51 protein-coding genes and 1 tRNA gene (2 of these 52 only partly in view) are annotated in these 57,446 nt (G+C 71.6%); 32 read left to right on the top strand and 20 right to left on the bottom strand.

Annotated features, from left to right (window positions below; genetic code table 11):
* Positions 1-1,088, bottom strand: partial view of a tetratricopeptide repeat protein gene (locus ACIBO8_RS07880; RefSeq protein ID WP_396114351.1) — the beginning only. The gene continues 1,168 nt to the left of window position 1, outside the view; only the first 1,088 of its 2,256 coding nucleotides appear in the window; it begins with the start codon at positions 1,086-1,088; the stop codon falls past the left edge of the window.
* 227 nt (positions 1,089-1,315) lie between these two features.
* Between ACIBO8_RS07880 and ACIBO8_RS07885 the strand changes: the two genes are divergently transcribed.
* A complete protein-coding gene (locus ACIBO8_RS07885; RefSeq protein ID WP_396114352.1) occupies positions 1,316-1,867 on the top strand; it encodes a fascin domain-containing protein in 552 nt (183 codons plus the stop codon).
* Positions 1,868-1,927: 60 nt separating this feature from the next.
* On the opposite strand, the gene ACIBO8_RS07890 is transcribed toward ACIBO8_RS07885, so the two are convergent.
* Positions 1,928-3,751 carry an AMP-dependent synthetase/ligase gene (locus tag ACIBO8_RS07890; RefSeq protein ID WP_396114353.1) on the bottom strand — a complete coding sequence of 608 codons (1,824 nt, stop codon included), beginning with the start codon at positions 3,749-3,751 and terminating at the stop codon, positions 1,928-1,930.
* 226 nt (positions 3,752-3,977) lie between these two features.
* On the opposite strand from ACIBO8_RS07890, the gene ACIBO8_RS07895 reads away from it, so the two are divergent.
* Positions 3,978-5,195, top strand: coding sequence for a S8 family peptidase (locus ACIBO8_RS07895; RefSeq protein WP_396114354.1), 1,218 nt, complete (start codon positions 3,978-3,980; stop codon positions 5,193-5,195).
* A 93-nt stretch (positions 5,196-5,288) separates the two neighbouring features.
* On the opposite strand, the gene ACIBO8_RS07900 is transcribed toward ACIBO8_RS07895, so the two are convergent.
* The 4 genes from ACIBO8_RS07900 to ACIBO8_RS07915 form a co-directional block, all read right to left on the bottom strand.
* Positions 5,289-6,017, bottom strand: a complete 729-nt coding sequence (locus ACIBO8_RS07900; protein ID WP_396114355.1) for a PepSY domain-containing protein — start codon at positions 6,015-6,017, stop codon at positions 5,289-5,291.
* A gap of 88 nt (positions 6,018-6,105) precedes the next feature.
* The gene (locus ACIBO8_RS07905; RefSeq protein WP_396114356.1) at positions 6,106-6,885 is read right to left on the bottom strand and encodes a class I SAM-dependent methyltransferase; all 780 of its coding nucleotides are present in this window, start codon (positions 6,883-6,885) and stop codon (positions 6,106-6,108) included.
* Between the two features lie 22 nt (positions 6,886-6,907).
* Positions 6,908-8,176, bottom strand: a complete 1,269-nt coding sequence (locus tag ACIBO8_RS07910) for a sensor histidine kinase (protein ID WP_396114357.1) — start codon at positions 8,174-8,176, stop codon at positions 6,908-6,910.
* The gene (locus ACIBO8_RS07915; RefSeq protein WP_396114358.1) at positions 8,173-8,856 is read right to left on the bottom strand and encodes a response regulator transcription factor; all 684 of its coding nucleotides are present in this window, start codon (positions 8,854-8,856) and stop codon (positions 8,173-8,175) included. The genes ACIBO8_RS07910 and ACIBO8_RS07915 overlap by 4 nt, the downstream gene beginning before the upstream one ends.
* Positions 8,857-8,958: 102 nt before the next feature.
* Between ACIBO8_RS07915 and ACIBO8_RS07920 the strand changes: the two genes are divergently transcribed.
* On the top strand, positions 8,959-9,453 hold the full coding sequence (locus ACIBO8_RS07920) for a hypothetical protein (protein ID WP_396114359.1): 495 nt from the start codon (positions 8,959-8,961) through the stop codon (positions 9,451-9,453).
* A 4-nt stretch (positions 9,454-9,457) separates the two neighbouring features.
* Positions 9,458-10,852 (top strand): PLP-dependent aminotransferase family protein, encoded by a 1,395-nt coding sequence (locus ACIBO8_RS07925; protein WP_396114360.1) that lies wholly within the window; start codon positions 9,458-9,460, stop codon positions 10,850-10,852.
* On the opposite strand, the gene ACIBO8_RS07930 is transcribed toward ACIBO8_RS07925, so the two are convergent.
* A complete protein-coding gene (locus tag ACIBO8_RS07930; protein ID WP_396114361.1) occupies positions 10,747-12,021 on the bottom strand; it encodes an APC family permease in 1,275 nt (424 codons plus the stop codon). The genes ACIBO8_RS07925 and ACIBO8_RS07930 overlap by 106 nt on opposite strands.
* Positions 12,022-12,088: 67 nt before the next feature.
* A complete protein-coding gene (locus tag ACIBO8_RS07935; RefSeq protein WP_396114362.1) occupies positions 12,089-12,706 on the bottom strand; it encodes a TIGR03085 family metal-binding protein in 618 nt (205 codons plus the stop codon).
* Positions 12,707-12,857: 151 nt separating this feature from the next.
* Here ACIBO8_RS07935 and ACIBO8_RS07940 point away from each other — a divergent pair, with 151 nt between their 5' ends.
* A complete protein-coding gene (locus ACIBO8_RS07940) occupies positions 12,858-14,636 on the top strand; it encodes an ABC transporter ATP-binding protein (RefSeq protein WP_396114363.1) in 1,779 nt (592 codons plus the stop codon).
* Positions 14,633-16,405, top strand: a complete 1,773-nt coding sequence (locus ACIBO8_RS07945) for an ABC transporter ATP-binding protein (RefSeq protein WP_396114364.1) — start codon at positions 14,633-14,635, stop codon at positions 16,403-16,405. Before ACIBO8_RS07940 ends, ACIBO8_RS07945 begins: the two co-directional genes overlap by 4 nt.
* A 12-nt stretch (positions 16,406-16,417) precedes the next feature.
* Here the strand turns inward: ACIBO8_RS07945 and rpsD are convergent, their stop codons facing one another.
* A complete protein-coding gene (gene rpsD / locus ACIBO8_RS07950) occupies positions 16,418-17,026 on the bottom strand; it encodes a 30S ribosomal protein S4 (protein WP_396114365.1) in 609 nt (202 codons plus the stop codon).
* Between the two features lie 92 nt (positions 17,027-17,118).
* On the opposite strand from rpsD, the gene ACIBO8_RS07955 reads away from it, so the two are divergent.
* Positions 17,119-17,871, top strand: coding sequence for a DUF2470 domain-containing protein (locus ACIBO8_RS07955; protein WP_396114366.1), 753 nt, complete (start codon positions 17,119-17,121; stop codon positions 17,869-17,871).
* Here ACIBO8_RS07955 and ACIBO8_RS07960 read toward each other — a convergent pair.
* From ACIBO8_RS07960 to ACIBO8_RS07975, 4 genes are all read right to left on the bottom strand, one after another.
* A complete protein-coding gene (locus ACIBO8_RS07960) occupies positions 17,838-18,440 on the bottom strand; it encodes a TetR family transcriptional regulator (RefSeq protein WP_396114367.1) in 603 nt (200 codons plus the stop codon). The genes ACIBO8_RS07955 and ACIBO8_RS07960 overlap by 34 nt on opposite strands.
* A 19-nt stretch (positions 18,441-18,459) precedes the next feature.
* Complete coding sequence (locus ACIBO8_RS07965; protein WP_396114368.1) at positions 18,460-19,197, bottom strand: ABC transporter permease; 738 nt, start codon at positions 19,195-19,197, stop codon at positions 18,460-18,462.
* Positions 19,194-19,919, bottom strand: coding sequence for an ABC transporter ATP-binding protein (locus ACIBO8_RS07970; protein WP_396114369.1), 726 nt, complete (start codon positions 19,917-19,919; stop codon positions 19,194-19,196). Before ACIBO8_RS07970 ends, ACIBO8_RS07965 begins: the two co-directional genes overlap by 4 nt.
* 152 nt (positions 19,920-20,071) lie before the next feature.
* On the bottom strand, positions 20,072-21,769 hold the full coding sequence (locus ACIBO8_RS07975; protein ID WP_396114370.1) for a hypothetical protein: 1,698 nt from the start codon (positions 21,767-21,769) through the stop codon (positions 20,072-20,074).
* Positions 21,770-21,978: 209 nt separating this feature from the next.
* Between ACIBO8_RS07975 and hisI the strand changes: the two genes are divergently transcribed.
* The 3 genes from hisI to ACIBO8_RS07990 are packed head-to-tail and all read left to right on the top strand — an operon-like array spanning position 21,979 to position 24,508.
* Positions 21,979-22,428, top strand: a complete 450-nt coding sequence (gene hisI / locus ACIBO8_RS07980) for a phosphoribosyl-AMP cyclohydrolase (RefSeq protein ID WP_396114371.1) — start codon at positions 21,979-21,981, stop codon at positions 22,426-22,428.
* Entirely contained in the window at positions 22,425-23,966 is a 1,542-nt protein-coding gene (locus tag ACIBO8_RS07985) for an anthranilate synthase component I (RefSeq protein WP_396114372.1), read from the top strand. Before hisI ends, ACIBO8_RS07985 begins: the two co-directional genes overlap by 4 nt.
* Positions 23,963-24,508: a Trp biosynthesis-associated membrane protein gene (locus tag ACIBO8_RS07990; protein WP_396114373.1), complete on the top strand. Its 546-nt coding sequence runs from the start codon at positions 23,963-23,965 to the stop codon at positions 24,506-24,508. The genes ACIBO8_RS07985 and ACIBO8_RS07990 overlap by 4 nt, the downstream gene beginning before the upstream one ends.
* 73 nt (positions 24,509-24,581) lie before the next feature.
* Here the strand turns inward: ACIBO8_RS07990 and ACIBO8_RS07995 are convergent, their stop codons facing one another.
* Positions 24,582-24,872, bottom strand: coding sequence for a hypothetical protein (locus ACIBO8_RS07995; RefSeq protein WP_396114374.1), 291 nt, complete (start codon positions 24,870-24,872; stop codon positions 24,582-24,584).
* Positions 24,873-25,235: 363 nt separating this feature from the next.
* Here ACIBO8_RS07995 and trpC point away from each other — a divergent pair, with 363 nt between their 5' ends.
* From trpC to ACIBO8_RS08020, 5 genes are read left to right on the top strand one after another with little or no spacing between them, the layout of a single operon-like run.
* The gene (gene trpC / locus ACIBO8_RS08000; RefSeq protein ID WP_396114748.1) at positions 25,236-26,039 is read left to right on the top strand and encodes an indole-3-glycerol phosphate synthase TrpC; all 804 of its coding nucleotides are present in this window, start codon (positions 25,236-25,238) and stop codon (positions 26,037-26,039) included.
* The gene (gene trpB, locus ACIBO8_RS08005; RefSeq protein WP_396114375.1) at positions 26,036-27,277 is read left to right on the top strand and encodes a tryptophan synthase subunit beta; all 1,242 of its coding nucleotides are present in this window, start codon (positions 26,036-26,038) and stop codon (positions 27,275-27,277) included. The genes trpC and trpB overlap by 4 nt, the downstream gene beginning before the upstream one ends.
* Positions 27,274-28,080, top strand: a complete 807-nt coding sequence (trpA, locus tag ACIBO8_RS08010) for a tryptophan synthase subunit alpha (protein WP_396114376.1) — start codon at positions 27,274-27,276, stop codon at positions 28,078-28,080. Before trpB ends, trpA begins: the two co-directional genes overlap by 4 nt.
* Positions 28,081-28,114: 34 nt before the next feature.
* On the top strand, positions 28,115-29,200 hold the full coding sequence (lgt, locus tag ACIBO8_RS08015; protein ID WP_396114377.1) for a prolipoprotein diacylglyceryl transferase: 1,086 nt from the start codon (positions 28,115-28,117) through the stop codon (positions 29,198-29,200).
* A 15-nt stretch (positions 29,201-29,215) separates the two neighbouring features.
* Positions 29,216-30,406 carry an FAD-dependent oxidoreductase gene (locus ACIBO8_RS08020; RefSeq protein ID WP_396114378.1) on the top strand — a complete coding sequence of 397 codons (1,191 nt, stop codon included), beginning with the start codon at positions 29,216-29,218 and terminating at the stop codon, positions 30,404-30,406.
* A gap of 1 nt (position 30,407) precedes the next feature.
* On the opposite strand, the gene ACIBO8_RS08025 is transcribed toward ACIBO8_RS08020, so the two are convergent.
* Positions 30,408-31,289, bottom strand: coding sequence for a GNAT family N-acetyltransferase (locus ACIBO8_RS08025; protein WP_396114379.1), 882 nt, complete (start codon positions 31,287-31,289; stop codon positions 30,408-30,410).
* 130 nt (positions 31,290-31,419) lie between these two features.
* On the opposite strand from ACIBO8_RS08025, the gene gltB reads away from it, so the two are divergent.
* The 4 genes from gltB to ACIBO8_RS08045 all read left to right on the top strand — a co-directional run bounded on the left by gltB (position 31,420) and on the right by ACIBO8_RS08045 (position 40,064).
* A complete protein-coding gene (gene gltB, locus ACIBO8_RS08030) occupies positions 31,420-35,991 on the top strand; it encodes a glutamate synthase large subunit (protein WP_396114380.1) in 4,572 nt (1,523 codons plus the stop codon).
* Positions 35,984-37,462, top strand: coding sequence for a glutamate synthase subunit beta (locus ACIBO8_RS08035; protein ID WP_396114381.1), 1,479 nt, complete (start codon positions 35,984-35,986; stop codon positions 37,460-37,462). Before gltB ends, ACIBO8_RS08035 begins: the two co-directional genes overlap by 8 nt.
* A 200-nt stretch (positions 37,463-37,662) precedes the next feature.
* Complete coding sequence (gene pyk / locus ACIBO8_RS08040; protein WP_396114382.1) at positions 37,663-39,099, top strand: pyruvate kinase; 1,437 nt, start codon at positions 37,663-37,665, stop codon at positions 39,097-39,099.
* A 98-nt stretch (positions 39,100-39,197) separates the two neighbouring features.
* The gene (locus tag ACIBO8_RS08045) at positions 39,198-40,064 is read left to right on the top strand and encodes an acyl-CoA thioesterase (protein ID WP_396114749.1); all 867 of its coding nucleotides are present in this window, start codon (positions 39,198-39,200) and stop codon (positions 40,062-40,064) included.
* Between the two features lie 6 nt (positions 40,065-40,070).
* Here ACIBO8_RS08045 and ACIBO8_RS08050 read toward each other — a convergent pair whose 3' ends face one another.
* The gene (locus ACIBO8_RS08050) at positions 40,071-41,363 is read right to left on the bottom strand and encodes a hypothetical protein (RefSeq protein WP_396114383.1); all 1,293 of its coding nucleotides are present in this window, start codon (positions 41,361-41,363) and stop codon (positions 40,071-40,073) included.
* Positions 41,364-41,680: 317 nt separating this feature from the next.
* A tRNA-Leu gene (locus ACIBO8_RS08055) sits at positions 41,681-41,754 on the bottom strand.
* A 133-nt stretch (positions 41,755-41,887) separates the two neighbouring features.
* Here ACIBO8_RS08055 and ACIBO8_RS08060 point away from each other — a divergent pair.
* The 13 genes from ACIBO8_RS08060 to ACIBO8_RS08120 all read left to right on the top strand — a co-directional run bounded on the left by ACIBO8_RS08060 (position 41,888) and on the right by ACIBO8_RS08120 (position 55,867).
* On the top strand, positions 41,888-42,511 hold the full coding sequence (locus ACIBO8_RS08060) for an ANTAR domain-containing response regulator (RefSeq protein WP_396114384.1): 624 nt from the start codon (positions 41,888-41,890) through the stop codon (positions 42,509-42,511).
* A 191-nt stretch (positions 42,512-42,702) separates the two neighbouring features.
* Positions 42,703-43,866 carry a branched-chain amino acid ABC transporter substrate-binding protein gene (locus ACIBO8_RS08065; protein WP_396114385.1) on the top strand — a complete coding sequence of 388 codons (1,164 nt, stop codon included), beginning with the start codon at positions 42,703-42,705 and terminating at the stop codon, positions 43,864-43,866.
* A gap of 79 nt (positions 43,867-43,945) precedes the next feature.
* Positions 43,946-44,896, top strand: coding sequence for a branched-chain amino acid ABC transporter permease (locus ACIBO8_RS08070; RefSeq protein WP_396114386.1), 951 nt, complete (start codon positions 43,946-43,948; stop codon positions 44,894-44,896).
* Positions 44,893-46,038, top strand: a complete 1,146-nt coding sequence (locus ACIBO8_RS08075) for a branched-chain amino acid ABC transporter permease (protein WP_396114387.1) — start codon at positions 44,893-44,895, stop codon at positions 46,036-46,038. Before ACIBO8_RS08070 ends, ACIBO8_RS08075 begins: the two co-directional genes overlap by 4 nt.
* A gap of 53 nt (positions 46,039-46,091) precedes the next feature.
* Positions 46,092-46,931 carry an ABC transporter ATP-binding protein gene (locus ACIBO8_RS08080; RefSeq protein WP_396114750.1) on the top strand — a complete coding sequence of 280 codons (840 nt, stop codon included), beginning with the start codon at positions 46,092-46,094 and terminating at the stop codon, positions 46,929-46,931.
* Positions 46,921-47,631 carry an ABC transporter ATP-binding protein gene (locus ACIBO8_RS08085; RefSeq protein WP_396114388.1) on the top strand — a complete coding sequence of 237 codons (711 nt, stop codon included), beginning with the start codon at positions 46,921-46,923 and terminating at the stop codon, positions 47,629-47,631. Before ACIBO8_RS08080 ends, ACIBO8_RS08085 begins: the two co-directional genes overlap by 11 nt.
* A gap of 28 nt (positions 47,632-47,659) precedes the next feature.
* The gene (locus tag ACIBO8_RS08090) at positions 47,660-48,568 is read left to right on the top strand and encodes an ABC transporter substrate-binding protein (RefSeq protein ID WP_396114389.1); all 909 of its coding nucleotides are present in this window, start codon (positions 47,660-47,662) and stop codon (positions 48,566-48,568) included.
* Positions 48,569-48,575: 7 nt separating this feature from the next.
* Entirely contained in the window at positions 48,576-49,586 is a 1,011-nt protein-coding gene (locus ACIBO8_RS08095) for an amino acid ABC transporter permease (protein ID WP_396114390.1), read from the top strand.
* Positions 49,583-50,347 (top strand): amino acid ABC transporter ATP-binding protein, encoded by a 765-nt coding sequence (locus ACIBO8_RS08100; protein WP_396114391.1) that lies wholly within the window; start codon positions 49,583-49,585, stop codon positions 50,345-50,347. The genes ACIBO8_RS08095 and ACIBO8_RS08100 overlap by 4 nt, the downstream gene beginning before the upstream one ends.
* Positions 50,348-50,683: 336 nt before the next feature.
* A complete protein-coding gene (polA, locus tag ACIBO8_RS08105) occupies positions 50,684-53,374 on the top strand; it encodes a DNA polymerase I (RefSeq protein WP_396114392.1) in 2,691 nt (896 codons plus the stop codon).
* A gap of 556 nt (positions 53,375-53,930) precedes the next feature.
* On the top strand, positions 53,931-54,488 hold the full coding sequence (locus tag ACIBO8_RS08110; RefSeq protein ID WP_396114393.1) for a hypothetical protein: 558 nt from the start codon (positions 53,931-53,933) through the stop codon (positions 54,486-54,488).
* Between the two features lie 36 nt (positions 54,489-54,524).
* Positions 54,525-54,911, top strand: coding sequence for a transposase (locus tag ACIBO8_RS08115; RefSeq protein ID WP_396114394.1), 387 nt, complete (start codon positions 54,525-54,527; stop codon positions 54,909-54,911).
* Between the two features lie 611 nt (positions 54,912-55,522).
* Positions 55,523-55,867, top strand: a complete 345-nt coding sequence (locus ACIBO8_RS08120) for an ArsR/SmtB family transcription factor (RefSeq protein ID WP_396114752.1) — start codon at positions 55,523-55,525, stop codon at positions 55,865-55,867.
* A 670-nt stretch (positions 55,868-56,537) separates the two neighbouring features.
* On the opposite strand, the gene ACIBO8_RS08125 is transcribed toward ACIBO8_RS08120, so the two are convergent.
* The 3 genes in view from ACIBO8_RS08125 to ACIBO8_RS08135 are tightly spaced (at most 20 nt apart) and all read right to left on the bottom strand, a layout consistent with a single transcriptional unit that may run on beyond the window.
* Complete coding sequence (locus ACIBO8_RS08125; protein WP_396114395.1) at positions 56,538-56,864, bottom strand: DUF3140 domain-containing protein; 327 nt, start codon at positions 56,862-56,864, stop codon at positions 56,538-56,540.
* Complete coding sequence (locus ACIBO8_RS08130) at positions 56,854-57,060, bottom strand: DUF2945 domain-containing protein (protein ID WP_396114396.1); 207 nt, start codon at positions 57,058-57,060, stop codon at positions 56,854-56,856. The genes ACIBO8_RS08125 and ACIBO8_RS08130 overlap by 11 nt, the downstream gene beginning before the upstream one ends.
* A gap of 20 nt (positions 57,061-57,080) precedes the next feature.
* A protein-coding gene (locus ACIBO8_RS08135; protein ID WP_396114397.1) for a class I SAM-dependent methyltransferase crosses the window boundary here: on the bottom strand, positions 57,081-57,446 show its 3' portion. The gene runs 450 nt beyond the window's last position; 366 of the gene's 816 nt are visible here — the last part of the coding sequence; the start codon falls outside the window, past its right edge; it ends in the stop codon at positions 57,081-57,083.

Genomic DNA, 57,446 nt, shown 5'->3' on the forward strand with positions numbered 1-57,446 from the left:
GGTCCGGGATGGATGGCGAGCAGCCGGAAGAGGCGGGCGGCCGGAGCCGACAGGTTGCGGTACGACCAGGAGAAGACCGCGCGGATGTCGGTGCTCGTGTCGCCCACGGCGAGGCCGTCGAGCGCCCGCGCCGGATCGTCGATCTCGGCCGTCAGGTCGCCCAGGGTCGAGCCCGGCTGGGCGGCGAGCCGGGCGGCGACCAGCGCCAGCGCGATCGGCAGCCGCGAGCAGCGGTCGATGAGGCGGTCGACGGAGGCCGGCTCGGCTGCCACCCGCTGCTCGCCGAGACGCAGGGCGAGCAACTCCCGCGCCTCCGCCGTGTCCATCGGGGACAGGGGGAGCAGCCGGGCGGCGTCGCTGACCACCAGGCCGGTGAGGCCGTTGCGGCTCGTGACGAGCACGCGGCAGGCGGGGCTGCCGGGCAGCAGCGGGCGGACCTGATCGGTGTCCACGGCGTTGTCCAGCACCACCAGCATCCGCCGCGGTGCCAGCAGCGACCGGTACAGGGCTGCGCGGCCGTCCCGGTCGGCGGGGATGCGCTGCGCCACCACTCCGAGCGCGTCGAGGAAGCCGTACAGCACGTCGGCCGGGTCGGCGGGGGAGAGGGACGGGTCGAAGCCGCGCAGGTTCACGTACAGCTGGCCGTCCGGGAAGTCGTCGGCGGCCGCGTGCGCCCAGTGGAGCGCGAGGGTGGTCTTGCCGACGCCGGCGGCCCCGACCACCAGCACGACCGGGTCGATCGCCGCGCCCACGGCTGTCAGCTCTGCCGTCCGACCGGCGAAGCCCGCCACCCGGGCCGGTAGTTGCGCCGGGCGTATCCGGGGCGCGAGTGTCGCGGTGCGGTCGGGGGCCGCGGGAGCGGCGTGGCCGCTGTTGCCGGCACGGGCGGCGCGCTGGAATGCCCGCCGATCCACATCGGACAGCTGCAGCGCGCCGGCGAGCAGCCGCACGGTGCTGGCTCGCGGTGTCGCCACCCGGCCGGCCTCGATCTCGCGCAGGTGCCGGACGCTCATGCCGGCTTTCGCGGCGAGCTCCTCCTGCGTGATCATGGCTTTGGTGCGGTAGGCGCGTACGACCTCGCCGAACATGGGCCTCCCCCGAAACCGCCGGTAAACCGCCGACCTTCAGCCTGTCGGCATCGTATCGACGACTGACAAAGTCGTGGCATCGGGCCGGGCGCCTTCCCGGTCAACGAACACGAGGGGACTCACCATGAACAAGGCATTGGCAGGTGTCGCGCTGGATTCGACCGCGACCGGCGGCAAGTGGGACAACCGCATCAGCGGCGCGCGCGTCTGCTGAGGAGGGCCGACTCGTGAGAACCGGTCTCGCTGCTCTTCTTGCGGTCGTCGCGTTGGTCGTCATGCCGACCGCGGCCCGCGCCGCGCCCGCCCGGCCGGCCCTGGCTGCCGGCACCCAGTGCAACTTCAACGATCCGATCACCATCCGGGCGACATGGAACGGCAAGTACGTCTCCACCGAGAAGGACTACACGGGCAGCAACGCCGGCATGCTGCGGGCCCGTGCCGACGCGGTGGGGCCGTGGGAGATCTACTACCTGTGCTGGAAGGACGGCTGGGCCTGGAACGAGTACGCGTTCCTGTCCGCGGCCAACAACAAGTTCGTGACGGCGGAGTTCGACTATCAGGGCAGCAACGACGGCATGCTGCGCGCGCGGGCCGACGACCCGGACGTCTGGGAGCGGTTCGCCTGGAACTACGGGATCAACGGTAGCCAGCTGCAATCCACCTGGACGGGCCAGTACGTCTCGGCGGAGCACGACTACACCGGCTCCCGGAAGTCCATGCTGAGGGCGCGGGCCGGCGTCGCCGGCGTGTGGGAGCAGTTCGTCATCACCTGGATGTAGGCACGGAACACAGCGATGCCCGGGACGATCGCGCCCCGGGCATCGCTGACGTGCTGATCGTCAGATCTGAGCGAGCGAGCCCGCGTACATCTTGTCGATCTGCTCGGCGAAGTTGGCCTCGACGCCGCGCCGCTTGATCTTCATCGACGGGGTGATCTCGCCCTGCTCGATGCTGAGGTCGCGGGGGAGGATGGCGAACTTCTTCACCGTCTCCCAGCGGTTCAGCTTGCCGTTGAGCTCCTCGATGTAGCCCGCGACCAGCTTCTCGGTCTCGGGCGCGGCGACGATCTCGGCGTAGCTCTTGCCGGCCAGCGGGCCGCCCGCCGCCCAGGCCGCGATCGCGTCCTCGTCGAGGCTGATCAGCATCGTGACGAAGTTGCGGGCCTGGCCGACCACGACCGCCTGCGACGTGTACGGGCACACCGCCTTGAACATGCCCTCGATCGCCGACGGCGCGATGTACTTGCCGCCCGACGTCTTGACGAGGTCCTTCTTGCGGTCGGTGATCCGCAGGAAGCCGTCGGCGTCGAGCTCGCCGATGTCGCCGGTACGCAGGAAGCCGTCCTCCGTGAACGCCTCCGCGGTCTCCTGGGGCAGGTTGTGGTAGCCGCGCATGACCGGCTTGCCGCGGACCAGGATCTCGCCGTCGGTGTCGATGCGGCATTCGAGGTCGCCGAGGGGCCGGCCGACCGTACCGATCTTGAGCTGGCCCATGCTGTTGACGAAGTTGGCCGCGCTGCTCTCGGTGAGGCCGTAGCCCTCCCGGATCGGCAGGTTGGCCGCGGCGAAGAACTCGGCGATGTCGCGGCTCAGCGGGGCCGAACCGGACACCAGCACCCGCAGCCGGCCGCCCAGCCGGTCCTGCAGCTTGCTGAAGACGAGCTTCTCGGCGACCGCGTACTTGGCCTTGAGCGCGGCGGGCAGCGGCTTGCCCTCCTGCTCGAGCGCGACCTTCTGCCGGCCGGTGGCGACCGCCCAGCCGAAGATCTTGGCCTTCAGGCCGCCCGCGCTGAGGGCGGTGGTGACGGTCTTGTTGTAGACCTTCTCGAAGATGCGCGGCGCCGCGCACATCAGCGTCGGCTTGACCACGGCCAGCATGTCGACGAGCTTGTCGACCCGGCCGTCGATGTACGTCGGCACGCCCACATGCAGTATTCCGCAGAGCAGTGACTTGCCGAACGAATGCGACAGGGGGAGCCACAGGTACTGCAAGTCGGTGGACTCGAACAGGCCCAGCCCGGCCTGCGCGACGCCCTCCCAGCACCAGCCGCCGTGCAGCAGCTGCACGCCCTTGGGGCGTCCGGTCGTGCCGGAGGTGTAGATGAGGGTGGCGAGGTTGTCCGGGCCGAGCGAATCCGCGATCCGCTCGATCAGGTCCGGCGTGTCCGCGAGTGCCGCCCGGCCGCGCTCCTCGAGCTCGGCGAGGGTGATCTGGGGCGGCTGGGCGGACGCGTCCGCGAGACCGTCGATGAGCACCACGTGGTTGACCGAGGTCTGCGCGCCGGCGAGCTTCAGCGCCTGCTTCGGGTTCTCGGCGACGAGGATCTTCGAGCCGGAATCGGCGACGATGTAGGCCGCGTCCTCCGGCTCGGTCGTCGGGTAGACCGTGGTGGTCGCGCCGCCGGCGCAGTTGATGCCGAGGTCGACCAGCGCCCACTCCAGCCGGGTGTTGGACAGGATCGCGACCCGGTCCTCGAGCGCGACGCCGAGACCCACCAGGCCGGCCGCGATGGCCTTGGCCCGCTCACCCACCTGCGACCAGGTCAGCCAGGTCATCCCGGTGTCGTCCGCGGTCGGTACGGCGAACGCCTGGCCGTTCGGAGTGGCCTGCACACGCTGCAGGAACATGTCCGGGATCGAGCGGTAGGGAACCTCGAGAGCCATCGGCGCCGCCTCTTTGCGTCTATGGGGGTTACAGCCGTGTTACCGAAGAGTATTGCCAGGAAGCGGCGGACGGAAGTGTGGCCCGGCCTCGGATCAAGATCCTAGTCACGGCTGTGACGTGGGCCGCACGGCCGGGAATCTTGATATGGCTCATTCGATATAGAGGGTCATCGACGTCATGGCCCTACTGTTCTTCTCATCGGAGCAGGCGCGAGAGAGGAAAAGCATGGCGATTCGACGTCCCCGACGCAGCCAGATGCTGGCCGTCGGTCTGCTCGCTCTGGCCACCTCTACCGCCGCGACGGCGACCCCCGCCGCGGCCGCCCCGACCACCGGCCAGGTCCGCCTCGCCGGTACCGCCGAGGCCATCCCCGGAAGTTACATCGTCGTTCTCAAGGACTCCGCGGTCGGCGGCAAAGCCGGCAGCCGGACGGCGGTGGCGGCCGTCGGCGCCCGGTCCGGCGCGCTCGCCCGCAGCTACGGCGGCTCGGTCAAGCAGACCTTCGGCGCCGCGCTCAACGGCTTCGAGGCCACGCTCAGCGAGCCCGCGGCCAGGCGGCTCGCGGCCGACCGCGACGTCGCGTACGTGGAGCAGAACCAGCGCGTCTCCCTGCTGACCACGCAGACCGACGCCACCTGGGGCCTGGACCGCATCGACCAGCGCAACCGGCCGCTGAGCACCACCTACACGTACTCGCAGACGGCGTCGAACGTGACCGCGTACATCATCGACACCGGCATCAAGTACACGCATTCCGACTTCGGCGGCCGGGCCACCTTCGGCTACGACGCCGTGGGCAGCGGGGGCGTGGACTGCAACGGCCACGGCACGCACGTGGCGGGCACGGTCGGCGGCACCACGTACGGCGTCGCCAAGCAGGTCCGGCTCGTCGGGGTGCGGGTGCTGAACTGCTCCGGATCCGGCACCACCGCGGGCGTCGTGGCCGGCGTGAATTGGGTCACTCAGAACGCCCGCAAGCCCGCCGTGGCCAACATGAGCCTCGGAGGCGGGGCCAGCACCGCCCTCGACAACGCGGTCGCGAGCTCGATCAGCTCCGGTGTCACGTACGCGCTCGCGGCCGGCAACTCGAACGCCAGCGCGTGCAGCACGTCGCCGGCCCGGGTCGCCTCGGCGATCACCGTCGGTGCCACCACGAACACGGACGCTCGCGCGTCGTACTCGAACTACGGCACCTGCCTGGACATCTTCGCGCCGGGTTCGTCGATCACCTCCGACTGGTACTCCAGCAACACCGCCACCAACACCATCAGCGGCACCTCGATGGCCTCGCCGCACGTCGCCGGCGCCGCGGCCCTCGTCCTGTCGGCCAACCCCGGCTACAGCCCCACCCAGGTGCGCGACACGCTGGTCGCCAACGCCACCCCCAACGTGGTGACCGGCGCGGGCTCCGGCTCGCCGAACCGCCTGCTCTTCGTGAGCTGACAAACCAGCGGTGCCCGGGCCTCAGAGACCCGGGCACCGCTTTTGACATGTACGGCCGTTAACGCCCGGCCTTCCGCACCGGGGCCGGCGGGATCAGTCGTCCGACCCGCGCCCGCGCCCACCCCGGTCGTCGGCCTGGGTGTCGTCCGCGCCGTGGCCGCCACGCCGGCCGCCCTTGTCGTCGGCCTGGGTGTCGTCCGCGCTGTGGCCGCCGCGCAGGCCGCCCTTGTCGTCGGCCTGGGTGTCGTCCGCGCTGTGGCCGCCGCGCAGGCCGCCCTTGTCGTCGGCCTGGGTGTCGTCGCTGCCCCGGCCCCGGTCGTCGGTGCCCTTGTCGTCGCGGCCACGACCGCGGTCGTCGGTGCCCTTGTCGTCGCTGGTGCTGCCGCTACGGCCCTTGCCGGCGTCCTGACGGTGCCGGACGACCGCCCCGGTGGCCTGGTCCACGTCGATGTCGTGCTCGACCGAGCCCTTGAGCACCTCGACGTCCCACACCGCGCGGCCGTGCTCGATCTCCTGCTCGACCTTCGTGACCCGCCCGCCGCCGGCCGCCCGGATCGCGATGACCTTGGCGGCGTCCAGGCTGATGGCGCCCGCGCCGGCCGGGGAGGAGGTGCTCGGAGCAGTCGTGTTCTTCGAGTCGTCGGTCGCGTCGTGGCCCGAGTCGTCGGCCGCCGGGGACGAGGTGACGACGTCGCCGTTCGGCAGCATCGGCACCGCGCCGGACGCGTCGTCCGCGCCGTCCGAGGCGAGGGCCACGCCGCCGAGGGCCAGCGCGAAGACCGCGCCGGCGGCCAGGGTGGAAGCGGTGCGAAGCCTGTTCATGGGTTCCTCCGGATGTCGTCGTCGTGGTGACACCTAGAAGGTCCCTCACCAGGCCCTATGGGGGCGCTGTGCGATCGCTAAGGCCGGGTTAAGGCCGGCGGTAGACCGAGATGTGGTCGCGGGATCCCGGGCCGAACGGGTCCCGCCGCCAGTTCTCCCACCGCGCCTCGAGGGTGAGCCCGGCCCCGGCGGCCAGCTCGTCGATCTGTTCCGGCCAGCGGTAATGCATGCCGAACGGCTTCACCTCGACGCCGCCGTCGCGGAACGTGATCGTCTGGCGGACGAAGGTCTGCGCCTCGCGGTCGTAGCGGTGCAGCCGGATCGACGCCGACTCCTCGGTCACCGACCACACCTGCACCTGCTGCTCGTCGCGGTCGAAATCGGCCGGGTCCGGCACGAACGCCTCGATCACGAACGCGCCGCCAGGCGCCAGCACCCGGGCGACGTTGCGGAAGCAGTCCTCCTGGCGGCCCGCGCCGGTCAGGTTGAACAGCGTGTTGAAGACGAGGTAGACGAGCGGGTACGGCCCCTCGACCGGCACGTCGGCCATGTCACCGATGACCACCGGGATCGCCTCGCCGCCCGGCTTGTCCCGCAGCAGCGCCACCATCTCCGGCGACGCCTCGACGCCCTCGACCGGTACGCCGCGGGCGGCCAGCGGCAGCGCCACCCGGCCGCTGCCGATCGCGAGCTCGAGCGCCGGGCCGCCGCCAGCCAGCCCGGCCAGGAAGTCCGCCGCGGGCTCCGGATCCGGGTTGCCGGGCCGGTCGTACGTGGCCGCCCACTGCCGGCCGAAGAGTCCGGGGTCGTCCAGGATCGATGTCTTCAGCCCGTTCGTGGGTGGCGGCGGGGTGGTGGGAGGGGTCATGGCCCCCACACCACCAGAGCCGTCAGGTGGCCGGCAACGCATTTACGCCGGTGAGTTCCAGGCGTACCCGGGCGCCGCCGCGCGGGCCCGCCTCCACCCGCAGCGCCCCGCCCGACGCCTCGGCCGCGCGGCGGGCGATGTCCAGGCCCAAGCCGGTGGAGCCGCTGCCCGACGCGCCGCGCTGCAACGCGCCGGACGGGAAGCCGGGGCCGTCGTCGTCGACGATCAGCACGGCCCCGCCGCCGCGGCGGGGCGCCAGTGCCACACCGAAAGCGGTGCCGTCTGGCGTGTGCGCGAACACGTTCCCGAGCAGGGCGTCGAGCGCGGCCGCCAGCTCGTCGGCGGGGATCGCCACCGGGAGGGGACCGGACGGCAGCTCACGGCGTACCTCCCGATCCGTGTCCTCGGCCAGGACGGCCCAGAAGGCGACCCGGTCGGTGACCACCGCCGTCGCGTCGCAGGCCTGCCGCTCGCCGCCGCGGCGGCGAGCCTGCCGAATCACCGTGGTGACCGCCCGCGCGATCTCGTCCGCGGCCGCCGCGACCCGTTCGGCCTCGGCGGGATCGCGCAGCGACTCGGCCTCCAGCCGCAGCGCGGTCAGCGGCGTGCGCAGCCGGTGGGACAGGTCGGCCACCTGCTCGCGCTCCTCGCGCAGCAGATCCTGGATGCGCCCGGCGAGGTGGTTGAGTGCGAGCGCGACCTCGCGAACCTCCGGCGGTCCCGCGGGCGCCGCCCTCGCCGACAGCTCCGCGCGGGCCAGCCGGTGCGAGACGGCGGAGAGGTCGGCGATCGGGGCGACGAGCGTACGGGCCAGCCGGTCGGCGACGACGAGCCCGAGCACCACCAGCGCCAGGCCGAGCCCGGCCAGTGCCAGCCAGGAACGGGTCACGCCGCGGTCCAGCTCCGCCGTGGGAACGACCGTACGGACCACGTACGTGCCGCGGGTGCTCACCACGGGCACCACGAGTTCCCGGCCGGCGGCGGTGGCGACGGCGAAGGACTCGCGCTGCGCGGCGGCCAGCGCGACCGCCGGCGTGGCCGCGGCCTCCTGGCCGATCACCTCGCCGCTGGGCGCGAAGACGCTGACCGGCAGGGGCTGGCCCTCGACGGCGAGGGCCAGCTGCTCGGCGTCGGTGCCGATCAGCGGCACGATCGTCTGCAGCACCCCGTTGGCGCGGCTCATCGCCCGGTCCTCGGCCACCTGCCGCACGAGCAGGGCCAGGGGAACCAGGAACGCGATGAGGACCAGGCACGTCGTCGCCGCGACCAGCAGAGTCAGCCGTCGTCTCATGCGGGCCCGCTCAGGCGGACGCCCACCCCGCGCACGGTGTGCAGATAGCGCGGCTCCTGCGCGGTCTCGCCGAGCTTGCGGCGCAGCCAGGACAGGTGCACGTCGACGGTCTTGTCGGCACCGCCGTACGGGACCTGCCACACCTCGCTGAGCAGCTCCCGCTTGGTGACCACCTGGCCGGCCCGGGTGGCCAGGTGGTGCAGCAGGTCGAACTCGCGCGGCGTCAGATCCAGGGACTCGCCGTCCAGCGTGGCGGTACGCGCGCCGGCGTCGATGCGCAGCCCGCCGACGGTCAGCGCGGCCGGCTCGGCGCCGTTCGGGCCGCCGCGGCGCAGCACCGCCCGGATCCGCGCGTCGAGCTGAGCGGCGGTGAACGGCTTGACGATGTAGTCGTCGGCGCCGGAATCCAGCACCTGGACGATCTCCGTCTCGTCGTCGCGGGCGGTCGCCACGATCACCGGCACGGTGCTCACCGCGCGCAGCATCCGCAGCAGCTCGCGCCCGTCGAGATCGGGCAGCCCGAGGTCGAGCACGACCAGCTCGGGACGCTCGGCCAGGGCGGTCTGGAGCCCGTCCATGGCGGTGTGCGAGGCGGCGACCGCATGGCCCCGTTCCCGCAGCGCGCGCAGCAGCGTCGTCCGGATAGCCGAGTCGTCCTCGATCAGCAGCAGGTGGGCCACGCTCGCAACCTATCCCGCCGTACCGGTGGAATCGGGGCCCTTAACCCTCCTTTAGCGTGCCCGCGTGCCCGCCTTAGCGTCCGGACCGGCATAGTCGACCGGGTGAACCGTCGAACGCTGCTCGTGACCGCCGGCTGGGCCGGTGCGGCCGTCCTCGCCGTGCTGGTCGGCATCGCCGCGATCGGCGTCATCGGCGCCGACCTCACCGACGCCGGCAGCCGGCCCCGCTCCGAGGCCCAGGTGGCCCGGGAGCTGGCGAGCCTGCCGTCGTCCGTGCCGGCCGTCCCGTCCGCATCACCGTCGCGGCCGTCCCCGAGACCGACGGCGTCGGCCCCGGCCTCGCAGGGATCGGGCGACGCACCTGCCGCCGTCAGCCGGACGCTGGCCACGCGCGGCGGCACGGTCGTCGCCCGGTGCGCCGGCGGACGGCCCCAGATCGTGACCATGTCGCCGGCGCCGGGCTTCTCGCTGCACGAGCAGCACGGCGCCGAAGGGGAGTTCCGCAGCACCTCGGACAACCACGACCGGGTCAAGTTCGCGATCGCGTGCTCGGGTGGCCGCCCCACCCTGGTGCCGCACGCCGGCGGCGACGACTGACGGCGTGGACCTGGTCATCAGCCTCGACGGGGGCGGGGAGAAGACGGTACGGGTCTACCGCGCCCTGCGCGCGGCGATCGTCGACGGCCGGCTGCCCGAGGGGCACCGCCTTCCCGCGTCCCGCGTGCTCGCGGCCGACCTCGGGGTGGCGCGCAACAGTGTCGCGACGGCGTACGAGCGGCTCGTGGCCGAGGGCTACCTGGTGGCGCGGATCGGGGCGGGGACGTTCGTGGCCCCCGTACGCGACAAACCGGCTCCCCGGCGCGCCCCGGCCGATCCGCTGCGTCCCCGCGCGGGGTGGACGTTCACCCCGTTGCCCACGAGCGCCGAGGTGCCCGCCCCGCGGTACGACTTCCGCAGCGGCATCCCCGACGCTCGGCTGTTCCCGTTCGACACGTGGCGCCGGTTCGTGGCGGCGGAGCTTCGGCTGCACGCCCACGATCCGGGCGGGTACGCCGGCCCTTTCGGCCACCCGGCGCTGCGCTCGGCCATCGCCCGCTACCTCGGCTACTCGCGGTCGCTGCGGGTCGGTGAGGAGGACGTGCTCGTCACGAACGGGACCCAGCACGCGCTGGATCTGATCGGCCGGGTGCTGCTGCGCCCCGGTGACGTGGTGGCGGTGGAGGAGCCCGGGTATCCGCCGGCTCGGCGGCTCTTCGCCTCGCTGGGTGCGCGCGTGGTGGGCGTACCGGTGGACGGCGACGGCCTGGTGGTCGACGCGCTGCCGCGGGCCGCGCGGGTGGTCTACGTGACGCCGTCGCACCAGTTCCCGCTGGGCGGCGCGATGAGCCTGACCCGGCGGCACGCGCTGCTCGACTGGGCGGGGCAGCGCCAGGCCGCGGTGATCGAGGACGACTACGACACCGAGTTCCGGTACTCCGCCCGACCGCTGGAGCCGATGTACGGGCTGGACACCGCCGGACGCGTGCTGCACGTCGGCACCTTCTCCAAGACCATGCTGCCCAGCGTGCGGACCGGCTTCGTGCTCGCACCCGCTGCGTTGCGCCCGGCGCTGGGTGCGGCGCGGCAGCTCGGTGACGGGTACGGCCAGATCGCCGTGCAGGCCGCCCTCGCCCGCTTCATCGACGAGGGGCAGCTGGCGCGGCACGTGCGCCGGGCGATCAAGGCGTACGCCGGGCGCCGCGCCCGCATCGTCGCTGCCCTGAGCCGGCATCCCGGCCTCGAGGTCGTCCCGTCGTCGGCCGGCCTGCACGTGACCGCCCTGGCGCCGGAGTCGGCCGGGGTCGTGGCCGCGGCTGCCGCACGAGGGGTCGCCGTGGAGGATCTCGGCGCCTACGGCAGCGACTCGACCGGGTTCGTGCTCGGCTTCGGCGCGATCGATCCCGCGTTGCTCGACGAGGGACTCGAGATCTTCGGCGAGGTCCTGCGCGACGCGTAGGCCACGGCCCCGCCCGCGACGACGAGGCTCAGCAGCGCCGGCGGGCCGTTGAGCACCAGCAGGCCCAGGGTCGCCACGAACGCGAGGCCGGCGCCGCGCCGGGACCAGCCCGGCGGGAGCAGCTTGAGGGCGGCGGCCGTGCCGAGGACGTACACGAGGGTGAAGCACCCCGTCACCAGCAGCATGGCCGTGTGCAGGCTGATCGGCAGCGCGACGGAGACGATGCTGCCCGCGGTGACGACGGCGAGCGACCGGCGTGGCGTGCCGACCGGCCGGGCCGGCAGGGCGCCGTCGCGGGCGAGGGCGACCCCGAGCCGCGACGCCCCGGCGAGATACGCGTTGACCGCCCCGATCGTCAGCAGCACCGCGACCACGGCGGTGACGGCGCGCACCGGGCCGCCGATCCCGACCGCGAGCAGGTCGGCGAGCGGCGCCGGACTGTCACCCACGGCCGGCCCCAGCACGAGCACGCTGGCGGCGGCGACCGCCAGGTAGAGCACGCCCACGACGAGCACGGCGGCGGCGGTGGCTCGGGGCACGTCCCGCCGCGGGTCCCGGTAATCGGCGGAGAGCGACGACACGGCCTCCCAGCCGGCGAAGCCCCACACCAGGATCGCCGCGGCGGCGCCGACGCCGGCCCAGCCGTGCGGGGCGAACGGCGTCAGATTGCTCCAGCGCGCGTGCGGCAGGGCCGCGACGACGGTGACCACGAGCAGGGTGGCCAGGGCCGCGGCGAGGTAGAGCTGCACCCGCCCGGAGATCTGCAGCCCGAACCAGTTCATGGTGACGACGACCGCCATCACGAAGAGGAAGGTCCCCACGACAGCGGTCCGGCCGCCGCCGGTGACGTCCGCGACGTAGCCGCCCGCGAAGGCGGCGGCCGGCGGTGCGCCCAGCGGCACGGCGAAGTAGAAGCACCAGCCCACCGCCGCGGCGGCGCGCGGGCCGAAGGCGAGCCGGACGTACGTGGACACGCCGCCGCCGTCCGGGTGCCGGGCGCCGAGCGCGGCGAAGGTCCAGGCCAGCGGTGCCGAGAGCAGGATGAGGGCGAGCCAGGCGAGCAGCGAGGCGGGACCGGCCACCTGTGCGGCGAGCGCGGGCATCGAGATCACACCGGTGCCGAGGACGGCGCCGACGCAGAGGGCGGTGCCCTGGGCGCGGGTCAGCATGGCACCACCGTAGGGGCCGGATTGGCCCTACGTCCGGGCCAATCCGGTGCGGATCAAAGGGGCCAATTCACATGCTCAGCCGGGCCGTGCGGATGCTCTCGTCCCCGGTCACGTCGACCCGGGCGACCCGCTGGCGGCCGGAGAGGAAGAGGGTGAGCTCGCCCGGCTCCCCGGTGAGGACGGTGGCCGGTTCGCCGTCGCCGGCCTGGAACACCCCGAAGCCGGGCGCCTCGACGCGCACGGTCCGGCCCAGCCGCCGCAGGGCCAGCCGCGCGGTGAACCGCAGCGCCTTCCAGATCGCGGCCTGCTCGCCGCGGTCCAGGACCCGCGGCTGCCAGTCGGGCCGGGCGCGGCGTACGTCCTCGTGGTGGATGAAGAACTCGACGGTGTTGAAGAGCTCGTCGGTGAGCGGGTTGCTCACCGGGCTCCACCACGGCGGGGTGCGGACCTCCTGCACCACCTCGGTGTAGGGCCGGGCCGCCTTGGCGCGGCGTACGTGCTCACCGTGCCCGGCCAGGGGCCGGACCAGCACGCCGGCCGCCGCGTCCGGCCGGCGCTCACGGACGACGAGGTGGGCGGCGAGATCCCGGGCGGTCCAGCCCGCACACATCGTCGGTGCCTCCGGTCCCACCTCGAGCAGCAGATCCGCGAGGAGCGTCCGTTCGGTACGCGCATAACCAGCCATGAATGGATCGTAGGCGGCCACCGCCGGCAGGGCTGCGCGCGGATGTAACAGCGGACACAATGTAAATCGCGTGGCTTCGGACGGGCGGTTCGGCAGTATGGATCGGTAAGGCCGGGTGAGCCGGCGGGGACTTACCTCAGGGCGGAGGAACTTGACCACGAGGGCCAGCCGTGACGTCCTGGGTCGCGGCCTGCGCGTGCTGGGCCGCGCGATCCGCACCGAACCCCGTCTCTTCGCCATCGGCACCGCCGGCAGCAGCCTGTTCGGCCTTCTGGTGATCGCCAACTCGTTCGTGGTGGGCGCGGTGATCGGGCGCGTGGTCGTGCCGGCCTTCACCGAGCACCGGGCCGGCGCGGGCGAGCTCGGCCTGATCGCCGCCGTGTTCATCGGCATCTCGGTGCTGCGGGTGGCGAGCATCTTCGGCCGCCGCCTCGGCGCGGGCTTCATGCAGTTCCGGCTGCAGGCGCGCTACCGGCGGGCGGTGACCCGGCGCTACCTGTCCCTGCCGCCGGCCTGGCACCAGCAGCACGCCACCGGCACGCTGCTGTCGAACGCCAACTCCGACGTCGAGGCCGCCTTCGTACCCATCGCGCCCCTGCCGTTCGCCGTCGGCACGATCGTCATGGTCCTGGCCGCGGTGGTCTCGCTCTTCCTCACCGACTGGGTGCTCGCCATGGTCGGCGTCTGCCTCTTCCCGGCGCTGTTCGGCCTCAACCTGGTCTACTCGCGGCGGATGTCGCCCCGCCAGATCCGCGCCCAGCAGCTGCGCGCCAAGGTCAGCGCGGTCGCGCACGAGAGCTTCGACGGCGCGCTGGTGGTCAAGACCATGGGCCGCGAGGCCGACGAGTCCCAGCGCTTCCAGGTGCACGTGTCGGAGCTGCGGGACGCGCTGATCTCGGTCGGCCGGCTGCGCGGCCTCTTCGACCCGCTGATGGACAGCCTGCCCAGCGTCGGCACCCTCGCCGTGCTGCTGCTCGGCGCCTGGCGGCTGCAGACCGGCGCCATCACCGTCGCCGAGCTGGTCAGCGTCGCGTTCCTCTTCACCGTGCTGGCGTTCCCGGTGCGCGCGATCGGCTGGGTGGTCGCCGAGCTGCCGCGCAGCGTCGCCGGCTGGGAGCGGGTGCAGGCGGTGCTCGCCGCCGACGGCGACCTCGTCTACGGCACGGCCGAGCCCGCGGCGGAGGGCCCGGCGGCGCTCACCTTCGACCAGGTCCATTTCTCGTACGGCGAGGGCCCCGAGGTCCTGCACGACGTCTCCTTCACCGTCCCGGCCGGGCGCACGGTGGCGCTGGTCGGTGCGACCGGCTCCGGTAAGTCGACCATCGCGTCGCTGGCCGTACGCCTCGTCGACCCGGACAGCGGCACGGTGGCGGTGGACGGCACGCCGCTGCCCGCGCTCACCGAGCCGGCACTTGCCGCCACGTCCGCGCTCGTGCCGCAGATCCCCTTCGTCTTCGACGACACCGTGCGCGGCAACGTGGCCCTGGACCGCGACGGCGTCGACGACGCCCGGGTGTGGGCGGCGCTGCGGCTCGCCGAAGCCGACGGTTTCGTGGCGAAGCTGCCCGAGGCGCTGGACACGCCGGTGGGTGAGCGCGGCACGTCGCTCTCCGGCGGTCAGCGGCAGCGGCTCACCCTGGCCCGGGCGCTGGCCGGGCGGCCGCGGCTGCTCGTGCTCGACGACGCGACCAGCGCGGTCGACCCGCGCGTCGAGGCGGCGATCCTGGCGTCGCTCCGCGGCCACGACGCCGGCGCCTCGATCCTCGTCGTGGCGTACCGGCGGGCCACGATCGCCCTGGCCGACGAGGTCGTCTACCTGGAGGACGGCAAGGTCGTCGCCACCGGTACGCACGCGCATCTGATGGCGACCGAGCCGGGATACCTCGCGCTGGTCACGGCGTACGAGCAGGCCGAAGGGGCGCACCCGTGAGCACCGCTGTCGTGGAAGAGGGAACGCTCGCGACCGTGCGGCGCGGGATCGCGCTGTCGCCGGAGCTGCGGCCCGGACTCGCCGGCACGCTGGCGCTCGCGTTCGTGTCGATGGCCGGCCGGGTCGCCGTGCCGATCGCGGTCCAGCAGGGGATCGACCGCGGCATCCGCGCGCCGGGCGGGCCGCACCTCGGCACGGTCGCGCTGGTCGTCCTGCTCACGCTGGGCGTGCTGGCCGTCTCCACGACCTGCGGGTACGCGATGACCCGCCGGCTGTTCACGGTCAGCGAGACGGCCCTCGCCGCCCTGCGCGCCCGGACGTTCCGGCACATCCACGATCTGTCGATGCTGCACCAGCAGTCCGAGCGGCGGGGTTCGCTGGTCTCCCGGGTCACCGGCGACGTCGATCAGATCACCCAGTTCCTGCAGACCGGCGGCGTGATGCTGCTGCTCACCAGCGGCCAGGTCGTGGTCACGACCGTCGTCATGATCGTCTATTCGTGGCAGCTCACGCTCGTGGTGTTCGCCGCGTTCGTGCCGGCTCTCATCGTCATCCGGCTCTTCCAGAAGCGCCTCGCCGGCGTCTACCGGGTCGTGCGCGAGCGCACCGGGATCATGCTGGGCGCGGTCGCCGAGAGCGTCGTCGGCGCCACCGTGATCCGCGCGTACGGGGTGGCCGGCCGGACCGAGAAACGGCTCGACACGTCCATCGAGAACCTGCGGGTCTCCCAGCAGCGGGCCCTGCGGACCAGCGTGATCAGCTTCTCGACCGGCGAGATCGCGGCCGGCGTCGCGCTCGCCGCGGTCGTGGTGGTCGGCGTGCTGCTCGGCGTGGACGGCGGCCTGAGCGTCGGCGAGCTCACCGCGTTCCTGTTCCTGGTGACGCTCTTCATCCAGCCGGTGCAGATCGCGACCGAGGTGCTCAACGAGGCCCAGAACGCGGTGGCCGGCTGGCGCCGGGTGCTGGACGTGCTCGACCTCCAGCCGGACGTGGCCGACCCGGACACCCTTGGCGTCGCGCTGCCGCCGGGGCCGCTGTCGGTGTGCTTCCGCGACGTGTCGTACCGCTACCCGGGCGGTCCGGTCGTGCTCTCCGGCGTCGACCTGGAGATCCCGGCGCGCACCAAGGTGGCGGTGGTCGGCGAGACCGGCAGCGGCAAGACCACCTTCGCGAAGCTGCTCACCCGGCTCATGGACCCGGCGGGCGGCGAGGTGCTGCTCGGCGGGACGCCGCTGGCCACCGTACGGTTCGACTCGCTGCGCTCGCGGGTCGTCATGGTGCCGCAGGACGGGTTCCTGTTCGACGCGACCGTGGCCGAGAACATCCGCTTTGCCCGGCCGGAGCTCACGGACGACGAGCTGGAGCTGGCCTTCACCGAGCTCGGCCTGGCCGACTGGCTGGCGGGACTGCCGCGCGGGCTGGACACGCCGGTCGGCGAGCGCGGCGAGGCGCTCAGCGTGGGGGAGCGGCAGCTGGTCGCGCTGGTGCGGGCGTACGTCGCGGACCCCGACCTCCTGGTGCTCGACGAGGCGACCAGCGCGGTCGACCCGGCCACCGAGGTACGCCTGCAGCGCGCCCTCGACACGGTCACCCGCGGGCGGACCACGGTGGCGATCGCCCACCGGCTGTCCACCGCCGAGTCGGCCGACGAGGTCATCGTGGTCGACGCCGGGCGGGTCGTGCAGCGCGGCCCGCACGCCGAGCTGCTGCACGACCCGGAGTCCATCTACGCGAAGCTCTACGCGAGCTGGCTGGAGCAGACGCGCTGAGAAGTGGCGGTCTCAGCGCGCGTAGAACTCGACCACGAGCTGCTCGTCGCAGATCACCGGCACCTCGCTGCGCAGCGGCTTGCGGATGACGGTGGTGCGCAGCTCCTCGATCACCGTCGACAGGTACGGCGCGGTGGGCCCGTCGAGGTGGGCGCCGGTGGCCGCGATCTGGAACGGCGGCTTCTGCCGGCTGCTCTCCCGCACCTCGACGACCTGGCCGGGCTTGAGCCGGTACGACGGCCGGTCGACCTTCCTGCCGTCCACCGTGAAGTGGCCGTGTGCGACGAGCTGCCGCGCCTGGTAGACGGTTCGGGCCAGGCCGGCGCGCTGCACGGTGGCGTCGAGGCGGCTCTCCAGCAGGGCGACCATGTTCTCGCCGGTCTTGCCCTCGCCGCGGTGCGCGTCGTCGTACGCCCTGCGCATCTGCGCCTCGCTGACGTTGTACTGGTGCCGCAGCCGCTGCTTCTCGAGCAGGCGCACCTGGTAGTCCGACTGCTTGCGCCGGCCCCGGCCGTGCACGCCGGGCGGGAACGGGCGCCGCTCGAAGTACTTGACGCACTTGCGCGTCAGCGGGATGCCGAGTGCCCGCGACAGCCGGGCCTTGGGTCGGGAGTTGTTCACGGGTGACTCTTCCTCCGGTACGGATGCTCGTGCACCGATGCTATGGTTAGCCTCGCCTAACTAAGGCTAGCCTAACTGGCCAGGAGGTCCCCATGCAGCCCACCCACGCCGAGGTCGTACGGACGCTCGCGGCCGGCCACCTGCCCGCCACCGCGCACATCGCCTGCCGCCCGGGTCCGCTGCCGGTGCGGCACGTGACCGACGGCCAGGGCCGGGTGCTGCTGCTCTCGCCGCGCGACGGCGCGCTCGCCGAGGCCCTGCGCCCCGCACCGGACGCCGAGGACACCGCTCTCGTCCTCGACATCGCGGACGTCCCGCCGGTGGCCGGCGGGCCCTCGCTGGGCCGGGTCTGGGTGGCCGGCTGGGCCACGCCGCTCACCGGCGAGGACGCCCGGCAGGCTGCGCTCGACTACGCCGACACGGACCCGGCCCCGGACCTGCTCGACGTGGGCACCACCCAGGTCATCCACCGGATGGACGTCGCCGAGGTGCGCTACGAGCGGCACGGTGTCCTGGTCGACGTGGACCGCGACGACTACGTCGAGGCGGAACCCGACCCGCTGCACCGGATCGAGTTCGACCTGATCGCCGACCTCGCCGACCACCACGTCGACGAGATGGCCGGCTACGTCCGCCGCAGGCTCGGCCCCGCCGCGTGCCCGGGCGACGAGCCGCGCGTCGTGCGCCTCGACCGCTACGGCTTCGTCGTCCGCATCGGCGCGCGGCTCGCCCGGCTGTCGTTCCCCCGGCCGGTCGCCGACCGTCACGACCTGGCCCACCTGCTGCACCCGGTGCTGTGTGACCGGTGCGTTCAGAACACTCCCGGCAGCTCATCGGTCAGGTAGCGCTGCACGCTCGGGCCCACCGCGGCCACCAGCTGGTCGGCGTCGGCGGATGCCGCCGGCTCGACCTTGAGCACGTACCGGACGACGGCGAGGCCGGCGATCTGCGTCGCGACGAGGGCCGACCGCATCGGCGCCTCCTTCTCGTCGATGCCGAGCTCGGTCACCGCCCGGCGCAGCACCTGCGTCACCACGAACTCCCGCATCAGCCGCGCGGTCCACTCGTTGCTCATCGCGGAGCGCATGAGGGCGATCGCGGCAGCGCCGGCGGGCGAGTCCCACACGCTCAGCACCAGCCGCACCAGGCTTACGCCCGCCTCCTCGCGCGGCCCGGCGAGGGCCTCCGGGATCAGCTCCGAGGGGTTCACCGGCGAGTTCATGCTCGCCAGGAACAGCTTCTCCTTGGTGCCGAAGTAGTGGTGCACCAGCGCCGGGTCGACCCCGGCCTCCCCGGCGATGGCGCGGATCGACGCCTTGTCGAAACCCCGCTCGGCGAACACGGCACGGGCGGCCTCCAGGATGGACTGCTTGGTGTCCTGGTTGCCCGGACGCCGCCCGCTGCGCCGTACCAAAGAAGATCTCCCCGTCGTCTCAGCCGGTCCGCCGCCGCAGCGTCGCGGCCGCGAGCATCAGCGCCGCGATCGCCGCGGCCGTCACGACCGTCAGGTCCCACCACATCGTCGTGGTGGCGTCGGCATGCCGGCCGACCTGCGCGAGGGCGTCCACCGCGTACGACAGCGGAAAGACGTCGCTGACCGCCTGCAGCCAGCCCGCCATCTGCCCCCGCGGCACGAACAGCCCGCAGAGCAGCAGCTGCGGCACGACCACCACGGGTAGGAACTGTACGGCCTGGAACTCCGTGCGGGCGAAGGCGCTGCAGAACAGCCCCAGCGCGACCCCCAGCACGGCGTTGACCACGGCGATGATCACCACCAGGCCGGCGTTGCCGACGGTGTCGAGCCCGAGCAGCCAGTACGCCGCCCCGACCGCCACCGCCGCCTGCACCGCCGCGGCGAGACCGAACGCGATGCCGTACCCGAAAAGCAGGTCCAGTTTGCCCAGCGGGGTGGTCAGCAGCCGCTCCAGCGTGCCGGTGGTCCGCTCCCGCAGCATGGCGATGCTGGTCACCAGGAACATCGTGACGAAGGGGAAGACACCGAGCATCACCAGCGCGATGCGGTCGAACGTCGGGCCGGCGTTCTCGTACATGAAATACAGCAACGTCAGCAACGCCGCCGGCACGACGATCAGCAGCGCGACGGTACGCCGGTCGTGCCGCAGCTGCCGCAGGATCCGGCCCGCCGTGCTGAACGTGATCCGAAGGTTCATCGTGCCCCGACCTCCTCGCGGTCGCGGATCAGGCGCAGGAACGCCTCTTCCAGGTCCTCGGTGCCGGCCGCCGCGCGGATGGCGGCGGGGGAGTCGTCCCCGATCAGCCGGCCCTCGCGGATGAGCAGCAGCCGGTCGCAACGTCCGGCCTCGTCCATGACGTGGCTGGAGACCAGCAGGGTCGTGCCGGCGGCGGCGAGGGCGTGGAACTTCGCCCAGAGGTCGGCGCGCAGCACCGGGTCCTGCCCGACCGTCGGCTCGTCGAGCACCAGCAGCTCCGGGCTGCCGATCATCGCGCAGGCCAGGGACGCGCGGCTGCGCTGCCCGCCGGAGAGGTTGCCGACCAGCTGGCCCGCGGCGCCGGCCAGGCCGACGTCCGCGACGGCGCGGTCCGCGTCGGCCGCCGGGAGGCCGTAGAGGGAGGCGAAATACCGGGCGTTCTCGCGCACGGACAGGTCCGCGTAGACGCTCGGCGCCTGGGTGACATAACCGACGGTACGCCGCAGCGCCGCGGCGCCCGCCGGCTGTCCGAGCACCGTCACCGTGCCGGACCGGATGATCTGGACCCCGACGACGGCCCGGATGAGCGTCGTCTTGCCGCTACCGCTCGGGCCGAGCAGCCCGGTGACGCTTCCGGCCGGCACGGCGCAGGAGATCCCATGCAGGACCCTCCGCTTCCCCCGCTCGACCACGAGGTCGCGGACCTCGATGGCGCTGGACATCATGGCCTCCCTAAAACTCATCGGCTGGTGAGTTCAACGGTAGTTGAATTCGGGGCGCCTGACAATCCGCAGGTCGGAACGTGGCACACGACCATGACAAAAGGCCGCGATCCCGCCTCAGCGGGATCGCGGCCTCGTGGACCTCTCGCGGACTACAGACCCAGGATGCGGTCCAGGAACTCGCGGTAGCCGCGCATGGCCATGCGCATGCTCTCGGTGTCGGGTTGCTCGGTGCCCCGCAGCGGATCGAGCTGGTCGCGCTCGGCCAGCATCGACTCGGTCAGCTCGTGCACCGCATCGGTCAGCAGGTCGTGCGCCCGGGTCAGCGCGGCCACCGGGTCGTCCACGAACTGGGCCTTCACCTCGTGCCACTCGCCGCGGAGGCGTTCCCCGGCGGCCTCGTCCCAGAACGAGATCGGACTCGCGTCCAGGTCGCCCGGGCGCAGCGGCTTGCCCGCGGCCACGTCGGCGGTCTCCCGCGCGGCCCGCCGGCCGGCCGGGGCGTCGTCGGCCGAGCGGCGTCCGCCGGGCCGGTCGTCGCCCGCCCGCCGGGCGGCGTCCTCGTCGCCGGCCGTCCGCCGTCCGGTCTGCGGCTCGTCGAGGTCCGGCACCGCGCGCCGTCCGCCGGGCGGGACCTGCGCCGGTTGGAGCGGGGCCGGAGGAAGCGGGTCCAGCCGGAACCCGGCCTGCTCCGAGCCCCAGCCGCCGAGCTGGTCACCGGCGGCCGGGTCGGCCGGCGCGAACCGGTCCGGCGCGGCCTGGCCGGTGCCCGGCGCGAAACCCGGGAAGGGATCCAGTGGCGCACCGCCCGGACCCGCCGGGACGGACGCGCTCCCGGCGGAGGTGCCGCGGTGTGCCGGCGGGCCCCAGGCCTCGTGCGGGGCAGGCTCGGCAGCCTGCGGCGCAGGGGCGCCGCCGGGCTGGCCGGAGACCGGCTGTGCGGCGGCCGGGCGAGTGGAGGGCGGGAGCGGCACCGCGGCCGACCCGGAGGCGGCGGGCTGGCCGCTCACCGGGCGTCCGCCGAGCGGGTCGCCGGGCCGGCTGCTCGCCGGGCGTCCGTCCAGCGGGTCGCCGGGCCGGCTGCTCACCGAGTGTCCGCTGAACGGGTCGCCGGGCCGGCTGCTCGCCGGGCGTCCGTCCAGCGGGTCGCCGGACCCTCCGCTCTCGGGGCGTGCGCTGAGCGGGTTGCCGGGCAGGTCGGAGCCTGAAGCGGGCGGTGGCGGTGCGAGCGGATCGGCCGGCAGCTCCGGCACGGGCGGGTTGCCCGCGCCGGCGAAGGGCGACGGCGCGTACAGCGGCGGGGTGTCCGGTGGTGGCGCGAACGGCGAGCGCGAATGGGGCAGCGCGCCGTTGATCGCCGGCGACTGCCCGTTCGCCGACGGCGTGCCGCCGTGGCGCGGCTCGATCTCTCCGTTGCGGTGACCGTTGGTCTCCACGGGTGGGAAGCCTCCCTGGTTCGTCCAGCGCAGTCCGTTTGTCGTCCCGCCCAGCAGCGTGTCCGCGGGGCGCCGCGAGCCGAGTGCGACCAGCTTGGTGTCGTTGGTCAGCGCCGGGTGCGGCCGCGGTGCAGCGTAGGGGGTCGGGGCACCCCCGCTCTCCGCAAGCGGCGGATCGTCCGCGTCGCCGGTCGTGCCCGGCGCCCGGTCGTCCGGCAGTTCCGTTCCCGATTCGCCCGGCTCGCGCTGTTCCGTACCCGATTCCAAGGGCTCTGATCCGGGCTCTCGCGGCTCTGTTCCCGACGCGTCCGTCTCGGGGCCGGTCCGGTCCCGTCCGGGCTTGCCGGACGCCGGCCAGAAGCGGCCGAGGCCGTGCGACTGCCGGCCGTCCTCGGGGTTGGCCGTCGGCTCCATCTTCGAGACTCCCGTCACGGTGGCGGCGCGACCCGTCCGGACGGCCGGGCGGGCGGGCGCGGGGCGCGACACCCGGGCAGGCGCGGCGCACGACGACGGTACCGTCCTCGCCTCCGCCGTCACACCCCCTGTGCGGGTCCGTGACCGGATCGTGGGTTAGGCGGATAGGCCCCGTGGACGTTCGGGGGAGTGCGAGAGAATCTGGCACTGTGCCCGTCACTGATCTCGAGAACCAGCCCGCCCGGCCGTCCGCGCTCGATCCGGCCGTCGCCGCCCGCCTGCGCCGCAATCCCGACGGCCTGGTCGCCGCCGTCGTGCGGGAGCACGCCACCGGCGACGTCCTGATGCTGGCGTGGATGGACGATGAGGCGCTGCACCGCACCCTGACCACCGGACGCGCCACGTACTGGTCGCGCAGCCGCCAGGAGTACTGGGTGAAGGGCGCCACGTCGGGCCACCACCAGCACGTACGGTCCGTCGCCCTCGACTGTGACGGCGACGCCCTGCTGCTCACAGTGGACCAGGTCGGCGCCGCGTGCCACACGGGCGCGCACACCTGCTTCAACGACCACCTGCCCGTCAGCACGCCCGCGGAAAGCGACCCGCCGGCCGTGGGAAACGGGCTGCCGGCCCTGCTGCAGCCCGGGGAGGACGCGTGACCAGCGGCGCCGTGGCACCCGGCGAGGAGACGTTCGTCGCCCAGGCGGCGCGCCGACGGGTCGTGCCGGTGATCCGGCGGCTGCTCGCCGACGGTGAGACCCCTATCGGCGTCTACCGCAAGCTGGCCGGCGGCCCGGGCACGTTCCTGCTCGAGTCGGCGGAGCAGGGCGCGGGCTCCGCCGCCTGGTCGCGCTACTCGTTCGTCGGCGTACGCAGCGTCGCCACGCTCGTCGAGCGGGACGGCGAGGCCGCGTGGCTGGGCAGCCCGCCGGTGGGCGTACCGCTGAACGGGGACCCGGTCACGGCGCTGCGCGAGACGGTCGCGGCCCTGGCCTCCCCGAACGACGAGGACCCGGCCGGCGACCTGCCGCCGCTGACCGGGGGCATGGTCGGCTACCTCGGCTACGACCTCGTCCGCCGGTTCGAGCGCCTGCCCGCGACGGCCGCCGACGACGTACCCCTGCCCGAGCTCGGCATGATGCTCGCCACCGACCTCGTCGTGCTCGACCACTACGACGGTTCGGCGATCCTGGTCGCCAACGCGGTGCTGCCCGACGGCGCCGACGCGGCCACCGCGCGGGCCGCGTACCACCAGGCCGTGGGCCGGCTCGACGCGATGACCACCGCGCTGTCCCGGCCCACCCCGCCGATGATCTCCACGGTGGAGCGGGTGCCGCCGGGCGAGGTGGTCAGCCGTACGCCGCCCGGCGAATACCAGAAGGCGGTCGAGACGGCGAAGGAGGCGATCCGGGCCGGCGAGTGCTTCCAGATCGTGGTCGCCCAGCGCTTCGAGCGCGCCACCGACGCCGACCCGCTGGACGTCTACCGGGTGCTGCGGGCGACGAACCCCAGCCCGTACATGTATCTGCTGCGTTTCGACGACTTCGACATCGTCGGATCCTCGCCGGAGGCGCATCTCAAGGTGAGCGCCGCCGAGGGCGGCCACCGCCGGGCCCTGCTGCACCCGATCGCGGGTACGCGCTGGCGCGGCGCGACGCCGGAACAGGACAACGCCCTCGCCGCCGAGCTGCTGGCCGACCCGAAGGAGCGCGCCGAGCACGTCATGCTGGTCGACCTCGGCCGCAACGACCTGGGGCGGGTCTGCCGGGCCGGCTCGGTCGAGGTGCCGGACTTCGCGCGCATCGAGCGCTACAGCCACGTCATGCACATCGTCTCGACCGTGGTCGGCGAGCTGCGCGACGACCGCACGGCGTTCGACGCGCTCGCCGCGACGTTCCCCGCCGGGACCCTGTCCGGTGCGCCCAAGGTCCGGGCCATGGAGATCATCGAGAGCCTCGAACCGACCCGCCGCGGCCTGTACGGCGGCACGGTCGGTTACTTCGGCTTCGCCGGCGACATGGACATGGCCATCGCGATCCGCACGGCGTTGATGCGGGGCGGTACGGCGTACGTCGGGGCGGGCGCCGGCATCGTGGCCGACTCGGACCCGGCCGCCGAGGAGCAGGAGACGCGCAACAAGGCCGCAGCTGTGCTCGCCGCGATCGCCGCCGCCGAGACCCTGCGCGCGGCCCGGTGACCACGCCCGGCCGCAAGCTCGGCGTCACGGTCCTGACCTGCGCGGCGGGCGCCGGGCTGGCGCTGTACGGGATCACCCGCACCTGGGCGGTCGAGGTGACCGCCCGGCCGGGCCTGTCCGAGCTGCGGACCACCCGCACGGGCACCGACGTGGCGCCGTGGGTGATCGGGCTGGCGCTGGTGGCGCTGGCCGGTGCCGGCGCGCTGCCGGCGACCCGCGGTACACCCCGCCGCGTGCTCGGAGCCCTGCTCGCGCTCGCCGGTGCCGGGGCGGCGGCGGGCGCGGTCGTGGGCCGCGCCGGGCTGGACGCCGGGTCCGCCGGCGCCGGCGCCACGGTGTGGCCGATCGTCTGCGCGCTCGGCGGCGTGCTGGTCGTGGCGGGCGGCTGGCAGGCGGCGCGGCACGGCCACGAGTGGCCCGGCATGGGGGCGCGCTATGAACGCCGCCCGCAGCCCACGGTGACGGCCGGCGACGACCAGCGGGCGGACAACAGGGCGGTTTGGGACGCCCTCGACCGCGGGGACGACCCGACCGCGCGGTGACGCCCGGGCGGGCGGCGGCAACCGGCCGCGGGTCGGGCCGGACCGTCCCGGCGGCCGCGATCCGGGCGGTGAGTCAGCGGGTGGTCGCCAGGACGGCCGGGGAGGCGCTCGCCCGCGATCCGGACTCGTCGGAGCCGGCGTTGCGCCGGCGCGGCTGGGCGGCCAGGGCGGCGACCATCGCGTCCATGTCCGCGCGGGCCTGGGCCCGGGCCCGGTCGGCGCAGATCGCGGCCCAGGCGTTGCCCTGGGCGGTGCGCACCTTCTCCTCGCCGACGACGCGGCGCTCCACGCCGGCGATCAGCTCGGCGGCATACGAGACGACGGTGCGGGAAAGGGCGGCGAAGCCACTCTCGTCGCTGGCCATGGTCACCTCCACAGTGCTCGCGCGGGCCCGGCGTGCCGTGCAGCGGTGGGCACGCCGCGGACCAGTCTGCCCGAGTCCCATGGTGGCGGAGTCGTATTTCCGAACGGTGACACGACCGTCAACAGGAAGGGGGATCAGCCGATCATCCAGGGGGTCCCAGCTAGCCGCCGGACGCCGCGGGGGAGGATGTGACAGAAGAGACAAGTTCCGTCCGGGAGCGCATTATGCCGCAGCCCACCTCGTGAGGCGCGCCATACCCCGGGCGGCCGGACGCGTCGGCGGCCACCTAGCATCGGGCCGAGGACACCCGGAGAGGGGAGTCATTAGGTGACATCCGATCAGCGTGGTGCGGGATCGCAGAATGTGCTCGAGGAGATCCTCGCGGGGGTACGCGAGGACGTCGAGGCTCGTCAGGAGCAGGTTCCGCTGGAGCAGGTGCGTGAGCTCGCGGCGGCGGCCCCGCCGGCGATCGACGCGTACGCGGCCCTGCGCAAGCCCGGCGTGGCGGTGATCGCCGAGGTGAAGCGGTCGTCGCCGTCGAAGGGCGCCCTGGCCGACATCCCCGACCCGGCGGAGCTCGCGGGCGAGTATGCGGCCGGCGGTGCACGATGCATCAGCGTGCTGACCGAGGGCCGCTGGTTCGGCGGCTCCCTGGATGACCTGGCCGCGGTGCGGGCCGCGGTCGGCGTGCCGGTGCTGCGCAAGGACTTCGTCGTCTCCAGCTATCAGGTGCACGAGGCCCGTGCCCACGGGGCCGACCTCGTACTGCTCATCGTGGCGGCGCTCGAGCAGAACGTCCTCGTCGGCCTGCTCGAGCGGATCGAGTCGCTGGGCATGACCGCGCTCGTCGAGGTGCACAACGAGGAAGAGGCCGACCGGGCACTGGATGCCGGCGCCCAGGTCATCGGGGTGAACGCCCGTGACCTCCGGACGCTGGAGGTGGACCGGTCCGTCTTCGAGCGGATCGCCCCGGGGCTGCCCAACAACGTCGTCAAGATCGCCGAGTCGGGGGTGCGCGGCCCGCACGACCTGATCCGGTACGCGTCCGCGGGCGCCGACGCCGTCCTGGTGGGCGAGGGGCTGGTCACCAAGAAGAGCCCCCGCGACGCCGTGGCCGAGCTGGTCAACGCCGGCAACCACCCGGCGACCCCCCGGCCGGTGCGATGAGCGCGCCCCCGCTGCCCGACCTGGCCGGTCACTTCGGCCGGTACGGCGGGCGGTTCGTCCCCGAGGCGCTGGTGCGGGCGCTCGACGAGCTCGACGCCGCGTACCGGTCGGCCAAGACCGACCCGGTCTTCCAGGAGCGGTTCACCGGCCTGCTGCGCGACTATGCCGGCACGCCGTCGCTGCTCTACCGGGCCGAGCGGCTGTCCGCGGCGATCGGTGCGGAGGTGCTGCTCAAGCGGGAGGACCTGAACCACACCGGCGCGCACAAGGTTCGCAACGTGCTGGGCCAGGCGCTGCTCGCCAAGCGGATGGGCAAGCCGCGGGTCATCGCCGAGACCGGTGCGGGCCAGCACGGCGTCGCCAGCGCCACCGCGGCCGCCCTGCTCGATCTCGAGTGCGTGGTCTACATGGGCGAGATGGACACCGAGCGGCAGGCGCTCAACGTCGCCCGGATGCGCATGCTCGGCGCCACGGTGGTCCCGGTGACCAACGGCTCGCGGACCCTCAAGGACGCCCTCAACGAGGCGTTGCGCGACTGGGTCTCGAGCGTCGACACGACCCACTACCTGCTCGGCACCGCGGCCGGCCCGCACCCGTTCCCGGAGATCGTCCGCGACTTCGTCGGCGGCATCGGCACCGAGGCCCGCGAGCAGTGCCTCGCGCAGATCGGCCGGCTGCCCGACGCCGTCGCGGCCTGCGTCGGCGGCGGCTCGAACGCGATCGGCATCTTCCACGCGTTCGTCCCGGACGAGCAGGTCCGCCTGTACGGCTTCGAGGCCGGCGGCGACGGCGTCGAGACCGGCCGGCACGCCGCGTCCATCACCGGCGGCTCCGCGGGAGTCCTGCACGGCGCCCGCACGTACGTGCTGCAGGACGAGGACGGCCAGACGGTCGAGTCGCACTCGATCTCGGCGGGGCTGGATTATCCCGGTGTGGGCCCGGAGCACGCGTGGCTGCACGACACCGGGCGGGCGGTCTACGAGCCCGTCACCGACGACGAGGCGATGGCCGCTTTCCAGCTGCTGTGCCGCACCGAGGGCATCATCCCGGCGATCGAGAGCGCGCACGCCCTGGCCGGCGCCGCCCGGATCGCGCCGCAGCTCGCGAAGGAGCTGGGCCGCACCCCGACCATTGTGGTCAACCTGTCCGGCCGCGGCGACAAGGACGTGCACACCGCCGGCGCGTATTTCGGGATTCTCGATGAACGCGAGGTACTGGTGCCGGGGGAGCAGGAATGAGCATCTCGGAGACCTTCGGCAAGGCCAAGGCCGAGGGGCGGTCGGTTCTCGTCGGGTGCATGCCCGCCGGCTTCCCGAACGTCGACGACAGCATCAAGTCGATGGTCGCCATGGCCGAGGCCGGGTGCGACGTCATCGAGGTCGAGCTGCCGTACAGCGACCCGGTGATGGACGGGCCGGTGATCCAGAAGGCGAGCGACATCGCCCTGGCGAACGGCGTACGCACCCGCGACACGCTGCGCATCATCGAGGCCGTCGCGGGCACCGGGGCGACGGTCGTGCTGATGACGTACTGGAATCCCATCGAGAAGTACGGCGTCGACGCGTTCGCCCGGGACCTGGCCGCTGCCGGGGCCACCGGGATGATCACCCCGGACCTCATCCCGGACGAGGCCGGGGAGTGGATCGCCGCCGCCGACCGGCACGCGATCGACCGTACGTTCCTCGTCTCGCCGTCCTCGACCGACGAGCGCATCGCGATGACCGTGGCGAACTGCCGCGGGTTCGTCTACGCCACCGCGCTGATGGGTGTCACCGGCGCTCGCACGACCGTGTCGTCGCAGGCTCCGGAGCTCGTGGCGCGGGTCCGTGCCGCCGATCCCGAGATGCCCGTCGGTGTCGGTCTGGGGGTGGGCACGGGGGCACAAGCGGCCGAGGTGGCCGCCTTCGCCGACGGTGTCATCGTCGGCAGCGCGCTGATCCGCTGCGTGCTCGAGGCCCCCGACCTGGCCTCCGGCCACCAGCGGTTGCGGGCGCTCAGCGCGGAACTCGCCGAGGGCGTACGCGCGGGCAAGCCCTCCTGACACCGATCCCGGCGATCGGCGGTAGGGTGCGCGCGTGACCCTCGCCGCTATCCCCAGCCCGACGACGTCGGTGTGGCACGTCCTCGGCATCCCGCTCCGGGCGTACGCGCTCTGCATCGTCCTCGGCATCGTCGCCGCCGTCCTCGTCATGGAGTACAGGTTGCGCCGCCGCGGCGTCGCGCCGTGGGCGTCCCTGGACATGGCCGTGTGGGCGGTGCCGTTCGGCATCGTCGGCGCCCGGATCTATCACGTGATCACCTCCCCGGCGGAGTACTTCGGCGACGGTGGCCAGCCGATCAGGGTCTTCCAGATCTGGGAGGGCGGCCTGGGCATCTGGGGCGCGGTCGCCGGCGGCGCGCTCGGCGCCTGGCTGGCCGCCCGCCAGCTGGGGCTGCCGCTGTCGGTGTTCGCCGACGCGCTCGCGCCCGGCCTGCCGCTGGCCCAGGCGATCGGCCGGTTCGGCAACTGGTTCAACAACGAGCTGTACGGCAGCGTCACCACCCTGCCGTGGGGCCTGCGGGTGCACGACATGGACCGTGCCGATCCGGGGCACGCCACGGTCATCGACGGCAAGCCGGTCACCCTGCCGGACCTCTACCACCCGACGTTCCTGTACGAGGCGATCTGGGACGTCGGCGTGGCCGGGCTGGTGTGGGCGCTCGACCGGCGGTTCAAGTTCGGCCGCGGGCGCGCCTTCGCGGTCTACGTGATGGCGTACACGCTGGGCCGCTGCTGGATCGAGATGCTGCGCATCGACGAGGCCAACCACCTGTTCGGCATCCGGCTCAACGTCTTCACGTCGATCGTGGTGTTCCTGCTGGCCCTCGCCTACTTCCTGGTCGTGAAGGGTCCCCGCGAGTACGTCGTGCCGATCGACGCGCCGGAGACCGAGCCCGAGCCGCCGTCCGCCGGCGACGTGGACCAGGTCGACGTCGGCGCGGGCGAGGCGGTGGTCAAGGCTCCGACGGCCTATCAGGTGGTCAGCGAGGAGCGGTTCCGGGCGTACGAGCGCACGGGGGTCCTGCCACCGGACACAGCGCCGGAGAAGCCGGAGAAGCCCGCCGGCGACGAAGACGCCGAGGCCTCCGCCTCCTCGAGCTCCGCCTCCGACGAGCACTAGAAGCCGGGCCGCGACATGCGCACGGCCGTGGTGGTGGGCGCGGGCATGGCGGGACTGGCCGCCGCCGGGGCCCTCGCCCGCGAAGGCTGGCAGGTCACCCTCCTCGAGCGCGGCGAACGCGTCGCCGCGCCGCCGACCGCGCTGGTGCTCTGGCCCAACGGCCGCCGCGCGCTGGAGTCGCTCGACCCCGACGGCGGCTGGACCGGCATCGCCGCCCCGCTGCCCGACGGCGGCGTACGGCGTCCGGACGGCCAGTGGCTGGTCGCCCCGCACAACCGGCCGGGGGCGGGGCCCCCACCGGCGGTCGTGCACCTCGAGGACCTCTACGACGCCCTGGTGGCCGGGCTGGGCGACGGCGTCGAGATCCGCACCGGCGTGGAGATCACCGTCGTGCGGGCCCGGCGCGCGGCCCGCCCGGCGGTCGGTGCGGGCCGGGTCCTGTTCGAGGCGGATCTGATCGTCGCGGCCGACGGCATCGACAGCCCGGTACGCCGCGTGCTCGCCCCGGAGGCGGTCGCGGTCGGCTCCGGCTTCGCCGCGTGGCAGGCCGTCGTGCCGGCGTACCGTGCGCCCGCCCTGGCGCCGGACCACGCGGCCGGCGGCGAGACCCTGGGCGCGGGGTACCGCTTCGTCTCCATGCCGCTGGGGGAGCGCGCGGGCGGCCGGGGCGGCATCTACTGGGTCGCCACGGCGGCCGGGGCGCCCCGGCCGGAGCCGCCCGCCACCCAGCTGGCCCTGCTGCGCCGCTGGTTCAAAAGCTGGCACGCCCCGATCGGTGAGTTGCTCGCCGCGACCCGCCCCGAGGATCTGGTCCCGCAGGAGGTCCGCGAGCTGCGGCCGCTGCCGCGGGCGTACGGGTTCCGCTGCGGCTCCGGCGGCGTGGTGCTGCTCGGCGACGCGGCCCACGCCATGCCCCACCACCTCGGCCAGGGCGCCTGCCTGGCGTTCGAGGACGCCGCGACGCTGCGGTCCCTGGTCGCGACCGCGGAGCCCGGGCCCGGGCTGGGCCAGGCCGTCGAGGCGTACGACCGGGCCCGGCGGCCGCGCACCGCCTCGGTGGTGCGTCAGAGCCGGCGGATGTCCGCCGTGGTGCAGGCGCGCGGCCGCCTCGCGCTGCGGGCCCGGGACGCGGCCCTGGGATCGCTGCGACCGCGGATCCTGGGCCACGCCCACGGCCTGGCTGCCGACTGGCAACCCCCGGAATGAGCTAGAGGGGAGCGGCGGCCGGCGAGGCGATGCAGGCCGTGCCGATGCGGCGGAAGCCGACCTTCGAGTAGAGGCGCGCCACGTCGTCGTCGCCGGCCGACAGGAACACCAGGTCGTCGCCTTCCTCGAGAGCGCGGCGGGCCAGGCTGGCGGTGAGCTGTGAGGCGTAGCCGCGGCGCCGGGCCGACGGGAGCGTCGCCACACCGGCCACCTCCGCCACGCCGCCGACGCGCTGCACCGACCCGGAGGCGAGGATGCCGTCGGCGGGGGACTCGACCACCGCGCTGACGAAGCGGCCGGACGCGTGCCGGCGCACCTGGTCGGCGATGACCTGCTCGTCCGGCGCGGGAACCGCGTCGCGCTGCGCCGGGCCGGCCGGCTCCATCACCAGCGCGCCCGCCCGGTCCGTGGCCGGGGACGCGCCGGTCGCGGACGCCGGTGCGCCGAAGCCGAGCCGGCCGACCGCCCGGCTGGCGGCGATGTCCGCGGCGAAGCCGGGGCTCGCCGGGTCGAGGAACCGGATCGTGGCGCCGGGGATCGGCAGGTCCGGCACGAGCGCCGCCCGGTCGAGCACCATCAGCGGGGCGAGCAGCACGTCCAGCCCGGCGGAGCGGGCCACGGCGAGCAGGTCGGGGGTGGTTTCGTGCACCCATTCGAACGCCTCGGGGAGGCCGAGCTCTCGTTGGCGCGCCCGGACGGCAGTAACATCGGCGGCAGACGGCGTCTCACCCCCTATCCGGGGACGGGCGTAGTAGGGCCACCCCGCACCCTCACGGATGAAGAGCACAAGGCCCCCGATGTCCTCCGTGACGGTGGCATCGCGGGGCACGGAATCGTAGAAACGCTCCAGCCGGGTGAAGACGTCGGTATCCTCTAGCGCCACCGCGCGAGACTACCTAACCCGCGTCGACGAAGTGTGATCTATCCGCACCTGGCGGAGATCGGTGACGACTAACGTAGTATCGAGAGACTTTGCAGGGCCGACGTCGTCCCGACCTTCCACGGAAACACCAGTGACGATCGGAGGCCCGGTGGCTCTTCCGCACCCCCAGGGTTTGTACGACCCGGAGAACGAGCGCGACGCGTGCGGCGTCGCCTTCGTGGCCGACCTCCATGGCCGACGTTCCCACGATGTGGTCGCCAAGGGTCTCTCCGCGCTGATCCGCCTCGACCATCGGGGCGCCCGCGGCGCCGAGCACAACACCGGTGACGGCGCCGGCATCCTGATCCAGGTCCCGGACGCCTTCCTGCGCGAGGTCGTCGACTTCGAACTGCCCGCACCCGGCGCGTACGCGACCGGCCTGGTCTTCCTGCCCAACGACGCGTCGGAAGCGGCCCGGGCCATCGCGGTCTTCGAGAAGTACGCCCTGGTCGAGGGCGGTGACATCCTCGGCTGGCGCGACGTGCCGGTGGATCCGTCCGGGCTGGGCGAGAGCGCCGAGGCGGCCCGTCCGACGATCAAGCAGGTCTTCCTCGCCGCGCACCGGCTCACCGGCGGCACGACCGGCAAGGCCGGCGAGCAGCTGTCCGGCATCGAGCTCGACATCGTGGCGTTCTGCATCCGCAAGCAGGCCGAGCGGGAGACCCAGCAGCGCGGCATCGGCGCCTACTTCCCGTCGCTCTCGGCGCGCACCATGACGTACAAGGGCATGCTGACGCCCGACCAGCTGCCGGAGTTCTTCCCGGACCTGACCGACGAGCGCATGGACAGCGCCATCGCGCTGGTGCACTCGCGCTTCTCCACCAACACGTTCCCGTCGTGGCCGCTGGCGCACCCCTACCGCTTCATCGCCCACAACGGTGAGATCAACACCATCCGCGGCAACAAGAACTGGATGGCCGCCCGCGAGGCGCTGCTGGCCTCGCCGAACCTGCCGGGCAGCATCAAGCGCCTGTTCCCGATCTGTACGCCCGAGGCCTCCGACTCGGCGAACTTCGACGCCGTCCTGGAGCTGCTGCACCTCGCCGGGCGCAGCCTGCCGCACGCCGTACTGATGATGATTCCCGAAGCGTGGGAGAACGACCCGGGCATGGACCCGGCGCGGCGGGCCTTCTACCGCTTCCACGCGAGCCTGATGGAGCCGTGGGACGGCCCGGCCAGCGTGGCGTTCACCGACGGCACGATCATCGGCGCGGTGCTGGACCGCAACGGCCTGCGCCCGGGCCGCTGGTGGCACACCAGCGACGGCCTGGTCGTGCTCGGCTCCGAGGCCGGCGTGCTCGACCTCGATCCGGCCACCGTCGTCGCCAAGGGCCGCCTCCAGCCGGGCCGGATGTTCCTGGTCGACACCGCGGCCGGGCGCATCGTGCACGACGACGAGATCAAGGCCGAGCTGGCCGCCGCGGAGCCCTACGACGAGTGGCTGCACGCGGGGCTCATCGACCTGCAGGACCTGCCGCCGCGCGAGCACATCATCTACACCCACGACTCGGTCATGCGCCGCCAGCAGATCTTCGGCTACACCGAGGAGGAGCTGAAGATCCTGGTGGGCCCGATGGCCCGGGCCGGTGCCGAGCCGCTCGGTTCGATGGGTACGGACACCCCGATCTCGCCGCTGTCGACCCGGCCCCGCCTGCTGTTCGACTACTTCCACCAGCTGTTCGCCCAGGTCACGAACCCGCCGCTGGACGCGATCCGCGAGGAGCTGGTCACCAGCCTGTCGATGACCATCGGCCCCGAGGGCAACCTGCTGAAGCCCGGGCCGGCCAGCTGCCGGCAGGTCGTGCTGCCGTGGCCGATCATCGACAACGACGAGCTGGCCAAGCTGCTCTCCATCGACGAGGACGGCGACCTGCCCGGTTTCAAGGCGGTCCGGGTCTCCGGCCTCTACCGGCTGCGCGACGGCGCGGAGGGCATCAAGGCCCGGCTCACCGAGATCTGCCGGCACGTGTCCGAGGCGATCGAGGACGGCGTCCGCATCCTCGTGCTGTCCGACCGCGACTCCAACGCCGACCTGGCGCCGATCCCGTCGCTGCTGCTCACCGCCGCCGTGCACCAGCACCTGGTGCGGGAGCAGACCCGCACGCAGGTGGCACTCGTCGTGGAGAGCGGCGACTGCCGCGAGGTGCACCACGCGGCCGTGCTGATCGGGTACGGGGCAGCCGCGGTGAACCCGTACCTGGCCTTCGAGAGCGTCGAGGACCTCATCGCCACCGGCCCGCTGGCGGGCATGGAGGCGGGCAAGGCGATCCGCAACTACGTGAAGGCGCTCGGCAAGGGCGTGCTGAAGATCATGTCCAAGATGGGCATCTCGACGGTGTCGTCGTACTGCGGCGCGCAGGTGTTCGAGGCGGTCGGACTCGAGGACGAGCTGCTGCAGCGCTACTTCACCGGCACGTCCGGGCGCATCGGCGGCTCCGGGCTGGCCGAGATCCACGCCGAGGTCGCCGCGCGGCACGCCAAGGCGTACCCGAGGAACCCGGCCGAGCGCAGCCACCGCCGCCTCGAGGTCGGCGGCGAATACCAGTGGCGCCGCGAGGGCGAGGTCCACCTGTTCAACCCGGAGACCGTCTTCCTGCTGCAGCACGCCACCCGCAGCAAGCAGTACGACGTCTTCAAGCAGTACACGGAGAAGGTCGACGGTCTCGCCGAGGCTGCCGGTTCGCTGCGCGGGCTGTTCCGCTTCAAGCCGGACCGGCAGCCGGTCCCGCTGGACGAGGTGGAGCCGGCGTCCGCGATCGTCAAGCGGTTCGCCACCGGCGCGATGTCGTACGGCTCCATCTCCGCGGAGTCGCACGAGACCCTGGCGATCGCCATGAACCGGCTCGGCGGCAAGTCGAACACCGGCGAGGGCGGCGAGGACGTCGAGCGCCTCTACGACCCGGCCCGGCGCTCCAGCGTCAAGCAGATCGCGTCCGGCCGCTTCGGGGTGACCACGGAATACCTGGTCAACGCCGACGACCTGCAGATCAAGATGGCGCAGGGCGCGAAGCCGGGCGAGGGCGGCCAGCTGCCGGGCAACAAGGTGTGGCCGTGGATCGCCAAGACCCGGCACGCCACCCCGGGCGTCGGGCTCATCTCCCCGCCGCCGCACCACGACATCTACTCCATCGAGGACCTGGCCCAGCTGGTCCACGACCTCAAGAACGTGAACCCGGCTTCGCGCGTACACGTGAAGCTGGTCTCCGAGATCGGGGTCGGCACCGTCGCGGCCGGCGTGGCCAAGCTCAAGGCCGACGTGATCCTGATCTCCGGCCACGACGGCGGTACGGGCGCCAGCCCGCTGAACTCCCTCAAGCACGCCGGTTCCCCGTGGGAGCTCGGCCTGGCCGAGGCCCAGCAGACGCTGCTGCTCAACAAGCTGCGCGACCGGGTCACCGTGCAGGTCGACGGCCAGCTCAAGACCGGCCGCGACGTCATCATCGCGGCGCTGCTGGGCGCCGAGGAGTTCGGCTTCGCGACCGCGCCGCTGATCGTGTCGGGCTGCATCATGATGCGGGTCTGCCACCTGGACACCTGCCCGGTCGGCATCGCCACGCAGAACCCGGTGCTGCGCGAGCGCTTCAGCGGCAAGCCCGAGTTCGTGGAGAACTTCTTCCTGTTCCTCGCCGAGGAGGTCCGCGGTTACCTGGCCGAGCTGGGCTTCCGCAGCATCGACGAGGCGATCGGCCACGCCGAGGTGCTCGACGTCGCCCCGGCGGTGAACCACTGGAAGGCCCAGGGCCTCGACCTCACCCCGGTCCTGTACGTGCCGGAGCTGCCGGAGGGCGCGTCCCGCCGCGGCGTCGTCGCCCAGGACCACGGCCTCGACAAGGCGCTGGACAACGAGCTCATCGCGCTCGCCCAGCCGGCGCTGACCGACGGCCTGGAGGTCCGGGCCGAGCTGACGGTCCGCAACGAGAACCGCAGCGTGGGCGCCATGCTCGGCGGCGAGGTGGCCCGCCGGTACGGCGGCAACGGCCTGCCCGACGACACCATCGCCTTCACCCTGCGCGGCACGGGCGGCCAGTCGTTCGGTGCGTTCCTGCCGCGCGGCGTGACCCTGCGGCTGATCGGCGACACCAACGACTACGTCGCCAAGGGCCTGTCCGGCGGGCGGGTCGTCGTACGACCCGACGAGCAGGCACCGTTTGTCGCCGAGGAGAACATCATCGCCGGCAACACCATCCTGTACGGCGCCACCGCCGGCGAGGTGTTCCTGCGCGGCCGCGCGGGCGAGCGCTTCGCGGTGCGCAACTCGGGGGCGTCCGCGGTCGTCGAGGGCGTGGGCGACCACGGCTGCGAGTACATGACCGGCGGCGTCGTGGTGGTGCTCGGCACGATCGGGCGCAACTTCGCCGCCGGCATGAGCGGCGGCAAGGCGTTCGTGCTCGGCCTCGACCAGACCCTGGTCAACCCCGAGCTGGTCGACCTGGCCCCGCTCACCGCCGACGAGCAGGAGACCCTGCGCGACCTGGTGGAGAAGCACCACGCCGAGACCGGGTCCGCGGTGGCCGAACGGCTGCTCAAGGACTGGCCGGCCGCGGTGGCGGAGTTCACCGCCGTCGTGCCGCGCGACTACAAGCGAGTGATGGAACTGATCAAGACCGCCGAGGCTGCCGGTCGCGACGTCGACGAGGCGGTAATGGGGGTCACCCGTGCCTGATCCGAACGGTTTCCTGCGGTACGAGCGGCAGCTCCCGAAGCGCCGCCCGGTGCCCGTACGCATCCGCGACTGGAGCGAGGTCTACCCGCCGGCCGGCGAGGAGCTCATCCGCGACCAGGCCACCCGGTGCATGGACTGCGGCATCCCCTTCTGCCACGAGGGCTGCCCGCTGGGCAACCGCATCCCGGACTGGAACGACCTGGTGCGTACCGGTGCCTGGGCGTCCGCGGCGGAGAGCCTGCACGCCACGAACAACTTCCCGGAGTTCACCGGCCGGCTCTGCCCGGCGCCCTGCGAGGCGGCCTGTGTCCTCGGCATCGCGGACGACCCGGTCACCATCAAGCAGGTCGAGGTCGAGATCGCCAACCACGCCTTCGACCTCGGGTACGTGAAGCCGCAGCCGCCGGTCACGCTCTCCGGCAAGTCGGTGGCCGTGGTCGGGTCCGGCCCGGCCGGTCTCGCCGCGGCGCAGCAACTCGCCCGCGCCGGCCACGCCGTGACGGTCTTCGAGCGTGACGACCGCATCGGCGGCCTGCTCCGTTACGGCATCCCGGATTTCAAGCTCGAGAAGGAGCGCATCGACGCCCGCCTCGCGCAGATGGAGGCCGAGGGGGTCGTGTTCCAGACCGGCGTCAACGTCGGCGTGGACGTGACGGCCGACGACCTGCGTGATCGCTTCGACGCCGTGCTGCTCACCTGCGGCGCCCTCGCCGGCCGGGACACGCACGAGACGCCGGGACGGCAGCTGCGCGGCGTACACCTGGCCATGGAGCACCTCGTCCCGGCCAACCGGGTGGTCTCCGGCCTCCAGGACACGACGCCCATCGACGCCAAGGACAAGCACGTCGTCATCATCGGCGGCGGCGACACCGGCGCCGACTGCCTCGGCGTCGCCCACCGCCAGGGCGCGGCCAACGTCATCCAGCTGGACCAGTACCCGCTGCCCCCGGATACCCGCGCCGCCGAGCTGCACCCGTGGCCGACCTGGCCGGTCATCCTGCGTAACTACCCGGCCCACGAGGAGGGCGGCGAGCGCATCTTCGGCGTGGCCGTGCAGGAGTTCGTCGACGACGGCAACGGCAACGTCGCCGCGGTCCGCGTCGCCGACGTCGTCGTCGAGCGCATCAACGGCCGGCGCACGGTCACCGTCACCCCCGGCTCGGAGCGCGACCTGCGCGCCGACCTGGTCCTGCTCGCGATCGGCTTCGAGGGTACGGAGCAGCAGCCGCTCCTGGAGCAGCTCGGCGTGAACCGCAACGCCCGGGGCGCGGTGGACGCGCACGACAACTGGCAGACCGAGGCGGACGGGGTGTTCGTCGCCGGCGACATGCACCGCGGGGCGTCGCTCATCGTCTGGGCGATCGCCGAGGGGCGGGCCGCCGCCGCGGCCATCCACCAGTACCTCGGTGCGCACGGCGATCTGCCGGCGCCCGTACGCCCGTCGTCGCAGCCGCTGGCCGCAACCCGGTAACCGCACGGCACGACGGCCCGTTCCCTATCCGGGGGCGGGCCGCTGTCGTTTCCGCGTACCCCTGCCGGGGCATCTCGGCGCGACCGCCGGAAGCGGCCCGATAAACTGAAGGCGATTGCGGTCGCCGACGCCCGCCACCAGCCGTTCATTCCCGTGACGAGACTCGGCCGGCCGGCCGATCCGGAAAAGAGACTAGCCTGATGGCTGTGACACGCCGCGCAAAGATCGTCTGCACCATGGGTCCCGCCACCGCCTCCCCCGAGCGCATGCTCGGCCTGGTCGAGGCCGGCATGGACGTGGCCCGCCTGAACTTCAGCCACGGCAGCCACGACGACCACCGCAAGATCTACGAGATGGTCCGCGCCGCCGCGCAGCAGACCGGCCGCGCCGTCGCCGTGCTCGCCGACCTCCAGGGGCCGAAGATCCGCCTCGGCAAGTTCGCGAACGGCCCGCACGTGTGGAACACCGGTGACGTCGTCACCATCACCAGCGACGACATCCAGGGCACCCCCGACCGCGTCTCCTGCACCTACAAGAAGCTCCCGCAGGAGGTCAAGGTCGGCGACCGCCTGCTGATCGACGACGGCAAGGTCGCGGTCGAGGTCACCACCGTGCAGGACAACGACATCCGCTGCCTGGTCACCGAGGGCGGCCCGGTCTCCAACAACAAGGGCGTGTCGCTGCCCAACGTCGCGGTCAGCGTTCCCGCGATGAGCGACAAGGACGAGGAAGATCTGCGCTTCGCCCTCGGGCTCGGCGTCGACCTGGTCGCCCTGTCGTTCGTGCGCTCGCCCGACGACATCAAGCTCGTGCACCAGATCATGGCCGAGGAGAAGAAGACCGTCCCGGTCATCGCCAAGGTCGAGAAGCCGGAGGCGGTCACCCACCTCGAGGCGATCGTCATGGCCTTCGACGGCGTCATGGTGGCCCGCGGCGACCTCGGCGTCGAGCTCCCGCTGGACCAGGTGCCCCTGGTGCAGAAGCGCGCCGTGCAGCTCTGCCGCGAGAACGCCAAGCCGGTCATCGTGGCGACCCAGATGCTCGACTCGATGATCGAGAATTCCCGCCCGACCCGCGCCGAGGCCTCCGACGTCGCCAACGCGGTCCTCGACGGCGCCGACGCTGTGATGCTCTCCGGCGAGACCTCGGTCGGCAAGTATCCGGTGCTCACCGTCAGCACCATGGCGAAGATCGTCACGACCACCGAGAACGGCGCCTTCGGCGTGCCGGTCCTGCAGCACGACCCCCGTACGCACGGCGGCGCCCTCACCGTCGCGGCGTCGCGCATCGCCCGCAACATCGGCGCCAAGGCCCTCGTCGCGTTCTCCCAGACCGGCGACACCGTGCGACGGCTCTCCCGGCTGCACTGCGAGCTGCCGCTGCTCGCCTTCACGCCGGTCGCCGAGGTCCGCGACCAGCTCGCGCTCTCCTGGGGCGTCGAGACGTTCCTGACCGACTTCGTCGAGCACACCGACGACATGTTCCGCCAGGTCGACCAGAGCATGCTCGGCCTGGGCCTGGCCAAGCCCGGCGACTACGTCGTGGTCGTGGCCGGCAGCCCGCCGAACGCGCCCGGCTCGACCAACACCCTCCGGGTTCACCAGCTCGGCTCGCTCGTCGACCCGAGCACGGTGTGAGTGCGCCGCCCTCGGTCCCGCCGGAGCAGCCTGTGACCTCGCCGCCTTCGGTTCCGCCGGCCCGCTCCGCCCGCTCGGCGCAGTCGGCGACCTCGCCCCTGCACGGGCAGGCCGCCGTCGACCAGCTGCTCGAGGTCCTCGACCTCAAGCAGCTGGACGAGGCCCGGTTCCAGGGGGAGAGCCCGCAGGTCGGGGCCCAGCGCGTCTTCGGCGGCCAGGTCGCCGGCCAGGCCCTGGTGGCGGCGGGACGCACGGTCTCCGCGGACCGCCACGTGCACTCCCTGCACGGCTACTTCGTCCGGCCCGGCGACCCGACCGTCCCCATCGACTTCACCGTCGAGACGATCCGCGACGGGCGCTCGTTCTCCGTACGCCGCTCCACCGCTCAGCAGCACGGCAAGACCATCTTCTTCATGTCGGCGTCGTTCCAGGTGACCGAGCAGGGCCTCGACCACCACTCGCCGCCGCCGGAGGGGATCCAGGGGCCGGAGGAGACCCCGACGATGCGCGACTGGCTCGCCAAGTACCCGCATCGCAAGAAGGCCTTCGACGCGGCACCGCAGGCGATCGACGTGCGCTACGTGAACACGCCCGGCTGGGTGCCCCCGGGCGACCGCGATGCCGCGGAACAGCAGCGCGTCTGGATGCGCATCAACGGCAAGCTGCCCGACGACCCGCTGATCCACGCGTGCGCCCTGACGTACGCGTCGGACCTCTCCCTGCTCGACTCCGTTCTGTCCTTCCACGGCGAGGTGTGGGGACCGGGCGGCGTGATCGGGGCCAGCCTGGACCACGCCCTGTGGTTCCACCGGCCGTTCCGGGCGGATGAGTGGATCATGTACGACTGCGTCAGCCCGTCCGCGAGCGGCAGCCGGGGACTGGCGAGCGGCCGCATGTTCACCCGCAACGGGGTGCACATCGCGAGCGCGGTCCAGGAGGGCTTGCTGCGCCGCGTCGGCGCCTGACCTCGCTCAGTCCACGAGCCGGCTGCGCGTGATGATCGACGTGTCGTCCACGCCCGGCATCGCGGCGCGGGCCGCGTGTGCCGTCGGGTCCAGCAGCGGCATCGGCCCGTCACCCAGCGGCGATGAACCCCGGGCCGGGGCACCCGTCGGAGCGTGCCCGCCGGCCGGGGAAGGGTCCTGCCCCTCCCGCCGGTCCTGCCAGATCGGCATCGCGACGGTCCGGGCGCCCTGCCCTTCCATCGCCGTGTCCGCCTGCCCCGAGTGCGGCGCACCGCCCAGGCTTCCCGGCGCCTGCGGTCCGGCGGGAGCGTGCATCGCTTGCGGACCGTGCGGTGCGGCGCCCTGCTGATCCGCGCCTTCCGCCCGTCCGGGAGTCGCCCCGATCTGGGCCGGACCCGCCAGCTCGACACCCTCGGCCGTGTCCGGCACCTCGACCTGCACCGCCTCGGCCGCCCGCGCCGCGGCCCCCGGTGTGCCCGTACCCGTCACGCCGGCCAGCGCCAGCATGGCGTCCAGATCTGCGGTGGTCCGCAGCACCTCGTCATGGAAGCTGCCGGGGCCCGAGCTCGCCGGCTGCGCAGTCGCCGGGGCAGCGCGGTGCCGAGGCCGGGAACCCCGCGGCGGCGCCTCCTCGAAGTCCGTGATGCCCGCCGCGTACCCGGCCACCCCGACCGCGCGCTCGGGCGGCAATTCCAGCAGCCGCTCCGCCCGCGCCAACGCCGACGCCTCCTTGAGCCGCAACGAGGCGACGAGGTCCGCCACACCCCGGATCACGGCCGCGCCGCCCAGGATGACGGTGACCATCTCCGCCGTACGCGCGAAGGAGCCGGCGGCGAAGAACCCCAGCCCGAGCTCCACCAGGCCGACCACGGTGAGCAGCCCCCACACCCGGTCGGTCTCCCGGGTCCCGTCCCACCGCCCCGCCGCCACCCCTGACCGGCCTGAAGGCTGCATTGCTATCGCGATGTCCGCGGCACCACGCACCAGCAGGTACCACCCGATGAGCGCAGCGGGCGTCGTCCACGAATCGGCCCGGTCCGTCATGAGAACCGCGCCGGTCGCCGCGAACAGCAGCGCCATGCCGGCGTTCAGCCACCAGGTCCGGGACCCGGCGACGGCCCGCACCAGCTCGGTCGCGGCCGCGAAGAGCAGCACGGGCCCGGCGATGTCCGCGATGTCGGCGGGCTCCAGCCGCAGCACGCTCCACCCGATCGCCAGCCAGGCCACCCCGGTCAGCAGAAGCAGTCCCCACATGCCGTTACGCACGACGGTCAGGGGCGACGAGCCGGACCACAACATGAAGCCTCCTGGCAGTTCTGGTACTGCCATGACAACACCGAGGAGAGCGGCAAACCGGCCTTTCCCGGAAAAATCCGAGAGCGGCTCGGCTCACCGCTCGGCCTATCGCGCCGCGCATGATGTCAGCCGATTCGTTGGTGAACGTGTGGCGCGGGTGCAGAAGGGGCGCCGCAGGTCAGGCCCGTAAGCGCTCCCGGGCGCGGTCGCCGGAGAGCCGGCTGGCCACCGTGTTCCGGGCACCCCGAGGGCCCGGTGAATCGCCGCGAACGGCATGCCGGCGGACCTCAGGGCCATCGTCCGCGGGTACGACACTTCGGTGTCCCCGGTGGGATTCGAACCCACACTGAATGGATTTTGAGTCCATCGACTCTGCCGATTGGTCTACGGGGACGAGCCGTGCCCGGTTCGGGGCCGAGTTGGCCACGGCGATACGAGCAGGACACACACTACCCACTACGCTGTCAGGGGTGACACCCAGATACCCGGGTGTCGCGTCTTCGCAGAGTGTTGGGGGTAGGGGTTTCGTGGCCGACACGCAGGCGGGTGCCGAGCGCAGGCGGGTTCTGATCGCCGAGGACGAGGCGCTCATCCGGCTGGATCTGGCCGAGATGCTCGTGGAGGAGGGTTACGACGTCGTCGGGGAGGCCGGTGACGGCGAGACCGCCGTGCGGCTGGCCGAGGACCTCACGCCGGACCTCGTGATCCTCGACATCAAAATGCCGATCATGGACGGGCTGGCCGCCGCCGAGCGGATCGCCGGCGGGCGGATCGCCCCGGTCGTCATCCTCACCGCCTTCAGCCAGCGGGACCTGGTGGAGCGGGCACGGGCCGCCGGTGCCATGGCGTACCTGGTCAAGCCCTTCCAGAAGTCGGATCTGGTGCCCGCCATCGAGATCGCGCTCTCCCGGTATTCGGAGATCGCCGCGCTGGAGTCCGAGGTGGCGGGCCTGACCGATCGGTTGGAGACCCGGAAGTCGGTCGAGCGGGCCAAGGGCGAGCTCATGACGAAGTACCAGATGACCGAGCCGCAGGCGTTCAAGTGGATCCAGCGCACCGCCATGGATCACCGGATGACCATGCGGGAGGTGGCCGACCGGATTCTCGCGGAGGGTGACGATTCGTCCGGCGCGGCGGCCGGAACTGCCTGATTGTTACACCTTCTCCGTGTGAGCATCACCGCACGTAACGGTTCGGTGAATGCCCGTGTGAACACTTACCCACAGCCCGGAGGTTGGGATAGCGTCCGGCCCCATGACGGGCGGCGTGTGTCGTGGAGCACTGCAAGTGCCAATCGACCTGCGGTGGCTCGGTGGGTTCGGTATGGAGGAGGGTTCCAACCTTGAGGCAGGTTCTCGCACGAGCCATCGGTGGGCTGGCCGTGATCGGCCTTGTCGCCGGTGCCGCTGCCTGCAACAGCAGCAGCAGCTCCGAAAACTCGGCCAGTGGTAACTGCGGCTACAAGCTCGCGTTCTTCGGCGCCCTGACGGGTTCCGCGGCGAACCTCGGTGTCAACATCGAGCAGGGCTTCGAGCTCGCGGTCAAGCAGTACAACACCAAGAAGGGCTCCGAGTGCATCACGGTCGCCAAGTTCGACTCGCAGGGCGAGCCGGCCGTGGCCCCGGGTGTCGCCCGTAACCTGGTCGCGGACAAGAAGATCCTCGGCATCGTCGGCCCGCCGTTCTCGGGTGAGTCCGAGGCTGCCGACCCGATCTTCGAAGAGGCCGGCATCCCGACGATCACCCCGTCGGCGACCCGCACCTCGCTGTCGGCGAACAACTGGAAGACGTTCCACCGCGCGGTCGCGAACGACGACTCGCAGGGCCCGGCGGCGGCCAACTACATCAAGGACGTCCTGAAGGCGCAGAAGGTCTTCGTCGCCGACGACCAGTCCGCGTACGGCGCCGGCCTGGCCGACGTGGTGAAGAAGACGCTGGGCAGCGCGGTCGTCAAGACGGACAAGACCGAGGCCGACGGCAAGCAGACCGACTTCTCGGCGGTCGTGCAGCGGGTCGTGTCCTCGGGCGCGACGGCGATGTTCTACGGCGGCTACTACCAGAACGCCGGCCTCATCCGGAAGCAGCTGACGGCGGCCGGTTGGAAGGGCGTCCTGGTCGGCGGCGACGGCATGAAGGACCCGGGCCTGGCCAAGGCCGCGGGTAACTCGGCGGCGGCCGGCACCATCGTGACCTGCCCGTGCTCCCCGCCGGAGAAGGCGGGCGGCACGTTCGTCGCGGACTACAAGAAGCAGTGGAACGTCGACGCCGGTACGTACAGCGACGTGGCGTTCGACGCCGCGAACATCTTCCTGGCGGGTATCGACGCGGGCAACACCACCGCGGAGAAGCTGAACACCTACCTGTCGACGGCCAACTACACCGGCATCGCGAACACGTACAAGTGGACGCAGACCGGTGAGCTGGACCCGGCCTCGATCAAGGTGTGGGCGTTCAAGTTCGACCAGAGCGGCAACACTGTCGCCGACCAAGAGGTCAAGACCTCCTGATTCTGGTGTAACTCTCTGTAGGGCCGGTGCGGCCGGATGATCTCCGGCCGCACCGACTTCTTCGTTTCAGGAGCCCCTTGTGAACTTCTCCGGTCTGATTCAGGACCTTGGGCCGCTCACGATCACGGGCCTAGCGCAGGGCGCGATCATCGCGCTCTTCGCGCTGGGTTACACCCTGGTCTACGGCGTGCTCCGCCTGATCAACTTTGCGCACTCCGAGGTCTTCCTGCTCGGTTCCTACGCGTGTCTCATCGTGTGGGGATTCTTCGGGCTGGACCAGAACTCGGCCACCCCCAACATGTTCGCGGTCCTCGGCTACCTGCTGCTGGGCCTGATCGCGGCGATCCTCATCTCGGGTCTGACCGCCCTCGGCGTCGAACTCGTGGCCTACCGGCCGCTCCGGCGCCGTAACGCACCTCCGCTGGCGTTCCTGATCACCGCGATCGGCGCCTCGCTGTTCATCTCCGAGACCGTCGGCGTCATCACCAAGCGCAACATCACGGGTGTCCCGCCGCTGATCCGGCCGACCGACGTCGTCGTGATCGGCAACATGCACGTGACGAATCTGCAGATTCTGATCATCGTGCTGGCGCTCGTGATGATGTTCGTGCTCGACCGCTTCATCAACCGGTCGCGGCTCGGCCGCGGCATCCGCGCCGTGGCGCAGAACCCGGACAGTGCGGCGCTGATGGGCGTCAACAAGAGCCGGGTCATCGCGCTGGTCTTCCTGCTCGGTGGGCTGATGGCGGGTGTCGCCGCCGTCATGTACGACTTGAAGATCGGTGTCACCCGGTTCGACGCCGGCTTCCTGCTGGGCATCGAGGCGTTCACCGCCGCGGTCCTCGGCGGTATCGGCAACCTGCGCGGCGCGCTGCTGGGTGGCCTGCTGCTGGGCGTGCTGCAGAACTACGCGGCCAGCCTTTTCGGCACGCAGTGGCTGCACGCCGCGTCGTTCGTGCTGCTGGTGTTGATCCTGCTGGTCCGTCCGACGGGCCTGCTGGGCGAGTCTCTCGGGAGGGCCCGCGCATGACTACGGAGGCGACTAGCACGGCTCCGGCGCAGGCGCCGGACAAGAAGAACTGGCGCGCCTCGGGCGGTGTCCGCGGCTGGTTCGGTCGTCAGCACTGGGCCGTCCGTACGGTTCTGATCATCATTTTCGCGGTGCTGGCCTACCTGCTGCCGTACGTGGCGCAGGTGCCCGTGATCGGCCCGCAGATCGTCACCGAGGGCATCGACTGGCCGAGCGCCCTGTTCAACATGTCCTACTACGTTCTGCTGGCTCTCGGCCTGAACGTGGTCGTCGGGTTCGCCGGCCTGCTGGACCTCGGGTACGTCGGCTTCTTCGCGGTCGGTGCCTACACCGTCGCGATGCTGACGTCGCCGGACAGCGTCCTGCACACCAAGTGGGCGTGGGTTGCGGCCATCCCGGTCGCGCTGGCGGTCGCGATGGTCTCCGGCCTGCTGCTGGGCTGGCCCACGCTGCGGCTGCGCGGTGACTACCTGGCGATCGTGACGCTGGGCTTCGCCGAGATCATCCGTATCTTCGCGACGAGCTCCGAGACGCTGCGCGGCGACCGGGGCTTCGCGGACATCCCGCACCCGCCGGGCAAGTACGCCGACGGCAAGGCGATCTTCGGTGTCGCCGACGCGACGCCGTACTACTGGCTCGGGCTGTCGGTGATCATCCTGGTGATCCTGGGCGTCCGGAACCTCGACCGCAGCCGGGTCGGCCGCTCGTGGCTCGCGATCCGCGAGGACGAGGAGGCCGCCGAGATCATGGGCGTCCGGACGATCAAGTACAAGCTGTGGGCGTTCGCCATCGGCGCGTTCATCGGCGGCCTGGGCGGCGTCATGTTCGCCGGCCAGCAGGGCTTCATGAACTCGCAGACGTTCATCCTGCAGTTCTCGATCCTGGTGCTCGCCGGCGTGGTCATGGGTGGCTCCGGCAACATCTTCGGCGCCATCCTGGGCGGCGCGCTGATCTCGTACATCCCGGACCGGCTGCGCGGCATCGAGGACCCGATCTTCCACACGGACCTGTTCGGGTTCCGCTTCGCCATCTTCGGCGCGGTGATCATCGTGATGATGATCCTCCGGCCGCAGGGCCTGATCCCGAGCCGCCGTCGCGCGATGGAGCTCAAGGACCGTGAGAAGGAGGTGGCTCCCCAGTGAGCGAGCCACACATCGAGACTCCGCAGGAGCTCGACGAGGCCAACGCGCGTCCGGTGGACCGGCCGGTCCCGACCGGGGATGGGGGTTCCGCCCCGGCGGGGTCACCGCACGAGCGCTCCAGCGACGTGCTGCTGGAGGTCGAGAACGTCACGCTGCGCTTCGGCGGCGTCGTGGCGCTCAACGACGTCAGCTTCAGCCTGCGCCGGGGCGAGATCTTCGGCCTGATCGGCCCGAACGGCGCCGGCAAGACCACCTGCTTCAACGCGATGACCGGCGTCTACCGGCCCACCAGCGGCGCGATCCGCTTCCAGGGCGAGTCGATCGTCGGCCGCAGGAAGCACGAGATCACGCGCGGCGGGATCGCCCGTACCTTCCAGAACGTGCGTCTCTTCCCGGAGATGACCGCGCTGGAGAACGTCATGGTGGGCGCCGACGCGCACCACAAGACCAGCGTGATCGGCGCTCTCTTCCGGCTGCCCCGGCACTGGAAAGAGGAGAAGGCCGGCCGGGAGAAGAGCCTCGAGCTGTTGCGCTTCGTGGGCATCGAACGCCGGGCGGGCGAGGTCTCCCGGAATCTCTCGTACGGCGAGCAGCGCCGGCTGGAGATCGCCCGCGCGCTGGCCACCAACCCGACGCTGCTGTGCCTCGACGAGCCGGCGGCCGGCTTCACCCCGGCGGAGAAGGTCGAGCTGCTCGCCCTGATCCGCAAGATCCGTGACACCGGGGTCACCGTCCTGCTCATCGAGCACGACATGCGCCTGGTCATGGGCGTCACGGACCGGATCGTGGTGCTGGAGTTCGGCAAGAAGATCGCCGAGGGTACGCCCGCCGAGGTGCGGGACGACCCGAAGGTGATCGCGGCGTACCTGGGGGTCCCGACCGATGCTGCTTGAGTTGCAGGACATCACGCTGCTGTACGGCCGCATCCAGGCCCTGCACGGCATCAGCATGACCGTCGGCGAGGGCGAGATCGTGGCCCTGATCGGCGCCAACGGCGCCGGCAAGACCACGACGATGCGGGCGATCTCCGGACTGCGCCCGGTGGCGCAGGGCTCGATCCGCTTCAACGGCGAGGACATCACCAAGATGCGCGCCGACCTGCGCGTGGTCCGCGGTGTGTCGCAGTCGCCGGAGGGCCGCGGCATCTTCCCCGGGATGACCGTGCGCGAGAACCTCGAGATGGGCGCCTACACCCGCCGCAACCGGGCGGAGATCAAAGAGGACATGGACCGGGCCTTCAGCCTGTTCCCGCGGCTCAAGGAGCGCGAGAAGCAGGTCGGCGGCACCATGTCCGGCGGTGAGCAGCAGATGCTCGCGGTCGGCCGGGCGCTGATGAGCCGCCCGAAGCTGCTGCTGCTCGACGAGCCGTCCATGGGTCTCGCACCGATGCTGATCCAGCAGATCTTCGACATCATCGTCGAGATCAACCAGCAGGGCACGACGGTCCTGCTGGTCGAGCAGAACGCCCAGCAGGCACTGTCGCGCGCCCACCGCGCGTACGTGCTGGAAACCGGCCGGATCGTGAAGACGGGTACCGGCGCCGAACTGCTGCACGACTCCTCGGTGAAGGACGCCTACCTCGGCGTTGCCTGAGCCACACCCCCCGTAATAAGGAGTATTGATGTTCCGCATAACTTCGGGCCGCCGGGCGATTCTCGGCCTGGCCGTCGCGGCGGCGATGACCGTGTCGCTGTCGGCCTGCGGCGAAGAGTCCGGCGACGAGACCGGCTCGGGCACCCCCGTCCCGTCGGCCTCGGCCGACACCGCCCTCGCCGACAAGGTCCCGGCCGCGATCAAGTCCGCCGGAAAGATCATCATCGGTACGGACTCCACGTACGCGCCGAGCGAGTTCCTCGACGCGGACGGCAAGACCATCAAGGGCTTCGACGTCGACCTCTTCGACGCCGTGGCGCAGAAGCTGGGCCTGAAGACCGAATGGCAGTCGGCCAAGTTCGCCGACATCATCCCGGGCGTCGGCTCCGGCAAGTACAACATCGGCGTCTCCTCCTTCACCGTGAACCCGGACCGGATGAAGCAGGCGACGATGGTGTCCTACTTCTCCGCCGGCACGCAGTGGGCGGCGAAGTCCGGCGCGACGATCAACCCGGACGACGCCTGCGGCAAGAAGGTCGCCGTGCAGGTCGGCACCGTTCAGGTCGACGACATCACGGCCCGGTCCAAGAAGTGCACCGGTGCCGGCAAGCCGAAGATCACGGTCGACCAGTACCAGGCCCAGAGCGACGCCACCAACGCGGTCCTCTCCGGCAAGGACGACGCGATGCTCGCGGACTCGCCGGTCTCCGCGTACGCGGTGCAGCAGACCAACGGCCAGGCCGCCCTGGTCGGCGACATCTACGACTCGGCGCCGTACGGCTACGTCCTGCCGAAGGACCAGGCCGAGTTCGGCGGTGTCGTCGAGAAGGCGCTCGAGTCGCTGATCGCCGACGGTACGTACACGGCCATCCTCACCAAGTGGGGCGTCCAGGCCGGCGCCATCACCGACCCTGCCGTCAACCCGAAGGCCTCTTGATACGCGTATGAGCGACCAGACGACAACATCCGTACGGGCACGGCCGGAGGCCATCAAGGCTGTGCCCGTACGGCACCCCGGACGCTGGGTGGCGATCGCGGGCCTCGCGGTGCTGGCCGCGATGTTCATCCACCTGTTGGTGACCAACGACCGCTTCAACTGGCGGTTCATCTTCGTCAGCATCGGCAACGGCAAGCGCGGCGTCATGTTCACCGGCCCGGTGCTGGAGGGCCTGCGGGGCACGATCCTGCTGACCGTGCTCGCCATGCTCATCGGAGTCGGGCTCGGCATCGTCGTCGCGATCATGCGGCTGTCGCCGAATCCGGTGCTGTCGTGGGTCGCATGGCTCTACACCTGGGTCTTCCGGGCGGTGCCCCGGCTCGTGCTCGCGATCCTCTTCGGCAACCTGGGGATCCTGTGGGAGCGGATCGGCTTCGGCCTGCCGTTCGACCGGCAGATCGGCGCTCTTTTCGGCATCCACGACCTGAATGCTCAGTTCTTCAGCATCAAGGCCACGGATCTGCTGTCCGGCTTCGTCGCCGGTGTGCTCGCGCTCGGGCTGTCCGAGGCGGCGTACATGGCCGAGATCGTGCGGGCCGGCATCCAGTCGGTCGACCCGGGTCAGGCCGAGGCCGCGTCGGCGCTGGGCATGTCCGGCGGGCGGGTGCTGCGCAGGATCGTGCTGCCCCAGGCGATGCGGGTCATCGTGCCGCCGACCGGCAACGAGACGATCGCCATGGTCAAGGACACCTCGCTCGTGGCGTTCGTACCGGTCACCTACGAGTTGTTCTTCCAGCTCGAGGCGATCAGTTCCCGTACCTTCATCGTCCTTCCCGTGCTGGTCGCCGCCTGCCTCTGGTACCTGATCCTCTGCAGCGTCCTGATGGTCGTGCAGTTCTTCGTGGAGCGTCATTTCGGACGCGGCTACGGGGCCGCTGCCCGGGCGAAGGTGCGCCTGCGGGCGATCGCGGCGGAGCAGGGCGGGGCGCTTCCCCCGGAGGAAGGTGCTGTGAAATGACCGACGAGATGATCCGCACCGAGAACGTCCACAAGTCGTTCGGCTCGCTCGAAGTCCTCAAGGGCGTCGACCTCGTGGTACGGCCCGGCGAGGTGTGCTGCGTCCTGGGCCCGTCGGGCTCGGGCAAATCCACCTTCCTCCGGTGCATCAACCACCTCGAGAAGATCAACGCCGGCCGCATCTTCGTGGACGGCGACCTGATCGGCTACCGGGAGCGTGGCGGCAAGCTCCACGAGCTCAGGGAGAAGGAGGTCGCCGCGCAGCGCCGGTCCATCGGCATGGTCTTCCAGCGGTTCAACCTCTTCCCCCACATGACGGTCCTCGACAACGTCATGGAGGCGCCCTGCCGGGTCAAGAAGGAGAACAAGGCAGAGGTACGCGACCGCGCGGTCGCGCTGCTCGAACGGGTCGGCCTGGGCGCCAAGACCCACAACTACCCCTCGCAGCTCTCCGGCGGCCAGCAGCAGCGCGTGGCGATCGCCCGGGCGCTGGCGATGCGTCCCAAGCTGATGCTCTTCGACGAGCCCACCAGTGCGCTGGACCCGGAGCTGGTCGGCGAGGTGCTGGACGTCATGAAGGACCTCGCCCGCGACGGCATGACCATGGTCGTGGTGACGCACGAGATCGGCTTCGCGCGCGAAGTCGGTGACTCGCTGGTCTTCATGGACGGCGGCGTGGTGGTCGAGCAGGGATCGCCGCGTGAGGTGATCGCGAACCCGCAGGAGGAACGCACCAAGGCCTTCCTCAGCAAGGTTCTGTAGAGCTTTGCAGCGCTGAGAGCCCCCGGACGAATCCAGTTCGTCCGGGGGCTCTTACTGTCAGCAGTTCGCCCCGATACTCCGGCAGGAACTCTTCCATCCTCATGGCTCCCTGGGTCCAGCAATGCCCGGGATCAGCGGCCACAGGGTGAGCGACGACAATGCCAGGAGGGTTTTGCGCATGCCCGAACCCTCGAAGTAGCAAGATCAACATCCAATTCACACATTGATTCGTTTCGTCGCACCCGGATTTCTCGCGCGGCCGCCCCGCACCCGGCCCGCAGCCGCGGGCGAGGCGGTGCCCGTTTGTGTCGTACCCCGGGACTAGAGTTCTCGGACGTGAGCGCCGACGCCCAGACCCCCCGCTTGCTGCTGCTCGACGGCCACTCGCTGGCCTACCGGGCCTTCTTCGCGCTGCCCGTGGAGAACTTCTCCACGCAGACGGGCCAGCCGACCAATGCCGTGTTCGGCTTCACCTCGATGCTGATCAACATGCTGCGCGACGAGAAGCCGACCCACATCGTGGTGGCGTTCGACGTCTCGCGGCAGTCGTTCCGCACCGAGAAGTACGCGGAGTACAAAGCCGGCCGGTCCGAGACCCCGCAGCCGTTCCAGGGCCAGGTCAGCCTGGTCAAGGAGGTGCTCGAGGCGCTGCGCATCCCGGTCGTGGAGAAGCCCGGCTACGAGGCGGACGACGTCATCGGCACACTCGCCTGCCAGGCCCGCGACGCCGGCTTCGAGGTGGTCATCTCCACCGGCGACCGCGACGCGTTCCAGCTCGCCGGTGAGCACGTCACGATCCTCTACCCGGTCCGCGGCGTCTCCGAGGTCTGGCGGATGACTCCCGACGCCATCGAGACGAAATACGGCGTGCGCCCCGAGCGCTACCGCGACAAGGCCGCCCTCGTCGGCGAGGCCAGCGACAACCTGCCCGGCGTCCCCGGTGTCGGCGACAAGACCGCGGCCAAGTGGATCAATCAGTACGGCGGCCTCGACGGCATCATCGCGCACGTCGACGAGATCAAGGGCAAGGCGGGCGAGAACCTGCGCGCCCACCTGGCCGACGTCATGCGCAACTACGAGATCAACGCGCTCGTCTGCGACCTCGAACTGCCGCTGCGCCCCGAAGACGTCAAGTGGCAGGGCTGGGACCGCGAGGCCGTGCACCAGGTCTTCGACGCGCTTGAGTTCCGGGTGCTGCGCGAGCGGCTGTATTCGTACCTCGAGGCCGTGGAGCCCGAGGCCGAGTCCGGCTTCGACCTCTCCGGCAGCGTGCTGCGCACCGGTGAGGTGGCGGCGTGGCTGACCGAGCACGCCCAGGCCGCACCGGTCGGCGTCGCGGTCACCGGCCGCTTCGGCCGTGGCACGGGCTCGCTCACCGGCATCGCGGTGGCCACCGGCGACGGCCCGGCCGCGTGGTTCGACCCGGCCGCCCTCGACGAGGCGGACGAGCACGCGGTGGCCGCCTGGCTCGCCGACCCCGACCGCCCGAAGATCATCCACGACGCGAAGCCGGCGATGCTGGCGTTCCGCGCCCACGGCTGGGCGCTGGCCGGCGTACGCGTCGACACCGCCCTCGCCGCCTACCTCGCCAAGCCCGACCAGCGCGCGTACGACCTGACCGACCTCGCCCTGCGCTACCTCAAGCGTGAGCTGCGCGTCGACGCCCCGGACGACGGCCAGCTCACCCTCGACGGCCTCGGCGACGAGGGCGCCGCGGAGCAGAACGTGATGCTCCGCGCCCGCGCCACCCTCGACCTGGCCGACACCCTCATCGAGGAGCTCTCCCGCGACGACGGCGCCTCGCAGCGCCTGCTGGCCGAGGTGGAGCAGCCGCTGGAGGTCGTGCTCGGCGAGATGGAACACGTCGGCATCGCGGCCGACACGCACTACCTCTCCGAGCTCGAGGCTCATTTCGCCGCCGAGGTGAAGGCGGCCCAGCAGGCGGCACACGAGGTGGTCGGGCGCGAGTTCAACCTCGGCTCCCCGAAACAGCTGCAGGAGATCCTCTTCGTCGAGCGCAACCTGCCCAAGACCAAGCGCATCAAGTCCGGCTACACCACCGATGCCGACGCGCTGCAGAACCTGTTCGCCCAGACCGGCGACCCGCTGCTCGAGCACCTGCTGCGCCACCGCGACGTCGCCAAGCTCAAGTCCACCGTGGACGGCCTGCTGAAATCGGTCTCGGAGGACGGCCGCATCCACACCACCTTCAACCAGACGGTGGCGGCGACGGGCCGGCTCTCCTCGACCGACCCCAACCTGCAGAACATCCCGATCCGCACGGAGGAGGGCCGCCGCATCCGCCGCGCCTTCGTCGTGGGCGAGGGCTTCGAGTCCCTGATGACGGCCGACTACAGCCAGATCGAGATGCGCATCATGGCGCACCTCTCCGGCGACGAGGCCCTCATCGCCGCCTTCAACTCCGGCGCCGACTTCCACGCGGCCACCGCCTCATCGGTCTTCCACGTCCCCGTCGACGAGGTGGTCCCCGATCAGCGCCGCAAGATCAAGGCCATGAACTACGGCCTCGCGTACGGTCTGAGCGCCTTCGGCCTGAGCAACCAGCTCAGCATCACCACGGAGGAAGCCCGAGGCCTGATGGCCGAATACTTCGAACGCTTCGGCGGCGTCCGCGACTACCTCCAGGCCGTCGTCCGCCGAGCGGTCCAGGACGGCTACACCGCCACCATCCTGGGCCGCCGCCGCTACCTCCCCGACCTGAGCAGCGACAACCGCCAGCGCCGCGAAATGGCCGAACGCATGGCCCTCAACGCCCCCATCCAGGGCTCGGCCGCGGACATCATCAAGGTCGCCATGCTCCACGTCGACAAGGCCATCCGCGAGGCCGACCTCAAATCCCGCATGCTCCTGCAGGTCCACGACGAACTCGTCTTCGACGTGGCACCGGGCGAACGAGAAGCCCTGGAAGCCCTGGTACGCCGCGAGATGGGCGCGGCGTACCCGCTGTCGGTCCCCCTCGAGGTCTCGGTAGGCCTCGGCCAGGACTGGAACGGCGCCGACCACTGACCCTCCGGCCGGCGCCGACCGTCTCTTCTCCGTTTCGGCGCCGACCCTGGGTGTCCGTCCCGGCGCCGGCCACGGACGTCCCGGCGCCGGCGCCGGCCACGGACGCTCCGGCTCCGGTCACAGACTCCCCGGGCCTGGAGCCACACGCACCATCCCAGCCGGCGTGACCACGGCCCCTACCGTCGGCGTCGACCACTGACTCCTTCAGGCCGGCGCGGGGCTGAGACTTTCCTCGGCCGATGCCGATGCCGATGCCGCGCCCCGGCCGGCGTCGACCACTTGTGCGACTACTCGGGTTGGTGTCGGCGCTGCAGCGCACTAGGTCCGTGACGGACGGAAATAATTGCCACCCCGACTGTCACCGCGATCGCGACCCCTCGCGGGGCTCGGCAGTCAACCGATAGCCCAGTGACTCCGTCATCAAACAGACATGGCGCTCAAGACCAGGTACGCACTTCTAGCCGATGAGCGTGCAATCGATCACGCCGTGAACGCACATCACAGCGGTTCGTCGGCTCATACCATCATCACAGGATGATCGAGGGTGAGCTCTAGCGTGGTGAACGAACAAGCCCGCGCATTTCCACTGTCCTGGCAGCCGGAAATGACCGACTACTTCCAGGCCTTCAGCGCTCGGAACCGGGCCAGCAAGGCTTGGCACAAGATCGGGGTGATGGCCCTGGTCCTCGCAACGTGCGCAGTCGGGGCGTTCAGGCTGGGGTACCCGAACTTTGCTTTCTTCGGTCTTGGACTGGCAGTGGCCTGTTTCCCCATGGTTCCGCTGGTGACCTGGCTGAGCACCCGTTCGGTGTGGCACCGCCGACCTGCGCTGCACACTCCTGTCCATGCCGTGATCTCGCTGTCAGCCGGCATCACCACCAATGGTCCCGTCATCGACATGAGCAGCGGCCAGGTGGCGATCACCGCGTTCTCCGGCCCGATCGACTGGCCTGCTACGAATCAGGTCCTCGAGACCAAGCGTGTCTTTGTCGTACAACTCACCGGCCACCGCGGCAAGCGGTTCCTCTTGCTCGCCAAGCGCGGGCTCGCCGATCCGATCGAGCTTGACGCACTACGCGAGATCTTGACAGGTGCTCACACGACGGCCGGATAGGCGGATAAGCCTCGTCCTGTTCTGCCGCGATCCGCGATGGCCCCACACGCCCAACCAACGCGCTCTGTAACAGGTGTCAGGCTTGCTCAGCGATCAGCTCGCGGATCGGTGAACGCGTCTGGAGCTGCGCGATCTCTACCGCGCCACAGATCCCGCCGGCGCCCGCGCCTACCTCAAACGCTGGTGCACCGCGAACGCAGCCGGATTCCTGCGTGCGCCAACCTCGTACGCCGCATCGAGAAGCACGCCGACGCCATCATCGCCGCGGTCGAACTCTCCAACTCCCGCCTCGAAGGCATCAACGCCAAGATCCGGCTCATCCGACGCCGCGGCTTCGGCTACCGCAACCTCGACGCCCTCACCGCAGCCATCTACCTCTGCCTCGGCGGAGTCACCCTCGACCTCCTACGGAAACTTGAGTAGTCGCCCACTTGTTCTCCCGGAAGGCGCCGGGAATGGAACCGCTCCGGTCGGTGCCGGTCCCGGGCTGCCGTCGCCGCGGGCGCCGTCCTCCTCATCGCTGAAGGCGAGTGCAGGAGACTTCCCCGACCGGCTCCGAGCGCGGACCCTTGAATTCGTAGCGCTCAACCGCGCCGCCGCTCCTCGAGGCGCTTCGGGAATCCGTCGGCGCCGAGCTGCCCGGTTCCACAGCAATCCCCGTCGGGTCTTGGACAGGGCGATACCGCCGCATCCCCCTACCTGAGCCGTAACGCACCCGATCGGGTGGCCGCCGACGATGTGATTCGCGGCCTATTCGGGCATCGCCCCCGGTCTTTCGGCTCCAGCTCGCCGCGCCTCACCTCGATGGTGGGGGAACGATGGATCCCGTTCCGACACCACCGTCCACCTCGGATTTAACAGCTGTTACGGCGCTGCATCGGCCTCAGGGCAGGCGGCGGGAGAAGCGGTGCCTGGAATGCATTCTGGCGCAGCGCAGCCGTTACGCGGCGCGGGAGAGCGAGCTGTCGGGATTCCGGCCTCTGCAACTTGCCTTGCTCTGCAAGGGTGGGCGCATGCCGAGCACTTCCATCGAGATGACATCGCAATCGGGGCCGTTAGCTCCCGTGGTGCGCCGGCCTCTCGAGGCCGACCAAGCGCGGGCGTTCGCACCGATGTTCAAGGCACTGGGTGACCCGGTACGACTCCGGCTCCTTTCCATGATCGCCTCCGCCGGCGGCGGCGAGGTGTGCGTCTGCGACCTCACCGGCTCCTTCAAGCTGACCGGCCCGACCATCTCCCACCACCTGAAGGTCCTCCGCGAAGCGGGCCTGGTCGACAGCGACCGGCGCGGCACCTGGGTCTACTACCGCCTGGTACCGGCCGCCCTCGCCCTCCTGGCCGGCCTCCTCGACGTCGGCGCGGTGGCTGCCTCCATCTGACAAGGCGTGGGTACGTCGGCGGGGCGGCGCCGGCGGCCGGGTCTGGCTAAAGCAAATGCATGGCAAGACGTCCCCGCAACGGCGTCGCCTCAACGTCAGACCGCACGGATCTGCCCACGGCGCAGCCTCGCCCGCCGGCCCACGTACCCCAGCCCGTCGCCGCGCGCCCAGCTCGACCACATCCTGGTCCACCCCCGGCGCGAGGCGGGTGACGGCAGGCTCACGGCGCAAGGCAAGCTGACAGCAAGCTCGCGGCTCGAAGCGGGTGTAAAAGGCAGCCCGCGGCCCGAGGCGGGTGGCTGCAGTCTCGCGGCCCGGTGATTGCAGTCTCGCGGCCCGGTGAGGCAGTCTCGCGGCCCGGTGACAGCAGGCTCGCGGTCCGAGGCGGGTGACAGCGGACTCACGGCGTGAGGCCCGGGGACAGCAAGCTCGCGGCCCGAGGCGCGGTGACCGCAGAAGGTGCCAGGGAGTCAAGCCGCGGACTCCTGTCGGTCAGAAGCGAGCGGCGACTCATGCGCAGCTGTGCCTGACAGGCGGCGTGACTTCCCGCGTCCTCGGCGGTCGCCGGCGAGTTGCCCGTAGTCGGCGGTGAATAGGAATCGACCGCCCGATCGGAAGCTGACCGCATGCCCTGGTGGCTGAACCGGCTGGCAAGGGCGGCGCACCCGGCCTACTTCTTCAGCGGGTCGTGACCCCAGTTCATCAGCGAGTACCGCCACTTCGTGTCCTTCACGTCCCCGGACGGCCGCTGGGCGAGGTGGCGGTGGACGTACCCGATCACCTTCCGCATGTGCTCCTCGTCCGCCTCCTTCAGGTCCGCCTTCTTCGTGTGCAGGATCTGAATGATCTTCCGGCCGCTGTCGTGCCCGACCGACTCGCCGCCACCGGCGGACTTCTGGCCCACCTTCTGCGACTCGTCCGTCTCGAGCCACTTCGAGAGCTCCGCCGCGGTCATGTTCACCGCGTCCTTGAACTCCGCGTACGTGTCACTTGTCATCCTTCAGTGCCCCCGGCTTGTGGACTGCTGTGGCTCCGGTCTTCTTGCTCTTGACCTTGTACTGGGGTTCGTCCTTGGAGGCGTTCACCGTGCGGCCGGATTCCTCCGTGCGGGACGTGATCTTCTTCTCCACCGTGCCGTGCACCTGCTGGCCGTGGCTGCTCCAGGTCACTTCGTCGCCCTTTTTCAAGCTCATGACCTGCAGGTACCCGGGGGTCAGGGCAAGTAACTGACGAATATGGCGGTGCCGGGGAAGAGCCTGCCGCGCAGCGGGCTCCACTGGCCCCAGATCTGGTCGTGGCCCTCCGGCCACTCCGGTTCGATCAGGTCGGTGAGCACGAATCCGGCGGCCACCAGTTCGCGGATGCGGTCGCCCAGGGTCCGGTGCTGTTCCACGTACGTCGGGTTTCCGGCGGCATCCTGCTCCACGTAGGGCCGGCGGTCGAAGTAGGGGTGGATCGCCAGCAGGCCGTCCTCGCCCGGGTCGTCGAGGAAGATCCACCGCATGGGGTGTGTGATCGAGAACACCCACTTGCCTCCGGGGCGGAGCACGCGCGCCACCTCCCGCATCACCGCCTCCGA

This window comes from Actinoplanes sp. NPDC049681 (genome assembly GCF_044465265.1).
Classification (GTDB): Bacteria; Actinomycetota; Actinomycetes; order Mycobacteriales; family Micromonosporaceae; genus Actinoplanes.

What these genes read in the sequence shown, in the direction of transcription:
- ACIBO8_RS07890 (WP_396114353.1), bottom strand. Translation starts at nt 3,751, where the DNA reads ATGGCTCTCGAGGTTCCCTACCGCTCGATCCCGGACATGTTCCTGCAG.
- ACIBO8_RS07895 (WP_396114354.1), top strand. Translation starts at nt 3,978, where the DNA reads ATGGCGATTCGACGTCCCCGACGCAGCCAGATGCTGGCCGTCGGTCTG.
- ACIBO8_RS07900 (WP_396114355.1), bottom strand. Translation starts at nt 6,017, where the DNA reads ATGAACAGGCTTCGCACCGCTTCCACCCTGGCCGCCGGCGCGGTCTTC.
- ACIBO8_RS07905 (WP_396114356.1), bottom strand. Translation starts at nt 6,885, where the DNA reads ATGACCCCTCCCACCACCCCGCCGCCACCCACGAACGGGCTGAAGACA.
- ACIBO8_RS07910 (WP_396114357.1), bottom strand. Translation starts at nt 8,176, where the DNA reads ATGAGACGACGGCTGACTCTGCTGGTCGCGGCGACGACGTGCCTGGTC.
- ACIBO8_RS07930 (WP_396114361.1), bottom strand. Translation starts at nt 12,021, where the DNA reads ATGCTGACCCGCGCCCAGGGCACCGCCCTCTGCGTCGGCGCCGTCCTC.
- ACIBO8_RS07935 (WP_396114362.1), bottom strand. Translation starts at nt 12,706, where the DNA reads ATGGCTGGTTATGCGCGTACCGAACGGACGCTCCTCGCGGATCTGCTG.
- ACIBO8_RS07955 (WP_396114366.1), top strand. Translation starts at nt 17,119, where the DNA reads ATGCAGCCCACCCACGCCGAGGTCGTACGGACGCTCGCGGCCGGCCAC.
- ACIBO8_RS07965 (WP_396114368.1), bottom strand. Translation starts at nt 19,197, where the DNA reads ATGAACCTTCGGATCACGTTCAGCACGGCGGGCCGGATCCTGCGGCAG.
- ACIBO8_RS07970 (WP_396114369.1), bottom strand. Translation starts at nt 19,919, where the DNA reads ATGTCCAGCGCCATCGAGGTCCGCGACCTCGTGGTCGAGCGGGGGAAG.
- ACIBO8_RS07975 (WP_396114370.1), bottom strand. Translation starts at nt 21,769, where the DNA reads ATGGAGCCGACGGCCAACCCCGAGGACGGCCGGCAGTCGCACGGCCTC.
- ACIBO8_RS07995 (WP_396114374.1), bottom strand. Translation starts at nt 24,872, where the DNA reads ATGGCCAGCGACGAGAGTGGCTTCGCCGCCCTTTCCCGCACCGTCGTC.
- trpB (WP_396114375.1), top strand. Translation starts at nt 26,036, where the DNA reads ATGAGCGCGCCCCCGCTGCCCGACCTGGCCGGTCACTTCGGCCGGTAC.
- trpA (WP_396114376.1), top strand. Translation starts at nt 27,274, where the DNA reads ATGAGCATCTCGGAGACCTTCGGCAAGGCCAAGGCCGAGGGGCGGTCG.
- ACIBO8_RS08020 (WP_396114378.1), top strand. Translation starts at nt 29,216, where the DNA reads ATGCGCACGGCCGTGGTGGTGGGCGCGGGCATGGCGGGACTGGCCGCC.
- pyk (WP_396114382.1), top strand. Translation starts at nt 37,663, where the DNA reads ATGGCTGTGACACGCCGCGCAAAGATCGTCTGCACCATGGGTCCCGCC.
- ACIBO8_RS08050 (WP_396114383.1), bottom strand. Translation starts at nt 41,363, where the DNA reads ATGTTGTGGTCCGGCTCGTCGCCCCTGACCGTCGTGCGTAACGGCATG.
- ACIBO8_RS08075 (WP_396114387.1), top strand. Translation starts at nt 44,893, where the DNA reads ATGACTACGGAGGCGACTAGCACGGCTCCGGCGCAGGCGCCGGACAAG.
- ACIBO8_RS08085 (WP_396114388.1), top strand. Translation starts at nt 46,921, where the DNA reads ATGCTGCTTGAGTTGCAGGACATCACGCTGCTGTACGGCCGCATCCAG.
- ACIBO8_RS08090 (WP_396114389.1), top strand. Translation starts at nt 47,660, where the DNA reads ATGTTCCGCATAACTTCGGGCCGCCGGGCGATTCTCGGCCTGGCCGTC.
- ACIBO8_RS08095 (WP_396114390.1), top strand. Translation starts at nt 48,576, where the DNA reads ATGAGCGACCAGACGACAACATCCGTACGGGCACGGCCGGAGGCCATC.
- ACIBO8_RS08100 (WP_396114391.1), top strand. Translation starts at nt 49,583, where the DNA reads ATGACCGACGAGATGATCCGCACCGAGAACGTCCACAAGTCGTTCGGC.
- ACIBO8_RS08115 (WP_396114394.1), top strand. Translation starts at nt 54,525, where the DNA reads ATGGCCCCACACGCCCAACCAACGCGCTCTGTAACAGGTGTCAGGCTT.
- ACIBO8_RS08120 (WP_396114752.1), top strand. Translation starts at nt 55,523, where the DNA reads ATGACATCGCAATCGGGGCCGTTAGCTCCCGTGGTGCGCCGGCCTCTC.
- ACIBO8_RS08125 (WP_396114395.1), bottom strand. Translation starts at nt 56,864, where the DNA reads ATGACAAGTGACACGTACGCGGAGTTCAAGGACGCGGTGAACATGACC.
- ACIBO8_RS08130 (WP_396114396.1), bottom strand. Translation starts at nt 57,060, where the DNA reads ATGAGCTTGAAAAAGGGCGACGAAGTGACCTGGAGCAGCCACGGCCAG.